Genomic DNA, 57,671 nt, shown 5'->3' on the forward strand with positions numbered 1-57,671 from the left:
AGCTGTCGGGGGGGCAACAAAGCAGGGTCGCCCTGGCCCGGGTCCTGGTACAGCGCCGCGAGATGTTGCTGCTGGACGAACCCTTTGCGGCACTTGGACCCGCGCTAAAGGCCGAGATGCTTGATCTTGTGGCCGAACTGCTGGCAGAGACCGGAACAACCCTGCTGATGGTCAGCCATGATCCGCAAGACGCACGTCGCATCGCGGTACAGACGGTGCTTGTGGCCGATGGTCAGGCGCATCCACCTGCCGAAACAGCACATCTGCTGGACAATCCGCCCCCCAGCCTGCGCGGCTATCTTGGGTCATAGCCTAAGGGCGGCGTTTTGCCAAACGCGCGCTTGACCCCGGCTCGGCAAACCATTAGGCCCGGCAGTCTTTGCTTACATCTCGGAGATTTGCGCCATGGCCCCCAACAGCCCGTGGATCGGCATTGATTTTGGCACCTCGAATTCGGCAGTCGCCTATCTGAAGTCGAACAAGGCGCATCTGGTGCAATTCGGCACCGCCCCGACCCTGCCCACCACGTTCTTCTTCGATTTTGACACGCGCGAAACCCTGATTGGGGAGCCTGCCAATCAGGCGCTGCTCAATGGTCTTGAAGGGCGCTTTATGCGCGCGCTCAAACGGGTGTTGGGAACCAGTTTGATGCACGAAAAGCGCCAAATCCTGAATGACCGCCTGACCTTTGTCGAAATCATCGGAACGTTTCTGCGCAGGCTGCGCGAACAGGCCGAGGCAGAGCGAGGTGTGCCCTGCACCCGCGTCGTCTCGGGCCGTCCGGTTGTGTTTCACGGCACCGATGATCCCCGCGAGGCTCAGGCCGAGGCCGACCTGCGCGCGTGCTATCTGGCGGCTGGGTTTACCGACATCCGCATTTGCCCCGAACCCGCCGCTGCCGCCATCGCCAACGGGGCAGCCGGGCGCGCGGACACTGTCGGTCTGGTTGTCGATATCGGCGGGGGTACGTCGGATTTCTCGGTCTTCCGCACCGGCGCTGACGCGGTCGAGATATTGGCCAATCACGGCGTGCGCATCGGTGGGACCGACTTTGACAAGGCCATCAGCATTGACCATGTGATGCCCTTGCTGGGCAAAGGCTCAATGATCCGGGATGTATTTGGCAGCGGCACGTCGCTGGCCCCCAATGCGATCTTCAATGATCTTGCAACATGGGAGATGATCCCGTTTCTCTACACTCCGCAAAACAGACGTCTGGTCGCCGATATGGTGCAATTGGCCGAGGCACCTGAGCGCCTGAAACGGTTGGCCACGGTTTTGGACCATGAACTGGGGCACGAACTGGCCTTTGCCGTCGAACGTGGAAAGATCGCCGTCAATTCAGGGGACCCGCACGCGGCCATTGCATTGGACTGGATCGCCAAAGGTCTGGCTGCACCGCTGAACGAAGACCGCCTGACCGACAGCCTTTCCGGTCACAGCGATCGGTTACGGACCGGCGCGCTGGAAGTTTTGCGCAAGGCCAACCTGAACGCGGATCAAATCGACCGGGTCGTCTATGTCGGAGGCTCCAGCCTCATGACCATCGTGCCAGAGACCATGGACGATATCTTCCCAGAGGCCGATCATTCCTTTGCCTCAGTGTTTACCGCGGTGGCCGAAGGCTTGGCCATGGTGGCCGCACGCGAAGGACAATAGATTCGGGCCTAAGGAATGGTGAATTCCAACACAGCCTCGACCGGCTTGCCATCCGCGATATAGGGCCGATGATCATTGGTATTCAAACCGATCCGCAACCTGTAAGCGCCTGATGCAAGGCGACCCACATCAATGCTGGTGTCATACAACCTGCCCAGTTTCAGGCCGTTGAGATAAACATGTGCGTGACCCTGCCCGGGAACATGGGGCGCGTCATCAGCGGTCACAACAAACTCGAAATCCTGCAAACTGATCTCGATGTTGAACCCGTCGGCACGCACAGTTTCCGGCTGTTTGATTGTGATCGAAGGGGGCGGCGACACTTCAACCCCATGGGCCAAACCATGTCGCATGACAACGGCGCCATCTGCCGTCTCAGGGCGCAGAACGCGGGCGACCACTTCGCTTCCATCATCAAATATCAGGGCAACCGACTGGAACGCACCTTTTTCAAAGCTGCCATCGGGCACCGACAACATCATATGGGCGCCGTCCATGGCCAATTGTCCCGCGCCGCCACCTGGAACGACAAGTGGCCCGGTCTGGTCAGGGTTCATGATCTGCGCTTCTGCCCCGGACCGAGAGCTGGCGTCCGTCAAAGCCACCGGCGCGCCATAGTTCTGCATCTTGAGCGAGACCATGAACATCGTTGAGGACGCCCCTACCGGCGCCGCGCGCGCATCGGTGATCGTGATTGCGCTTTGTCTGGGAGCAAACTGCCAGTAAAGAATAGCGGCGACACCCAGCACGCCGATCAGGATCGCCACCCGTTTGAACATATGTCTTGCCCTAATACTCACCTTCATATGCATACTAACGACATGAGGCGATGCGGAAAGAGGATTTTTGCCGCGCTCGGCGTAGCCACCATGACAGCTGCTCCGGCCTTTGGCCATGCCGCCGATCAGGGGTTTGTCCTGCTGCTGCCAACCACGGCATACATCACGGGCGGAACGGTTGCGGTTGCCGCCACGATCCTGTTGCTGGTGCTCCTACGGGGAAACCAGCTGGAAAAACTGCTGACACCGATTGACCTGCGTATAAAGACCAACCGGGTCTCACCGCCCCGGTTCATATCGTTCATCACGTCGTCGGCGCTTGCAGCGTTGATTCTGATCGGGCTGTGGGGGCCGACCGATCCGCAGGCCAATCTGTTGCCACTGGTGCTTTGGACCGTGTGGTGGATGGCGTTGTTCATCGTTCAGGGGTTGTTTTTCGACGTCTGGAAATGGGTCAATCCGTGGCCCGGCCTGCACCGGCTGATCGCTCCAAGGGACGAAGGTTTTCTGCCCATCCCGCCCCGGGTGTCTGTCTGGCCCGCGGTTGTTCTGTTCGCTGCCTTTCAGGGATTCGTTCTGGCGGATATTGCCCCCAACGATCCCGACAGACTTGCCAAATTCGCCATCGGATACTGGGTTTTCACACTCGCGGGCATGAGCGTTTTCGGGCGTACCGCCTGGCTTCAACATGTCGAATGTTTCACAGTCCTGTTCAACCTGATCGGCAAGATCAGGGTCACAGGCGGTGATCAGACTCTCAAGCTTGGATTTCCCGGGTGGCAGGTCTTTCATGGGGCGAAGTTCGACCTCAGCCATGCCATTTTCGTACTCGTCACCCTCGCCGCGGGCAGTTTTGACGGACTTTATGAGACGTTCTGGTGGCTGGGTCAGATGGGGGTCAATCCGCTTGAGTTTCCCGGACGCTCTGCAATGGCCGGGTCGACGACGCTTGGCCTTTATGGCGCGATTGCACTTTTGACATGTATCTTTGCGCTTGCGGTCTGGATCGGATGCGCGCTTGCCGCAGATCGGGGTCCAGAAGCCGGGTTTAAGGCGGTGTTTGTCGCCTTCGCGATCACGTTGCTGCCCATTGCCATTGGCTATCACTTCGCCCATTATTTCGTGACGTTTCTGGTTCAAATTCAGGTGGTTATCGCAAATCTGGCTGATCCTTTGGCTAAGGGGTGGAACCTGTTTGGACTGGACGCAACGCGGGTTAAGGTCGGATTTCTTGCGGTGCCGTCCACAGTCAAGATCATCTGGCTGACACAAGCCGGAGTCGTCGTGTTTTCCCACATCCTCGCCGTGATTCTGTGCCACCGCACGGCAGAGATCTTATGCCGTAGTCCGCGCGGCGTTCTACCCTTACAGATTGGCCTGTCGATCCTTATGGTGGCCTACACAGTCTTCGGCCTTTGGCTGTTGGCCAGCCCGCGCGGCGTATGAAAATCGTGGACTTTTCATTAGTACACATACAAACTGACCCTACAAGCGGCCTAAGTCGCGACAGACAACATGGGAGATTTCAACTGTGACACAGGGGATCAAAAAGACATCGGGGATTGATCGCAGAACCGCCCTTTTGGGTTTGGGTGCCGGCGCGGGCGCCATGGCCGCCAGCGGTATTCTCCCCGGCTCGCTTGGCTTTGCACAGGCGCAAAGTTCCGCCCCGATCAAGATCGGATTCCAAAAGCACGCAACCGGTATCGGGGCCGCTTATGGCCGTTGGTACGGCGCGACCACGGATGCGGCCGTCAAACGCATCAATGACAATGGCGGCATCAACGGGCGGCCTGTGGAAATCGTTGTCGAAGACGACGCGACAGACCCCGGACGCGGCGCAGAGGTGCTTGAGAAATTCGCCAATCAGCACGAATGCGACGTGGCGTTCGGAACCTTGTTCAGCCATGTTGTCATCGGTTCGGCCCCGCGCGCTGGCGAGTTGAAGCTGCCCTATTTCGTGGTCTCGGAAGGGCACCATGTGGCCAGCGGTGCGCTGAACCGCTACACGCTGCAGCCGGGGATCACCGATGTAAAAAGCCAGGTGCAGTCGATGGCCCCCTTTGTCGCCGACAATCTCGGGAAGAAGGTCACGATGATCTATCCCGATTTCGCATTCGGCCATGATCACCGCGATTTCTTTTCGGCCGCAATTGAGGCACAAGGCGGTGAAGTGGTCGCGAAAATCGCCATTCCGCCGACCGAGACGACCTTTACCCGCTATTTCCCCAATATCCCGCGCGAGACCGAGGTGATTTATCACGTTATGGTCGGGCCTGCGGTTCTGACCTTCGTCAAGGAAATGGGCGAGTTTTTCGGCCCAAGCCGCCCCGAAATTTTCGGCTTTATCGACAGCCTTGAGGCTGTGGACATCCGTAGCCCGGGACTGGAATTCCTGGAAGGCACCTATTTCTGGGAGGGCATGCCCCGTCACGCGCAGGCCGATCAATCGGAATATGAGAAAGCCTATCGCGCCGCCGTCGGCGTTGATGACCGTGGCGCCTCGGTTGATGATCCGGCCAATGTGGCAACTTATGCCCATATGTTCGGGTGTTGGGAGACGCTGAATATCATCAAGAAGGGCATGGAATCTGCCGATTACCAAGGACCGCAGGATCGCGCCAAACTGATCGAGGCGGTCGAAGCGATGACCGACATGCCGGAATCCGAGGATCATCCGCAAGGCGACAAGGTCTTCAACGGCAAGACCCACCAGGCCTTTGGCAAACAGTTCATCTCGAAGGTGACGGATGGCAATCTTGTCGTGGCGCATACTGCGTCTATCGAAGACGGGCTTTATGAGGATGAAGTCGACTACACGACACAGCCGCTCTGATCTGATCCTGATCCAGTAACCGGACGAGAATATCCATGGAGTTTGGGCCTCACTTGATGCTCGCCTCGCTCGAAGGGGCGGTCATCTCGGCTATTCTTGTGCTGACGGCCATGGGCCTAAGCATTGTCTTTGGGGTCATGCGCGTCGTCAATGTCGCGCATGGCGAGTTCTTCATGCTTGGCGCGGTCTTCGCCTGGGCAGTGACGACATCTTTGGGCGGGCACCCGGCCTGGGGGTTCATCACCGCAATCCTGATCGTGCCGGTTCTTGTGGGCTGCATCGCCGCAGGGGCTGACCGGCTGATCCTGAAACGGCTTGACTACGATGTGGACCGCACGATCGTGGCCACAATTGGCCTGCTATACATCATCCAGCAATCCACGCTGATGCTTTATGGCCCCGAGGCGCGGCCCGTGGTGCCTCCGTTTAACACCCGTTTGGCCCTGCCCTGGTTCGAATTCGGTGAAAACGGGTTTGCGCTGATCTGGCCCTGGGGTCTCAGCATCACCACTTACAAGCTGTTTGTCATCTTTGCTGCAGCAGTTGTTCTGGTCGTGTTGTGGCTGGTACTGACGCGCACAAGAATCGGCCTGATCATGCGCGCAACGCAACAAGACAGCGACATGGCGCAGGCCTTTGGCGTGCCCGTGGGCAAGGTCTATTCCTGGGTGTTCGGGCTCGGGGCCGCGCTGGCGGCGCTGGGTGCGGTGCTGGTGGTGCCCATTCAGCAGGCCCATTACCTGATGGGCGGAGATCCGTTGCTGCTGGCCTTTATCGTGGTGATCATCGGTGGCCTCGGCAGCCTGCCCGGAACCGTGGTGGCCGCCTTGCTGATCGGTATGAGTGACGGCATCATCTCGGTCTTTTTCTCACCGACCCTGGCCAAAATCATTGCGACGTTTCTGGTGGCCATGGTGCTGGTTTTCCGACCGCAAGGTCTGTTGGGGCGGGCACCGGCATGAATACAAGTACAAAGATCTCGGCGCTTCATCTGGGCACGTTGCTGGTGCTGATGGTACTGTTCTTCATGCTGCCCGCCTATCATGTCGGGGCCTTTTCGCGGATCATGGTGCTGGCGATTTACGCCATGGGGTTCAACCTGCTGTTCGGCTACACCGGGTTGCTGAGCCTTGGGCATGCGATGTTCTTTGCCGCGGGCATGTACGGCTTTGGACTAAGCGTCAAGCTTGCGGGGCTTTCCGTTGCCCCGGCCTTCCTGATTGGCATCGCCGCCGCCGCGCTGCTGGCGGTTTTGGTCGGCTATCTGGCGCTGCGCACCATCGGGGTCGCGTTCATGATCGTGACGCTGATGTTTGCGCAGACGGTCTATCTGGTCATCCTCTATTTCGGCGAATACACCCGCGGGGACGAGGGCTTTGTTGTTCAGCAAGCCCAACGCACCCTGGCGGGCATAGACCTGACGTCTGAGAGCGCACGCTATTTCACCGCCTTCGCGTTGTTTGCGATCTGTTTTCTGGCGATGGCCCGGCTGATCCAAAGCCCCTTTGGCAAACGCCTCGTCGCCATCCGCGAAAACGAGGAACGGGCCCAAATGCTGGGCTATGACGTTGGGCGGCTCAAACTGACAGCGCTGGTCGTCTCGGGTGTCTTTTCGGGCATCGCGGGTGCGGCTTATGCACTGCTTTTCGGCTATGTCGGGGCCAATTTCGCCACCGTGCAATATTCCATCTTTCCCCTGCTTTGGGTGCTGTTGGGTGGTGCGGGCACGACAATCGGACCGTTGATCGGCGTGATCTTTATGTTCTACCTCATCGATATCTCCAGCGGCTACACGAACGCCTATATGCTGATCGCCGGTGTCGCGCTTGTGCTGCTGACACTGTTTGCGCCGCAAGGCCTGGCAGGAACACTCCGCAAGAGGGCCGCGCCATGGCTGCCGTGAACGTTCTGGAAACCAAGGGGCTGACAAAGATCTACGGCGGCATCGAGGCCAATGTGGATATCGATTTCCAATTGCCCAAAAGCCAAATCACCGCCCTGATCGGCCCGAACGGGGCTGGGAAATCGACCTTTATCGGCATGGTCAGCGGGCGCACCCTGCCAACCCGTGGCACCGTCAGTTTCGAAGGGCGCGATATCAGCCGCCTGCCCGCGCATAAGCGCATCCAGCTGGGTATCGCCTATACCTTTCAGATCACGTCGATTTTTCCGGGGCTTTCGGTCTATGACAACGTGTCTCTGGCGGCGGGTTTGCATCTGGCTGGCGACAAGGCCGCGCATATGGCCAAGACCGACGCGGTGTTGCAGAAGATAGGGTTGATGGACCGGGCGGATCAAACCGCAAGCGACCTCAGCTATGGGCATCAGCGTGTTCTTGAGATCGCCATGGGCCTGGCGCAGGATCCGAAAGTGTTCATCCTGGACGAACCCACCCAGGGCCTGTCCGAAGCGGAGGTGGATGAATTCATCGTACTGATGAAATCGCTCGCGGGTGACGCGACCATCCTTCTTATCGAACACAATATGCGGGTTGTTTCGGAAACCGCGGATCATGTTGCTGTGCTGGATCAGGGCCGGTTGCTGGCGTCGGGTACGCCGCAGGAGATTCACGAAAACGCTGCGGTGCAAGCCGCCTATCTGGGGACAACCCCGAATGCTTGAAATCCGCGATATCCACACCGGTTATGGGCAGGTCAAGGTCCTGCTCGGGGTTTCCGTCTCGGTCCAGCCGGGTGAAATCCATTGCCTCATGGGACGCAACGGTGCCGGAAAGTCGACATTGCTGAAAGCGATCATGGGCCAACTGCCGCTTTCACAGGGTGAGGTCATTCTGGACGGTGAACACCTGAACGGATTGCCTGCGCATCTCGTCCCCAAACGCGGCGTCGGGTACATTCCGCAAGGTCGGCGCCTGTTCAGTGAACTGACCGTGGCCGAAAACATCGAAATAGGTCTGATGACCCGAAACGAAGGCCGCGACACCCGCGAATGGGTGCTGGAGCTGTTCCCCCGTTTGCGCGAGCGTCTAGATCAAGTAGCCGGAACGCTGTCGGGCGGCGAGCAGCAGATGCTGGCCACGGCACGCGCGCTGTGTCTACGGCCCAAGGTGCTGCTGCTGGACGAGCCGACCGAAGGGTTGCAACCTTCTATGATCGAACTGATCCGTCAGGTCGTGGTGAAGATGAAGGCCGAGGGCTATGCTATCATACTTGTGGAACAACGCGTGGACGCGGTTTTGTCTATCGCGGACAAGGTCACATTCATCGAAAACGGCCAGGATCGCGAGACTGTTCTGGCCTCGGATTTGCAGGCCGATGCGGCGAAATTGAAGAAATACCTGGGCGTCTGACCGTCGCATGTCGCCTTGGGGTGCATAGCCAACCCATAGGGCCTGCGACTTGACGGAACCGAAAAACATGTTTGTATGCTAATAAATAAGCGGGAGGGTGCGACCATGGAAAAGCTTGTCATCAAGAACATCGGGCAGATTCTGTCCGGCAAGATGGAAGACCCGCTTTTTGACGGCGATTGCATGGTCGCTGTCGATGGCAAGATCACCGCCTGGGGCAAAGAGGCTGATCTGGATTGCGAGGTTGCCACGACAATTGTCGATGCCCATGGCGTGACTTTGGCCCCAGGCCTGATCGACAGCCATGTCCACCCGGTGGTCGGCGACTATACTCCAAGGCAGCAGCAGCTGCACTGGATCGATTCAACGCTGCACGGTGGGGTCACGACCCTGATTTCGGCGGGCGAGGTCCACATGCCCGGGCGGCCCAAGGACGTGGTGGGCCTGAAGGCGATGGCGATCGCGTCGCAGCGGTGGTACGAGAACTTTCGCCCCTCGGGCATGAAAGTGCATGCCGGCGCGCCGGTGATCGAGCATGGCATGGTCGAAGAAGACTTCAAGGACATGGCCGACGCGGGCGTCAAGCTGTTGGGCGAAGTCGGCCTGGGCACGGTCAAGGACGGCAAGACCGCGCATCAAATGGTGCAATGGGCGCGCAAATACGGCATGCAAAGCACGATCCATACCGGCGGTCCATCTATCCCCGGTTCCGGTTTGATTGACGCGGATATGGTGATGGAGACCGGCACCGACGTGATCGGCCACATCAACGGGGGGCACTCGGCCCTGCCCGATGATCAGATCGTCTGCCTCTGCGAAAGCTGTCAGTCTGCCTTTGAAATCGTCCACAATGGAAACGAACGGGCCGCGGTGCTGACGATCAACACCGCGCGCGAGTTGAACAAGCTGGATCAGGTCATCCTGGGAACCGATGGTCCTGCGGGTTCGGGCGTGCAGCCGCTGGGCATTCTGCGGATGATCGCGATGCTTTCGGCCTTTGGCAATGTCCCTGCGGAAATCGCCTTTTGCTTTGGCAATGGCAACACCGCACGGCAGCGAAATCTGGATACCGGGTTGATCGAGGAAGGCCTGTGCGCAGATTTTGTCCTTTTGGATCAGGCGCAGCATGCGCCGGGCAAGACAATGCTGGAAAGCGTGCAACAGGGCAATTTGCCGGGCGTGGGGATGACCGTCATTGACGGCATCATCCGCAGCGAGCGCAGCCGCAACACGCCCCCGGCCAAACGGTTACCCGAACGCATACAATAGGGGCTTTCGCAGGATCTGATTGACGCAGAATTGCTTCGGGTTAGGTGGTCTTTTGGCAAAGCAACCTAGAAGGCAGATATGCGTCTTGTTTCAGGCCGCCCATCCCATGCGGGTCGCGCATGACGAAACGTGTGGCCATTCTGGCAACGGGCATATTCAGCCCGCTGTCCAGCGCCATTGAGCTTGCGACGCGTGCGCGAGAGGCTGGATATGAGGTGGTGTTCTTTGCACCGGCCTCCTCCGCCAAGCTTTTGGACTTTGCCGGTTTTGAGCATCACAAAATCCCGCGACCCAAGGTCCACACATTTGCACCGCTATTGCCACCACCCGGGAAAAGGATCACGAACGCGCAGGAAAAGCAGGCCAGATTGGATGCAGCCGTTTCGGCCCTCAAGGTTGATAAGCTGCCCGATCAGATCAAACGCTGCGCTCCCGACATCTTGCTGATTGATTGCGAGATGCACGCACATATCATCGTAGCCTTGTCGTTAGGCGTGCCAGTGGTGCAATACACAAGCATGTATCTCTCGCCCCCGGGACCGCAGGCGCCACCGCTGCACAAGCGCGCCTATCCGGGTCACGGTCTACGAGGTTCCAGATTGTCGATCTCGGTAACCTGGCTTTATTACATCATGCGCAAGGTCATCAAGATCCGGCAAAACGCCCGGAAAGATCAGGGGGCCGATCACCCGACCGCGCTGGCCGAGCTTGCGCGACGGCGCGGTGTCCCGCTTAAGGTGCTGCGCCGGGTTGCATGTTGGCAAATGCCCTGGACCTACAAGATCCCAACCGCTCTGCTATTGCCAAAAACGCTGGATCTGCCAACCAAACCCTATCAGGACATGTTCTATCTCGGGCCGATGGATTTGCAATCGCGTCCAAAAATTGCAGAAGAGTCCGATAAAATTCGCGATTTTTGTGCGGAAATTGACGGAACCAAGCGGATTTTCCTCGGTTTCGGATCGATGATGGCGCCAAATTCGAAATTACTGACCCGATTTTGGAAGATTGCCGCGCGCCATCCGGAATGGCGATTTCTTTGTGCCGCTGGCGATCACTGGGACAATGACGCCCTGCAAGACCTGCCGTCGAACGTGACAGTTGTGCGTTGGGCCCCGCAACAAGAGGTGCTGGAACACGCTGATCTTGCGATATTGCATGGCGGCACCGGCAGTCTGGTTGAGGCCGCCCTGGCGGCGACACCCATGCTGATCTTTCCCCATGTCAACGATCAGAAAGGCAGCGCCGCACGGGCGCTGTTTCACGGCATCGGCCGCGCAGGTCGCGTTTCTGATCCGGTCTCGAAGATCGAGGCCGACATGGAAAACCTGCTGCACAACGACGATACCGCTGCGAATTGCCAAAGAATCCGGCAAAAATGCCTGACAGAACGTGAAACAAGCGACATTGGCGCTTTTTTGGCGCGTTTTATCCGCAAAACCACCTGAACCCGGAATTCGTCCGGTCTGACTGCTCAATTTTGATCCAAAACCGTTTCTGGCGCGTAGCAGAAGAAATAGCAAAATCAGACCAGTGACGTGACTACTCCGGGACAAACGACACATCCAAACAGCGCTGCCGAAGCCGAGGTCTTTGCGCAATCCCTTCCGGCTGTGACGCCGGAAACCTTCCGCCATGTCTGGCGGGCTTGCGCGGATGCGGGTCTGCTGGCCCTGATCGCTTCGGACGAGTTCGGTGGGCAACAAAAGACAACAACTGAATTTGTCCAGACCATGTTGGGTTTCGGGAAAGGGTGCAGCGACAGCGGTTTGGCGCTTGGCCTCACCTCGCAGATCTGGACGATCCAGCAGCTTTTGGAAACCTTCGGCAACGGCGATCAGAAGCGCGCCTATCTGCCGGACCTCATCGCGGGCAAGTCCTTGGGTGCGTTTGCACTGACCGAAGCAAATTCGGGCTCAGACGCGCTGAGTTGTGAAACGCAGGCGGTGCGCGATGGTGATGGTTACGTGATCAACGGGCATAAAGCTTTTGTTGGCATGGGGCCGGATTGCGACCTGGCCATCGTCTTTGCCAGCACCACGCCCGACAAGGGCAAGTGGGGGCTTTCCGCCTTTCTGGTCGAAGCCGATGATCCCGGATTTCATCGCGGTGCGCGGCAGATCAAAATGGGGCTGAACGCGATCCCGATGGGACCGTTGTCGTTCAAGGACTGCCGTGTGCCAGAAACCCGCAGGATCGGGCCCGAGGGCGCAGGCGCCGCAATCATTCAGGCCGCCCTGGATTGGGAACGATGCTTTATCCTGACCTGCCAGGTTGGCGCGATGGACCGGCAACTGTCCGAATGCGCTGAATATACCTCCACCCGGTCCGTTTTCGGGCAGCGCGTTGCCGATTTTCAATCCGTCTCAAACCGGTTGGCCGATATGCGCGTTCGGTTGGAAACCTGCCGACTGATGTTGTCTGCCGCGGCAGATCTGCATGACCAGGGCCAACCCCTGACCCAGTTTGCGGCGATGGTGAACCTGCATATTTCCGAGTGTTTTCTGAATTCCAGCATGGACGCGATGCGCAATTTCGGCGGGATCGGGTACCTGGCCGGATCAGCAGCACAGGCAGATCTCAATGACGCGGTGGGGGGCGTGATTTATTCGGGCACCTCTGACATTCAGCGCCAGATCATCGCAAAGATGGAGTTGGGGCAGTTGAGCCAGCCCAACAATAAGGTGCGGCCATGACGGGTTGGACCAAAATCCGCCGTCTTTACGCCGGGCTGGTGCTGATCGTTGCGTTGACTTTGAGCGCAGCGGTCCATGCTCACAGCTTCAACGAAAGCTATGTCTATTTCGATGTCACCGAAGACAGCCTGAGCGGACGGATCGAAATCACCCTGACCGACCTGACCCGCATTCAACAACAGGCCGCCGAGATTGAAACACCATTGACGCGGAAAGAGGTCCGGCGGGCCAAAAGCGCGTTTCATGACTTTTTCAAAGACCGGTTGCGTCTGTCCTTCGAAGGTCAGCCTCTGCCGATCGAATTCAACGATTTGACCTTTTTCAAAACCAAAGTCGGCCGGTTTGCGCAGTTTCATTTCGACGTTCAGGGCCTTCAGCAGACCCCGACCACCATCAACATGTCCTATGACGTCCTGTTTTCCTCGGTCGATCCGGGGCACCGCGGCTTTGGTCTGATCGGCAGCAACACGCGCAACGGAATGGACGAGAACGAGGCTTATATCTCGCTGATCTTCTCTCCCGGTGACGGTGTTCAAAGCCTGTATCTGAACGATGAGCCGACCAAAGATATCGCACGGGCATTTCTTGAGCTTGGCATCTGGCACATCTGGAAGGGCATGGATCACATGCTGTTTCTGATCACCTTGTTACTGGGTGCCGTCATGCGCGTTGAAAACGAACGTTGGATGCCGTCGGACAGCCTCGGCAGCAGCCTGCGCGGCGCCATCAGGATCGTGACCGTGTTCACCATTGCCAACACAATCGCGCTTTGCCTGGCTACGTTTGGGGTAGTCACTCTGCCGGTGCCTCTGGTCGAGGCAGTGATCGCTTTGTCGATCATCGTTGTCGCTATCGGGAACCTGATGCCCCGCTTTCACGCGCAATCTTGGAAGGTGGTCTTTGTCTTCGGCCTGTTCCACGGGTTTGGCTTTGCAACCATTCTGGAGCCTTTGGGCATGGACGCAACCCGTAAGGCCATGGGCGTGTTGACCTTCAATCTGGGCATTGAGATCGGGCAACTGGTTGTTGTGATGGTGCTGTTCCCATTGCTTTTCGCCCTGCGTAGCTTGACGCTGTACAGGGTTGTCGCGTTGCAAGCGGCCTCTGCCCTGCTGATCGCCTTCGCCTCTATCTGGTTCGTCGAACGTACAATGGGCCCATTTGCGGTTCTTGCCGGAGGGGCGAATTGATGGGGCCTGCCGTTTTTCTTGACGATGCTCTGGCCCAGCATGCAAAGGCTACGCCACAGGCCCCTGCGATCAATCTGTTGGGCGAGTTAACGAACTACCAGGAGCTGAACACCCGGGCAGACGAGATTGCCCGCCACTTGCTGAAACGCGGTGTGCTGCACGGGGATCGTGTTTTGATCTGTGCGGCAAAATCTCCGAGAGCAATTGCTGCGATCTACGCCATCCTGCAGGTCGGGGCCGTCTATGTCCCGATGGATCCGGCAGCGCCGCCGGATCGGTTGGCGCTGCAGGTAGAGGTCATCGAACCTGCGCTCGCCATTGTGGATGAGGCGCGGGTTCAGGCCTTTGATCAAGTACTGGGTCCGGCGTGCATCCTGAACCTCGATCAGCCGTTCAGCGATGCAGCAAACCTGGAACAATTGTCCGTGCGTCAGAACCAAAGATCGCCCAATGATCCGGCCTATATACTGATGACCTCCGGAACGACCGGAACACCAAAAGGCATCGTTCATACGCATCGCAGCGGGTTGGCTTATGCCAAGATGGCCGCCAACCTATGCGCGCTGCGCCCTGACGACCGCGTCAGCCACCACACGCCCACCCATTTCGATATGTCGATTTTCGACATTTTCAGCACCGCCATCGCCGGGGCCAGCCTTGTCATCATTCCTGAAATGCACAGCAAGCTGCCAGCAAGCCTGGCGACCCTAACCGAGGCGCAACGGATCAGTGTCTGGTACTCGGTTCCCTATGCCCTGATCCGACTGGTCGAACGTGGGGCGTTGGAGGCCAGAGATCTCAGCGCGCTGCGCATTGTCATGTTTGCCGGTGAAAAAATGCCGCCGCCTTCGCTCAAATCCTTTGCCAAGCATGTGCCGAACGCCCGTTTCATCAACGCTTATGGACCGACAGAAACCAATCACTGCACAACCGCCTTTTTCACGCACGACGATCTGGATGGGGTCAGTGCCCTGCCCATCGGTCTTGCCGCCCCAGGCGTTCAGGCCCGCATTGGCGACGACCCCACCGAGGCTGAGGTCGGAGAGCTGTTGATCGCCTCGGATCAGATCATGCAGGGGTACTGGCGCGACCCCACTCAGACCAAGGCTGCGTTTTGTTTCCTGCCGGATGCCGACGGTGTACGCCAGAGGTTCTATCGCACCGGCGACATTGTCCGGCGCGATGCAAAGGGGCAATTCTTGCTGATCGGACGCGAGGATCGCCAGATCAAGCTGCGCGGGTTTCGTATCGAACTGGATGAGGTTGAACTGGCTCTGGTCACCCTGCCAGAAATCAGCGAGGCGGTCGTTGTTCTGGCCAAGCAAGAGCTGCACGCCTTTGTCTCGGGGGCCACTGCGGCCGATCCGGATCAGGTCCGCCGCGAGTTGGAGGCCAAGCTGCCCCGGTATGCCATCCCGCAACGTATCGATTGGGTCGAAGCCCTGCCGCGCACATCAACGGGCAAGATCGACCGCAGCAAACTCATGGAAAAAGCGAATGCACGACATGCAGCCTAAGACGACGCACAGCACCCTGCGCAGCTATATTCAGGACAGCCTGCTGGGCGGCAAAATCGTGTCAAATCAGGATGAGTTGCTGCTCAGCGGGATGATCGACTCGCTTGGGGTCATGTCCCTTGTCGCGTTTCTGGAACAGCAGTTCAGCATCGATATCCCGTTCGAGGACGTCACGCTGGAAAACTTCGGCACCATTGAGACCATCGCCAGCTACGTCGACATGCGTCAGAGCGCAGCGGAGTGACCAAGGGGCCATGAAACGCGCGCTGACAGAAAGCCAGAAACGGTTCTTGCGGGGGCACCAGATGCACCCCGACCTGCCCCTTTATAACATGGCATGGCGGTTCGATCTGTTTTTTGACGTGCAGCCTGACGCGTTCCGGGCCGCCCTGACCCAGACGCTGGAACAGAATGAAATTCTGAGAACAGTGTTTCAATCAGACGGCAATTCGACTTTTCAGCTTGCGGGCGATATCCCAACCGATCTGTGCAAGGTCTGGGATTTTAGTGCGACCCCTGACCCGGAAGCCGCGCTATGCGATCACCTTCCCGAATGGGTTCAGACCCCGTTTGATCTTGGGCAGGGCACAATACGATGCGTCCTTGTGCATCTTGGGCCCGCACATTGGGTCTGGCTGCTGTGTCAGCATCATATTGTCTGCGATGCGCAATCCGGTTCGGTGCTTTTCAATCAGGTCTCGCAAAGATACGCCGCTGAGGTTTCTGGACGCAGCGACCCCACGCCCCCGGCTTTCAACTATTTCGAAAGCTCGCCGTTTCAGGCCCGCGAAGACAGCGAAACACCGGTCGGGCATTCGGCCCCCTCCTCACCGCCCTATCGCAGCGCTGCAAAACGCAGCGGTCATTCTCGACGACTCGCCGTCCCGGGCGCGGCAACGGCATCCGAGGCCGTCGAGGCCGCAATCGCCCGGCCCGAATTTCGCCTTTTTACGCCCGAGCTTTCGCGCCTTGCGCTCTATCTTACGGCATATTTTGCCTATCTTCATCGGGTGACCGGGGATGAGCGGATCACGGTCGGTGTTCCCTCGCACAATCGGATGACACCGGATGATCGACAGGCCCTTGGCTTGTTTGTCGAAGTCTTGCCGTTTCCGCTTGATCTGGATCCGTCTGATACGCTTTTGGACCTGCATGGCAAAGTCAAAACCGGTTTGGGCAACTTCCTGAAACAGGCGCGCCCCGGGGCAATTGCAAACGCCGATACCGGCAGTGTCAGCGCGGTTCTGAATAATATCCAGGCCCGCTTTGGCCCCTTCGCCGGCCACCCGGCGCGGGCTGAATGGTTGCACAGCGGCGCCCATGATGCGGCGCACGCCATTCGACTGCATGTCACAGATTTTGACGGTTCAGGTCAGGCCAAACTGTTCATGGACGTGCAGGATGAGGTGCTGTCGGCAGTCGCTGCGGACCATCTGGTTGGGCACTTTCAGCAAGTATTGACCGCGCTGCTATGCGCACCAGACACCCCCATAGCGGCAGTGGACCTTGCTGTTAATACGGAAGACCGGGCCATTGCTTTTGGCCCGCCCGAACCAACCGACATCCCCTTGACCGTTCTGGATGCTTTCGCGGTGCATGTCGACACATCCCCTGACACAGTGGCTCTGTCCTCTGGCGACGCTCAGATGACATATCAGCAGGTGGATCGGCGGTCTGACCAGATCGCGCATCAATTGCAACAGGCCGGTGTTCCCGTCGGATCCTGCGTTGCCGTCCACATGCCCCGATCCTTCGATCTGGTTCTGGCTGTTCTGGGCATTCTCAAGGCGGGCTGCAGCATTGTTCCCATCGCCTCGAACATCCCCGACACACGTTTGCGGCAGATATTGGAAGGTTGCCAAGCCGCCGCGATGTACGTCGCCACAGACGTAACAGATAGCTATCTCTGCAGGACGCTGACTGTACCGTCCAGTGATGCAGTTGCAGCACCAGCCGTTGCGAAAACCTCGGCTCAGGACACGGCATATGTGCTGTTCACGTCGGGATCGACAGGGCGGCCCAAAGGGGTTGAGGTCAGCCATCACGGGCTCTCGCGATACATACACTGGGCGGCTGAGGCGTTTTCCGGGAGGAAACCCGCAGTTTATCCCCTGTTTTCGTCAATTTCTTTCGATTTGACGTTAACGTCTTTGTTCGTTCCGCTTGTCAGCGGCGGGGTGATCCGGATTTACCCCGAACGCTCGGACCCTGATCTTGCGGTTCTGGATGTGTTTGACGAGGACGCGGTGGATGTGGTCAAGCTGACCCCGTCCCACCTGTCGCTGGCCTGCAAACAGGGTCAGTCGGTTCGGCGGATCAACACGCTGGTACTGGGCGGCGAAAACCTTACGCGTCAGACCTGCCTGTCCGCGCTTGAGCATCTGTCACCAACGCTCCGCATCATCAACGAATATGGGCCTACCGAAGCGGTCGTCGGCGCCATGCATCATGAATTTGACGCCACAACCGATCTGACACCTTCGGTACAGATCGGACGGCCTGCGGCAGGTGTTTCGATCAGCGTGCGCGACGATGCGTTGAATGTCTCACCGATTGGAGTGCAGGGAGAAATTGTCATCGGCGGGCGTCTGGCGCAGGGGTATCTGAATGCCGACGAGGCAACCGCACTGTCATTCGTCACCGACGCGGACGGCAACAAGCTCTACCGCACCGGGGATCTGGGGCGGTTTGGCCGGGATGGGTCCATCGCCTATCTTGGCCGCGCCGATGAGCAGATCAAGCTGGGCGGTGTCCGTCTGGAGCTGGCCGAGATTGATCGCGTCTTGCGGCAATTGCCCAATGTCGACGCGGTTCACATCGGCTATGGCCCGCAAACCTCGCCGCCAACGTCACCGCAAAGCTGTCGCATGTGCGGCATCACGGATGAGGTTGCAGGCATAAGCTTTGCCGAGCCTGGCCTGTGCAACATCTGTTCCGAATTCGGCAGCTACAAAGACCGGGCTCAGGCCTATTTCAGACCGGAACCCGAACTGGCCGATCAGATCCAAAAGGCAAAACAAGCCAGCACCGGGCCCTATGACGCCATCATGATGCTGAGCGGTGGCAAGGACAGCACCTATGCCGCCTATCGGTTGGCGGAATACACGTCGCGGGTTTTGGCGGTGACTTTGGATAACGGCTATATCTCGGACGGCGCAAAGGCGAATATCGAACGGGTCACACACGATCTGGGCTGGGCGCATCGCTATCTGAGCACGGACAAGATGAACCAGATCTTTGTCGACAGCCTGAAGGCGCATTCCAATGTCTGTCAGGGCTGTTTCAAGGCGCTTTACACGCTGGCCTTCCGCACCGCGCTGGCCGAGGGCGTACCGATGATCGTCACCGGCTTGTCCCGAGGGCAGTTCTTTGAGACCCGCCTGACCCCCGATCTGTTCCGCAATGGCGCGCCAACATGCGCGCAGTTGGACGAGATGGTGATGCAGGCGCGCAAGGCCTATCACGCCGAGGATGATGCGCTGTCGCGACTGCTGCAGACCAACGATCTGAAAGACGGACGGTTTCTGGAACAAGTCGCGGTTTTGGACATCTATCGCTATGTCGACGTCCCCGTGTCCGAAATCTATGCGTTTCTGGATACGCAAACCGCTTGGGTTCGGCCTTCAGACACCGGGCGTTCGACCAACTGCCTGATCAACGATGCCGGGATCTATTTTCACAAAAAGCGCGAAGGCTTTCACAATTACGCCCTGCCCTATTCCTGGGACGTCCGCATGGGCCACAAGACCCGCGCACAAGCCGTGGATGAGTTGAACGACCAGATAGATACGCAGCGGGTCGAAGAAATGCTGGATGAAATCGGCTTTGATGAACCCTTGGACCGACCACCGCTGCTGACCGTCTTTGTCTCGGGCCGCGGCCCTGACGAACGGCAAATTTGGTCCGCACTTGCCGCGCATTTGCCGCGTGAGATGCAGCCGGACCGCGTGGCCATTCTTGACGAGATGCCGCTGACGCCCAACGGCAAGGTCGACACAGCGCGCCTGCCGGATATGCGCCGCAAGGTGCCTGTTCAGGCGGGCCTCACCCCGCCGGAAACTGTGATGGAGCGTCAGCTTGCAGACATCCTGTGTGCTGTTTTGAAACTTCCGCAGGTCGGAACTCAGCAGGACTTCTTCGATCTGGGGGTCGACAGCCTGGCCGCCATCGACATTGCCATCAGGGCCAACGAACAAGGCGTGCCTTTGCCCGCAACCGCCCTGTTTGAACATCGGAGTTTGCACGCGCTGGCTGCGTTTGCCGAAGACCTGCCAGCCACGCCGGTGGACGATCATGACGACGCGCCTTTGATCGAACTGGATGAGGATGATCTGGCGCATATCTCGCAGGCGCTCGACTGACATGGGATATCCAAAGGGCGTCGCCGATATCCTGCCGCTGACCTCTACCCAACGGGGGATGTTGTATCATGTGGCAGGCGAGGCTACGCGCCCGGGGCAATACGTTGCCGTTATCACCTGCGTTCTCAATGGCCCTCTTGATCCCGATCGGTTACGCGGCGCGATGCAGGCGCTGGTCGATACCCATGGGGCACTGCGTGCTGGCTTTGTCTGGGAGGGGGTCAAACAGCCCGTTCAGGTGATCCGCGAACAGGTCGATCTGCCCTGGACATTCCTGGATTACAGCGATGTGCCCGATCTTGAAGATCGTATTCAAGACCTTGCGCAAAAAGAACAGGCGCGCCAGTTTGATTTGAAGGCGCCGCCGCTGATGGCGGCCACCCTGATCAAGGCGTCCGAGACTCGCTGGCATCTGATCTGGACAGTGCACCATTTGATCAGCGACGGCTGGTCTACCGAGGTTTCATTTCGCCAGATATTTGCGCGATATGCCTCTCCGACCGCGCCTATCACGCCCGAGGCCGAGTTCAAAAACTATCTTCTATGGCTCAAACAGCAGAAAAACCTGACGGACCGAACCTATTGGACAGATCAGCTTGACTCTTTGGCAGAGCCCAGCCTGCTGCCTGATCCGGGAAAGCCTGAAAACAGCGAGCCCCAGCGTTCGCAGTACGAATTTCTGGGCGCGGATCTGCTGGCCCGGGTGCAAAAGCTGGCCGCTGATCTGAAGGTGACGCCCAACACGATCCTGTCAGCCTCCTGGGCGATTGTTCTGCGGCGCATCCTTCAGATTGACGACGTGGTCTTTGGCACAACAACCGCCGGCCGTCCGCCGGAAATTCCGGGCATCGCAGATGCGGTTGGTGCATTCGTCAATACGGTGCCCGTCCGGGTTCAGGTTGATCCTTCGCAATCGATGGCCGCACTTGTACAGGATATGGCTGGCGCGGAAGTCACGCGCCGAAAACATGAGCACGCAGCCCTGGCCGAGGTTCAAAGCTGCGCGCCATTCCCCGGCGGCTCACCCCTGTTTGACACGATGTTCGTGAACGAAGGGATTGCCAAAACGGCTTCGGATTTCGGGGAAATCCAGCTGACTGAATTGCAGACCTCGCAATACAGCAATTACCCGATTTGCCTGCTGGTTACGCCGAATGCGCAGTTCAAGGCCGAAATTCAGTTCGACCCCGAACGTGTGTCACCTGAATGTGCGATGGCTTATCTGGCCGATTACCGACACGTACTGAATGTCGTCACCACAGACCCGCTGATACAGGTCCGGCAAGTCTATCAGACGCGAAACGCTGACCTCAAAATAGCGCCGCTGAATGACGCAGAAAACGTCGTTTCCCGCTTTCTGGCCCAAGCTGCCACATCACCGGACATGGCAGCCGTTTCCGACGGCCAAACAACCCTGACCTATGCCCAGCTTTCAGAACGCGCACGCCAGATTGCCTGGGCGCTGCAAAGCGCGGGGGTGTCCGCAACGGATATTGTGCCAGTGGCCGTGCCCCGGGGCACTGACGCCATCGCCGCCTTTCTGGGCGTCATGATGTCGGGTGCGGCATATGTACCGCTGGATCTGGATTATCCCGAACATCGCCTGCAACAGGTATTCGAAACTGTGAACCCAAGGTTCTTTGTAACAACCTCGCTGGTTTTGCCGCAGTTTTCCGGCCTTTCGGTCCATGAAATCCTGCTGGACAAACCCGCCAGCGCAATTTCGGCAGATGAGATCGCGCCGGGGGAATTGGCTTATGTGATGTTCACGTCAGGTTCTCAGAACCGCCCCAAAGGGGTCCAGATCACCCATGCTGGCCTTGCGGCCAGTACCGCGGCGCGCGACGTGGTGCATGGCGATCCGCCCGACGCATATCTGCTGCTGTCTTCACTTGCCTTCGACAGCTCGGTGGCGGGCATCTATTGGACATTGGCAACCGGAGGCCATCTGGTCATTGCGCCGCGCCATGCCGAGCAGAACCCGTCAGACCTGGGCCAGTTGATTGCGCAGCAACAGATCACGCATACGCTGTGCCTGCCCTCGCTTGCCGATGCGCTTTTGACCGTCATTCCGGGGCGGGATCTTCAAAGCTTGAAAATGCTCATCGCAGCGGGTGAGGCATTGGGGGCCGGTCTGATCGCAAAACACGCCGCCGCCCTGCCCCAGTGCCGACTGGTCAACGAATATGGCCCGACCGAGGGCACGGTCTGGTGCACTGCGTATGATGCAACGGGTTTTTCAGGCTCCGACACGGTTCCCATTGGGACGGCCATTCCGGGCACATGGGTCGGCATCGCGGATCAGGACGGGTGTGTCGTGCCACCCGGAACTATTGGCGAGATTGTCGTTGCCGGACCCACGGTTGCCAAGGGGTATCTGGGTGATCCGGTGCAAACGGCAGACCGGTTTTACGAGCTCGGCCAATCTGGGCTACGGGCGTACAAAACCGGAGATCTGGGCGTCGCAGACGCGTCGGGGTGCATCACCTTTCTCGGACGCAAGGACAAACAGGTCAAAATCCGCGGCCATCGCGTTGAGCTGAGCGAAATCGAAACCACGGCCCGCGATGTCGCTGGCGATGTGCGTGTCGCCGCCCTGTTGGCCGAAAATGACGGAAAGCGGTCAATTCTGCTTGCTTTGGAAAGCACCCCGGCCCCGGAACTTTGCGCCAGGATCATGCGCCACATTCAAAGACGCCTTCCTGCACCCTTTCACCCCTCAGCGGTCGAAACGGTCGAGGTTTTCCCCCTGCTTCCCAACGGCAAGATCGACGAACACGCCCTTGTTGGAACCATCGCACACAGGGCGAACGCGCGCCCCGGCGACGCGCCGCAAGGTAAGCTGGAACGCCGGATTGCCGATCTTTTTTCCGACATTCTTAAAGCCCCCTGCCCGTCGCGCGATGCGAATTTCTTTGATATCGGTGGTGACAGCCTGATGACACTGACCGTTTATGCCAAGGCGAAAAACCGCGGCATTCTGTTTGAGCCGACCGACATCTTCAGCCATCCGACGGTGGCGGAGCTCGCCAGACGAGTCAAATCGCTGCGGGAGGCGCCGTTCGGGCAATCGGACGACAAGACGATACAGATTGCCAACAAATCCGGGGCGGGAACTGCCGTTATCCTCGTGCATTGTCCAATGCAATTTTATCGAAACGTTGTTCACGGTCTGGGCCCGGATCATATGGTGGCTTTGCTGCCCAGCCCACGCCTGCCCGGGAAGACCATCCCCTTCGGCAAATCCTTGCAACAGCTCGGGGCCGAAGCGCTGGCCTCGATAGGCACCGCGATTGAAGGCAAACGGCTTGTCCTGTGCGGCTTTTCGGCGGGCTGTGCCTTGACGCTGGAAATCGCGCGTCAACTGGGACAGGAAAGGATCGATGGCCTTGTGGTGCTCGACCCGCCTTACAAGATGGTTGGCGCGGAACCGGCCTTGCAGCCGCTGTTTTTTCGCACCTACAAACGGTGGAGGTATCAGTTCCGGGCCCTGAAACATGGCATCAAGGCCAAGCGCGCTCTGCCCCGGATGCAGGCTGATCTGACGAAACCCGGCGCGACCAACGATCAACGGATCGATGCGGTGTCTTTGGTTTTTGATCTGGCCATCAACGCATTCCGGGTGCCACGAATAGATGTGCCATCGCGGGTTTTCCTGACCTCGGGCAACCCCTCGCTGACCTCTGGCGATGTCCTGGATACCCATCTGCGCGACAAGACCATCCAGCATCTGGATCTGCCGCACCGAGAGGTCGTGCGCGATAAGGCGGCAACGGCCCGGATTGTCGAAACCATCCGGGCGCTGTTGGACAAAGATTAGTTTTCTTCCAGAACCTTGCGGGCCACTCGGAAACACTCCAACGCCTGGGGAACGCCGCAATAGATGCCGACCACGTGAATGATGGCGCGGATCTCTTCGGGGCTCACACCATTGTTGATCGCCCCGCGGCAATGGATTTCCCATTCGTGCATTTTGCCCAGCGCACCGATCATCGACAGGTTCATCATCGAGCGGGTCTTGACGTCGATCACCTCGTCGCCCCAGCCAAAACCCCAGCACCAGGCGGTCATCGCCTCTTGAAACGGGCGGGTGAAATCATCCGCTGCAGCAAGGTTCTTTTCCACATATTCCGCGCCCAGCGTCGATTTGCGCTGTTCGAGCCCTTTCAGAAAAAGGTCCTCGTCAAATAAGCTCATGGTCTTTCCTTTGTTCCAATGATGCGGCCACCTTACGCGCCATCAACCGCGTCACGCATCCATTTTTGCAGATGCATCACCGGGTGTTCGGAATTCACGCCACCTTTGGGGTCGATCACCAAAGGTCCAGGCCTATACCCGCGTGAATGCAGGCCACGCTGGACGGATTCGACAAGCCTAATATCCTCTTCGACCGTGGTGGCGCGATCCTGCGCAGCCAATTGACGGATTTTGGGATCATCCACGCCATCCACCGAGTACCACCCGCGCCAAACCACAACATGATCAGCGTCGACGGCGCGCCAGTGATAGGTGTTCAGCACGTTCCCCGGATAGACCTGAAACGAGAACATCGGCCACAGAAACCAACTGGAATATTCGTCGAAATGCCTGAAACCTGACTGGATATCATAGGTCATATTTTCAAGGCTCTGACATTCGGTCGTGTGACGCAGGCACATGCCTTGGGGTTGGATGTCATAGGTCTCGGGCTTGACCACACCATTGGCAAAAGTCGGATGGTTCAGCGAGCAGTGGTAGCATTCCGAGTAATTCTCGACCGAAACCTTCCAGTTGCACAGCTCGGGGATTTCCACCCACTCCAACGGTTTCAGATCGGCCCAATTGGGCACCCATTCTTCCAGCTCGGCCCGCGCGTCCGGAAACCAGTCGTCCATGGGTGCCGCATCGGGATCGAGGTTGACGAAGACAAAGCCCAGAAACTCTTCGGCACGCACCTCGGTCAGGCAAACGCTGGATTTGTCGAAGCCTTCGACAGCTTTCAGGTTCGGGCCGGCCCGCAACTCGCCGGTCAGTTCATAGGTCCAGGCGTGGTAGGGGCAGACCACAACGCGCGTGGTACCCGAGCCCTCGACCAGTTGGTGCGCGCGGTGCTGGCAGACGTTGTAGAAGACACGGATCTTGGCATCGCGCCCTCGGATCGCAAACAGATCCTGCCCGGCGAGTTGAAACGCGACATAAGCACCCGGTTGCGCCAAATCCGAGGCATGGCAGCCGAACTGCCACGTTCGGGCCAACAGCCCTTCGGTTTCTGCGCGAAATACCAACGGGTCGGTGTAATACCTTGCGGCAAGGGATTGAATTGGCGCGCTCACGGTTCCTCCGCATGATAAAGGCCAAGCTGGTGGCGGCGTTTGTGAAAGGTTTCCACCCGTTCGACGATTTCGTCGCTGGCAACCGCGATGACAAAGGACAGAAGCGTTTCCAACAACGCGATGATGCTGGCCGATGATGGAAAAAACTGCGGCGTATCCACCGACACGACGAACCCATGCTGCGCTGCACGCAAGATCGGGCTGGCGGGACTGTCTGACAGGCTGATGACGGTCAGGCCCTGTTCGCGGGCGATGCGCACAGCCTCGACCACTTCGGTCCGGTAGGGCTTGCAGGTGATCGCAATCAATATGTCCCGCTTGTCAGCCCATGCCAGATCATCGACGGGGGACGAGCCTGACCGTGGAATGGCATGGAACTGCACCATCCCTGTGGACGCCAGATAGGTAAAATTCCGCGCGTTCGAGCTGTTGATCCCGACGCCAAGCACAAACACGTTGCGCGAGTTCCAGATATCTTCCGCTGCGGCTTTTAGCTGTTCGGCGGAAATACCGGCAAATGTTTCTTCGAGATTGCGCAGGGCATCCTGGACCATGTCGGCATAAAGCCCGCCCATATGGCCGGATTTGCGGATATCCTGCAGCCAACGCGCACGGTCCGGGAAATCGGCCTGCCCGCGTCGGATCGCCTCGCGGAAGGGCACGCGGAAGTCGTCATACCCCTCAAACCCCACTTGCCGCGCCATGCGGACAATGGTGTTGGGTTTCACATTCGCGGCCTCGGCGATTTCGCGCACGGTCGAAATCCCCACGTCACGTGGGTTCTCCAGCACATAAGTGGCGGCTTTGCGCGCCTCGGGTGTCAGTTCGGACAGTTCGTCTGCTAACCGTTCGAGAATCGCATTTGATACATTTGTCCCATTCATGATTGACGATGGTACTTTTGTTTGCTTACGCTGTCGAGACAAAATCGACTCAGTGGAGTGATCCGATGGCATCTGATTTCCCAACCCATGCGCGCGTCGTCATTGTAGGTGGCGGCGTGATGGGCGTAGGCCTGGCCTATCATCTTGGCCACGAAGGCTGGGGCGCTGAGACTGTTCTGCTGGAAAAGGCCGAACTGACCAGCGGCAGCACCTGGCACGCGGCGGGGCAGATCACCCATTCGACCTCCAGCTTTGGTCTGGGCAAATGCGTCGATTACAATATCGGGCTCTATTCCGGCGCGTTGGAGGCCGAAACAGGCCAGGCTGTAACATGGCATGGCTGCGGATCGTTCCGTCTGGCCTACACGCAAGATGAGATGGACTGGCTGCGCCACACACTGTCCGTGGGTCGATCGCTAGGCTTCAACATAGACCTGGTTGGCCCGGATCGCGTGGCGGAATTGCATCCGTTCTACAATCTGGACGGTATGTTGGGTGCGTTGCATACGCCTGATGACGGCCACGTGGACCCGACCAACGTGACAATGGCGATGGCAGCCGGGGCGCGCCAGAAGGGCGTTCGGATCATCCGCCATTGTCAGGCAACAAACATCACGCAAGCCGAAAACGGCGAATGGCTAGTCGAAACGCCCAAGGGCACGATCATCTGCGAACATGTGGTGAATGCGGGCGGCACTTACGCGCGGCAGATGGGCGAGTGGTCGGGGCTACAATTGCCCATGACATCCATGACGCACCACTATTTTGTGACCGAACCGGTGCCCGAGTTCGAGGCGCTGGACACGGAACTGCCGGTAATCCGCGACGACAAAAAGGTCTCGGGCTATATCCGGATGGAACAGAAACGCGGCCTGATCGGGATCTATGAGAAAGAAAACCCCAATTCGGTTTGGCACGATCATTGCCCCTGGGACTACGAAAACTGGCTGTTCGATGCGGATTATGACCGGGTGATGCCGTGGCTTGAGGAAAGCCTGAACCGCATGCCGATCTTTTCAGAACTGGGCATTCAACGTGAAGTGCACGGCGCGATCAGCCATCCGCCCGATGGTAATCCGCTGATCGGGCCTGCTCCGGGCGTGCGGAACTACTGGTGCTGCTGCGGCACGCAGATCGGGATCGGCTGGGGGCCGGGCCTGACCCGCGAGTTGGCGCGCTGGATGGTCCATGGGGCTGCCGATATCTCGATGCGCGAGTATGATCCGCGCCGGTTCGGCAGCTATGCCGCCAAGGACTGGCAGGTGATCAAGGCCGAAGAGGATTATTGCCTGCGCCACGAGATCCCCTTTCCGCATTTCAACCGTTTGGGCGGTCGCCCGATCAAGCCGTCGCCTCTGCACGATGTGCTGAAATCCAAAGGCGCCGTGCACGAAGAGGTCTATGGCTTCGAACGCCCCCGCTGGTTTGCCCGCGACGGTGTTGAACAAAAGGATCACTACTCTTTCCGCCGCACGGTCGTTGACGACATGATCGCGCAAGAGGTCAAAGCCGTGCGCGAACGGGTCGGTATCATGGACGTCACCGCCTTTACCAAGGTCGAGGTTTCAGGCCCCGATGCCTATGCGCTGCTGGACCGGCTGACAGCCAACCGGATGCCGCAAAAGGACGGCTCGATCACCCTGACCCACATGCTGAACCGCCGCGGTCGGATCGAGCTGGAAACCACGATCGTGCGGATGGCACAGGATCGCTATTACCTTGTCTGTGCGGCCTTCTTTGAACAGCGCTTGCTGGACCATCTGGCGCAAAACCGCGCAGTCGAGGATGTGACCATCACAGCCTTGTCCGACGACTGGTCCGCCCTGTCCCTGAACGGTCCGCGTGCGCGGGACGTGTTGGCGGCCTGTACCGAGGCCGACCTCAGCAATGCCGGGTTCCGCTGGCTTTCGGCCCAGCAGATCACAGTCGCAGGCCATTCGATCTGGGCGTTCCGGATGTCTTACGCCGGAGAGTTGGGGTGGGAGCTGCACATGCCCAACGCCGCCTGTCTTGATGTCTATTCCGCGCTTTGGGCTGCGGGTGAGCCGCATGGGATCGCGGACTATGGCAGCTTTGCAATGAACGCGATGCGGATGGAAAAGGGTTTCAAAGGCGCGGGCGAGTTGACCAATGAAGTCACACTGGCCGAGGCTGACGTGCTGCGCTTTGCGCGCACCGATAAGGACTATCTGGGCCGGGACAAGACGCTGAACACCGACCTACCCTGGATCTGCGCCTATCTTGAGATCGAACCGGATGGCGAGATCGACGGCCACGGGGGCGAGGCCGTTCTGCATAAAGGCCGCGTCGTCGGCTCGACCGCGTCGGTGGTGTATGGGCCCACGGTCGGTAAAATCCTTGCGTTTGCCTATATCAAACCCGAGGCTGCGACCGCCGGAACCGATCTGCAGGTCGTCATTCACGGCACAGCGCGCGCGGCGCGGGTTCTGTCTGAACCGGCCTATGATCCAAACAGTCTTCTTCCCAGAACAGACGCCGAGGTCAAAGAGGTCGCCGCCCTATGAAGGTCACCAAGCTCTCGCTGTGGTCCGTGGACCTGACCAGCCATGAAACCTACTACATGGCCGAGGGTAAGACCTGCGATACGGTTGAAAGCCATGTTCTGTGTCTTGAGACCGACACCGGCCTGAAAGGATGGGGCGAGGTCTGCCCGATCCCACGCTATCTTCCGGCCTATGCCAAGGGTGTGCCCAGCGCTGTCATGGAAATGGCGCCCGAGGTTCTGGGGGCGAACCCTTTGGGCGTCGATGCCCTGATGCGGTCGCTGGACGCCGCTTTGCCCGGGCATCCTTACGCCAAGTCGATAATCGACATTGCCCTGTGGGACCTGTGCGGTCAGGCGAGTGGCTTGCCACTTTATACATGGCTGGGTGGTCGGGTTCACACGGACATGCCGCTTTATCATTCGATCACCTGCGTCGCCCCGGACGAGATGGCGCGGATCGCGGCAACGGCCTTTCAAACCGGCATCCGGCAGTTTCAGGTTAAACTGGGAACCGACGGCGACTGGCAAACCGATGCCGAACGGTTGATCAAAGTGCGTGAAACCGTCGGACCGGGGCCGCTGGTCTATGGCGATTGGAATTGTGGCGCTTCGCGCCTGCACGCCACCCGAACCGGGCGGGCAGTGGCGCATCTGGACATCATGCTGGAACAACCCTGCAAAACGCTGGAGGACTGCGCCGCCGTGCGGCAGGCCACAGGGCTGCCGATGAAGATCGACGAAGGGGCACATGACATGGCATCGCTTCTGAGGGCGTCGGAACTTGGTTGCCTGGATGCGGTTGCGCTGAAGCTGTCGAAATTTGGCGGTATCTCGGCCATGCGCCGCGCCCGTGACCTGACCGTGCATCTGGGTGCCGAAATCTGCGCCGAGTGCACTTGGGGGTCTGACATCGTAACGGCCGCATCCTTGCATTTCGCGGCATCCACGCCGCAAGGCGCATTGTTGAACACATGTGACCTGTCATCTTACGTTGGTCCCCGGCTCTGCCCGGATGCACCATCGCGCAATGCAGGCAGAATTGCCCCGCCCGAGGGGGCAGGTTTGGGCGTAACACCCGACCCCGCCATCCTTGGCGCGCCTATCATGGAACTGGATTGAAATGCAGAAAATCAGCACCCAATCAGAATGGATCGCGCGTGCGCAGCAGGTTTTGCCCGCCGGGGGTTTCGGCAATTTCGATCCCGGCATCCTCATTTCGCGCGGCGAAGGCAGCCGGGTCTGGGACGAGGACGGCAAGGAATATGTGGATTACCTGATCGGGTCCGGCCCGATGCTGTTGGGTCATGGTCACCCCGAAGTGCTGGCGGCCGTTCTGGAACAACTGCCCAAGGGCATGACCTTTTTCGCCAATAACAGCAAAGGCGTCGAACTGGCCGAGGCAATCGTATCAGCCGTGCCCTGCTGTGAGCAGGTCCGGTTTGTCGCCTCGGGCGGCGAGGCGGACATGTACGCCATTCGTCTGGCGCGGGCCTATACAGGGCGCGACAAGATCCTGAAGTTTGAAGGCGGCTATCACGGCATGAGTGCCGAAGCGCAGATGAGCCTGGCCCCTGCCAAGCGGGTCAATTTCCCTCAGGCCGTGCCGGACAGCGCCGGGATCCCTCAGGGCGTGGCCGATCAAATGCTCATCGCCCCGTTCAATGACCTTGAGGCTGTGGCTGCACTATTGGTGGAACACAAAGATATTGCGGCTATCATTGTTGAACCCTTGCAGCGCATCGTGCCGCCGCAACCGGGCTATCTGCAGGGGCTGCGCGACCTGTGCGACACACATGGAATTCTGCTGATTTTCGATGAGATCGTCACCGGGTTTCGCCTGGCCTATGGCGGCGCGCAGGAACGCTATGGCGTGACACCCGATATCTGCACCCTTGGCAAGATCATCGGCGGTGGCTTTCCCCTGGCGGCCTTGGGGGCCAGCGCCGAAATCATGCGCCATTTCGATAAAGACGTGGTGGGCGCGGACAAATGGCTCATGCAATTGGGCACGTTGTCGGGCAACCCGGTCGCCTCGGCCGCAGGACTGAAAACGATGGAGGTTCTGGCCCGCGACGGTGCCTATGATCAGTTGCGGCAAACCGGGCGCGCCTTGCAGAAGATTCAAACCGACGCGCTGACCGAGGCGGGCATTGCCCATCAGATTTGCGGTGATGAAACGCTGTTCGACATCTACTTTACCGACAACACCTGTCGCGACTATCGCACCGCCGCCCATGATGACCCATCGACCAACGCGCGTTACAATGCCAGCTTGCGCGATAACGGTGTGTTCAAGGCCCCCGGCAAACTCTACCCGTCCTTGGCGGTGAAAGACGTCGATCTCGACCTGACACGCGCGGCGGTGGCCAAGGCAGTCGAGGCGCTGCAAAGCTGACAGACCGCCTGAACTGTCGTGCCCTTGTGTTTTTCCAGATCATCTGGTTGATGATCCAAAGCTCTGGCCTTTTGGGGCGCAACCGGGAAAACCGCTATGAAGATCGAACCCTTTGGCGTCGAGATATGGATGAACGAATGGGAAACCAAATGTGAATTCAATCTCGCTGAAACCTGCGTCGAGAGCCTGACAATTGGCGAGCTGATGCGGATCGCCGGTAAGAACTCGGGCGATCTGTCGGAACTAACCGGCATGAAAATGACCTATGGCGCGATCTGCGGGTCAGACCGGCTGCGCGACGCGATTTGTGGGCTTTATCAGCAACAGTCCCGGGACAATGTCATTGTCACTCACGGCACAATCGGGGCCAACATGCTGGTCCACAAAGCGCTGGTTGAGCGTGGTGATAAAGTGGTCGCGGTGGTGCCGACCTATCAGCAACACTACTCGATCCCCGCCAGTATCGGCGCAGACGTCAAGCAGGTTCACCTGAAAGCGGAAAACGCTTTTCTGCCAGATCTGGACGAATTGCGCGCGACTGTGACGCAGGGCACCAAGCTTTTGGCGATCAACAACCCGAACAACCCGACCGGGTCACTGATGGATCGAGCCTATTTGACAGAGATCGTCGAGATTGCGCGCGCAGCAGGGGCCTGGCTGCTGTGCGATGAGGTCTATCGCGGCACCGCACAAGACGGCGACGGCATGTCAACCTCGGTCGCGGATCTCTATGAAAAGGGCATTTCGACCGCCGGGATGTCCAAAGCCTTCTCACTGGCCGGTCTGCGCCTTGGCTGGATCGCCGCCGCACCCGAAGTGATCGAGGCGGTATCGATTCACCGCGATTACGACACGATCTCGGTCGGTATGATTGACGACCATTTCGCGGCGATCGCATTAGAAAACCACGACAAAATCCTGGCCCGCAGCCATGCCATCACCCGCGGCAACCTGGCTCTGCTGGCCGATTGGGTCGAACGCGAGCCGTTGATCAGCTGGGTCAGGCCGCAGGCGGGAACAACGGCACTGTTGCACTATGACCTGCCGATCCCATCGCGGGATTTTTGCGTCGAACTGCTGCAGGACACCGGCGTGATGTTCACACCCGGCTCGGCCCTTGGGCTAGAGGGCTGCGTGCGGATCGGGTACGCCAACACCCCGTCGATCTTGCGCGAGGGGTTGGACAAAGTATCCGGGTTCCTGGCCAAAAAAGCCGGTTAACGGCGCATGGACTGCCCATTGTGGAACAGGTGCACCTTTTCCGGCAACGCGGCCACCGCAACGGTCTGACCCCGCAGATTGCGCTGAATTCCGGGCAGCTTGGCGATGACCTGCTCACCCCCGTCTTGGGCCGCAAAATACAGCAACGTCACTTCGCCCAACGCTTCGGTGAAATCGACCACGCCGGAAAAGATCGCAGCACCCTCGGCAATGGTCAGATCTTCGGGGCGCACGCCGATATTCACTTGCTTGCCCACATCCGCAGGCTCGGTTGGGATGGATGAGATTGCGACCCCGCCGCCATCCAGCGCCACGGTCGTGGTCTCACCCGCTTCGGTGATCTTTCCGGGCAGCAGGTTCATCGAAGGCGAGCCGATGAATTGCGCGACAAATTCGTTGTCCGGCGTTTCATAAAGCTCTAGCGGTGTGCCGACTTGCGCGACCCCCTTGTTCGCCAGCACCACGATCCGGCTGGCCAGCGTCATCGCCTCGACCTGGTCATGGGTCACATAAATCATCGTGCTGTCCGGCATCGCCTCTTTCAGGCGCGCGATCTCGATCCTCGTGGCCACGCGCAGGGCTGCATCGAGATTCGAGAGCGGCTCATCGAACAGATAGACCTTGGGATCACGTACAATGGCGCGCCCGATCGCAACTCGCTGACGCTGACCGCCCGACAGGGCCTTGGGCAAACGATCCAGAAACGGCTCAAGCTGCAGGATTTTTGCGGCGCGTTCGACCGAAGCATCAATCTCGTCTTTCGGCATCTTGGCGATCTTTAGCGCAAAGGACATGTTTTCGCGTACGGTCAGATGCGGATACAGCGCGTAGGACTGGAACACCATGGCGATGCCGCGCTGTGCGGGCGGGACATCATTCATCACCTGCCCTTCGATTTCCAGCGTGCCGCCGGTGATTTTCTCTAACCCGGCAATCATCCGCAGCAAGGTCGACTTGCCACAGCCCGAGGGACCCACAAAAACGATCAGTTCGCCCTGTTCGATATCCAGATCGATATGTTTCAGCACATCGACCGGGCCATAGGCTTTGGCAACATCCGTAAGCTTGAGTTCCGACATGACCTATCCCTTTTCCCTGACCATCAGGCTGAATTGCGCAGGCTGCAGCGTGACGCTCGTTTCCCCGTTCACGGCGCCCAGATCCTGTCCAATCACGCGCCAAGCGCCTTCGGGCAGTTGGGCCTCGGCCTCAACGTCGCCCAGATTGAAGGCGCAAAAAACCTGCTGGGCTGCGTCTTCACGCAGAAACGTCAGAACCGGTCCGTCCTGACGCATGTCTTTCTGCGCACCCGACATCAGGGCCGAATACGCGTGGCGCAATGCAATCGCACGGCGGTAATGGTGCAGCATGGACTGCGCGTCCTGCTCCATCCGGTCTACGGCGCGCTCAGCCTGCGGTGCGCTGACCGGCAGCCACGGCTTGGCAGCGCTAAAGCCCGATTGTTCATCTTGCGTCGCCCAAACCATCGGCGTGCGGCACCCATCGCGGCCTTTGAATTCGGGCCAGAACTCGATCCCATAAGGGTCCTGCAAGTCTTCAAAGGCCACATCCGCCTCGGGCAGGCCCAGTTCTTCGCCCTGATACAGGCAGGCCGAGCCACGCAGGCACATCATCAGAACCGCATGCTGGCGGATTGCAGCATCATCCAGATCCCAGCGCGAGGCGTGGCGCTGCACGTCGTGGTTCGAGAACGCCCAGCACGGCCAGGCATCCCCGGCTTTGGCCTCAAGCTGGTCGAACACCTGCTTGGCGTAGCTGGCGGTCAAAGCACGCTTTTCGAGAAACTCGAACGCATAGCACATATGCATCCGCTTATCCCCGGTGGTGTATTCGCCCATGATCTCAAGCCCGCGCTGCGCATCACCGACTTCACCCAGGCAGGCACGGCCTTCGTATTCGTCCGTCAGGGCGCGAAGACGTTCGAGAAACGCGATATTCTCGGGCTGACTTTTGGAATACAGGTGATCCTGATGATTATACGGGTTCACCATCGGCGCGATGGAGGCATTGCGCTGTTCCAGCGGCAGGCCCGGATTGTCGCGCAACTGCGCGTCGTGGAAATAGAAATTGATCGTGTCCAAACGGAAACCGTCTACCCCCAGATCCAGCCAGAACCGCGCCACATCCAGCAGCGCGTCTTGCACGTCCCGATTGTGGAAATTCAGATCAGGCTGAGAAGTCAGGAAGTTGTGCAGATAATATTGCAGACGCCGCGAATCCCACTGCCAGGCTGAACCGCCGAAGATCGACAACCAATTATTGGGCGGCGTGCCATCCAGCTTAGGATCTGCCCAGACATACCAATCAGATTTGGGGTTGTCCTTGCTGGCGCGGCTTTCCGAAAACCACGGATGCTGGTCCGACGTGTGCGACAGAACCAGATCGATCATCACCTTCAGACCCTGCGCATGGGCCTTGTCCAGCAGCTCTTTGAAGTCCTCCATCGTTCCGAACATCGGATCGACATCGCGATAGTCGCTGACATCGTAGCCAAAGTCCTTCATCGGCGATTTGAAGAACGGCGAAATCCAGATCGCGTCCACCCCAAGCGAAGCGATATAGCCCAACCGCTGGGTGATCCCTTTCAGGTCTCCGATCCCGTCGCCATTGCTGTCTTGAAAGCTGCGCGGATAGATCTGATAGATCACACCACCACGCCACCAGTCCGAGGACAGTTTGGTTACGTTTCCCTGGTTCAGATTGTTCTGCACGTTCATCAGACGCCTCTATTTAACGGACCCGGCCAAGAGACCGCGGACCAGATATTTCTGCATTGCAAAGAAGACCACCAGCGGCACAGCGATCGATACGAAAGCAGCCGTGGCCAGAATCTCCCAATTGCCGCCGCGTGTGCCCAACAGCTCGACAATGCGGTTGGTCATCACGGTGGTTTGGCCGGATGCATCGATCAGGAACACCTTTGCGACCAACAGGTCGTTCCATGTCCACAGGAACTGGAAGATCGCAAAAGACGCCAGCGCCGGAAAACTGAGCGGCAGGATCAGCTTGGTGAAGATCTGGAATTCGGTCGCCCCGTCAACGCGCGCATTCTCGATCAGGTCGCGCGGCAGCCCTGCCATGTAGTTGCGCAAAAGATAGATCGCCAGCGGCATGCCAAAGCCGGTATGCGCGAGCCATACGCCAAGATAACCTTTGGGAATCCCGATATTCAGGTGAAACTTCAGCAGCGGGATCAGCGCCAGTTGCAAGGGCACTACCAACAACCCGACCACAGCCGCGATCAACAGGGCGCGGCCTGGAAAATCCATCCACGCCAGCGCATAGGCTGCAAAAGCCGCAACAAGGATCGGTATGATCGTCGCCGGGATCGTCACAGTGAGCGTGTTGAAAAACGCCTTGCCCATGCTGTCGGTGCTGTCTTGGGCCAGAAGCACCTTGTGGTAGTTTTCGAGCGTGAATTCCGGCGGCAGTTCGGCGGTTACGAACACACGCGCACCTCGACTGCCCGAAAACGCCTCGGCGTTTTCCATCCGGTAATTGCCGACCGCATCAACCGTTATCGTGCCCCCACGGCGCAGCTCGGCCGTCTCTCCGGGCGCAAAAGCATCCACGTCGCGCGAACTGACACCCCAGCGCGAGATCGTCACCTCGCTGCCTGCGTCAAACAGGTTTCCTTCGATGACAAAAAGCCCGCTTTCCTGAACTTGAGTGTCCGGCGCCGCGCTGCGCAGTGTCAGGTTTTGTTCGGACGGGAACAAAGATTTCCACCAGCCATTTGTTGCGATCTGGTCCGCCGTTCGAAAGGACGAAATCAGCAATCCAAGCGTCGGGAATACCCAAAGCACAACCAGCAGCACGACCGAGGCGTGCACAACCCATCTGAGGGCGGGGCGGGTTCCAGCGATATCGTTCATTGTTGCCTCCCGCCTATTTCATTTCCTGGCGCGCGTTGCGCACGTTCCAGATCAGGATCGGAGTCACCAGCAGCATGATGATCATGGCCGAGGCCGACCCCACGCCCCAGTCATTGGCGCGGAACAGCTTGTCATACATGTAGTTGGCCAGAACCTGCGTCTCCCACTGGCCATTTGTCATCGCGAATACGATGTCGAACACCTTGAGAACGGTGATGGTGATGGTCGTCCACACCACAAGAATGGTGGTCTTGATCTGCGGCACCTTGATCTTGAAGAAGATCTGAAACGGGTTGGCACCGTCCAGAATGGCCGCTTCGACCGTTTCTTCGGGGATGCCGCGCAGTGCCGCCGACAGGATCACCATGGCAAAGCCGGTCTGGATCCAGATCAGCACGATCATCAGGAAGAAACTGTTCCAGAACGGGATCGTCAGCCACGTCTGCGGCTCCGTCCCGCCGAAAAAGATGTAAAGCGCGTTCAGGATACCGATCTGGTCCTGCTCGGCAGGGCGTGTGTCATAAACCAGCTTCCAGATCACCGAGGCCCCGACGAACGAAATCGCCATCGGCATGAAGATCAGCGCCTTGGCCAGATTGCCCCAACGAATGCGGTCCGTCAGTTGTGCAACCAGCAATCCAAAGGCCGTCGACATGGCGGGAACAACAATCAGCCACAGCGTGTTGTTGCGCATGGCTTCCCAGAATTTAGGCTCAGCCGCCATCTGGCGATAGTTGTCAAAACCAACCCATACGAAGCCGCCACCGGGAACGCGATCCGTCAGCGACAAGCGCAAAGTCTCGACCACCGGATACGCCAGATAAAGCCCCAGCGCCGCCATGGCAGGAAACAGAAACAACCAAGGGCGGATCATGTTCGCGCGGTTGATGTTGCGGCCCGCATTTGGTCCACGCGCCGGGAACAGGACTTTGTCCAGAACCTGATTGGATAGGTAGAAATAGCCCACACAGCCCGACACGCCGATGGCGATGGTCAGCAGGCCCTGAAGTGCCGGATGCATGACGCTCTCCGTTGTGAAGGGGGAAATGGGCGGCCTGTCATGGCAAGCCGCCCGGTCTCAGGCGCGCTTACTCCAGCGCGTCCCAGGAGGATTGGATCTCGTCCGCGACCTCTTGCGCAGGCGCTCCACCGGCATAGTCAACCATACCGGTCCAGAAGGTGCCGGCACCCACACCGCCCGGCATCAGGTCCGACCCGTCAAAGCGGAAGGTTGTCGCGCCCAGAAGAATATCGTTCATCTTCTTCAGGGTCGGGTCCGAAAAGACCGAACTATCGACACCCTTGTGCGGGGTCAGAAAGCCGGTCAGCGCCATCCATGTCTCATGCGCCTCGGGCGTCTGCAGATACTCGATCAACGCATGTGCGCCGGGGCTGTCATTGGTGATGGCCCACAAGGTGCCTGCACCCAGAACCGGGCTGCCCAGATCCTTGCTTTCATATGCCGGGAAATAGAAGAAATCCGCGTCTTCACCCACAACGGTTCCCTCGGGGAAGAAGGCCGGGATGAACGAAGCCTGGCGATGCATGTAGCACTGCGGGGGTGAGCTGAACATGCCCTTGGGGCTGTCGCGGAAATCCGTGGTTGCAACCGCACCGGCGCCGCCTGCCACATAGTCGTCATTGCGGGCAAATGCGCCGAACTCTTCAATCGCGGCCACCACTTTGGGGTCGTTGAACTTCATGTCATTGGCAACCCACGCATCGTAATCCTCGGGCGGTTGCGTGCGCAGCATCATGTCCTCGACCCAGTCGGTCGCAGGCCAGCCGGTCGCCCCACCAGAGCCCAGACCGATGCACCAGGGCGTTTCGCCATCTGCCACAATCTGATCGGACAGCGCCTTGAGCTCTTCCATCGTGGTGGGCACTTCGTAACCCGCGTCCTCGAAGTTCTCCGGAACGAACCAGACCAGCGATTTCACGTCGACCTTGTAGAAGAACCCGTAAAGGTGATCCTGGCCATCAGGGCCCGCATAGGTTCCAAGATCGACCCAGGACTGACCAGCGGCATAGTTGTCGCGGATCCAGTCGCCGGTGCCATCACCCAACGGTGTGAGGAACCCGGATTTTGCCATATCCGCGGCAAGACCCGGCTGCGGAAAGACCGCAATATTGGGGGCAGAGCCGGCCTCGGCATCGATGCGGATCTGCTGTTCGAAACTGTCCGACCCGACATAGGCGTATTCATGTCCGGTCGCGGCAGCAAAGCCATCCAGCACCTTTTCGACATTTTCCTGATCCGGCCCGAGCCACGGGCCAAACACGGTAACCTTGTCGGCCTGAGCCGCGCCCGCCATCAGGGCGAACGTGGCCGCACCTGCGTAAAGCGAGTGTTTCATGAACTTTCCTCCCAACATTATCTGGCGCCTTTTGAAATCACTTATTCAAAGCGCTTTGAATGCCTGGTTTATCCGCTAACATTCATGATCTGTCAATCATCAGATTCAAAAACGGCTTATTATTAACAATTCAGCACACCTCGGCAAAACAGGTTGACGTATCGGGAAATTCCTCACAAAACAGAAGAGATCAATATTTGAAGGCGCTTTGAAAGCCATGAACCTTAAGCAACTTTCGGAAAAACTGGGGCTTTCGCAGACGACTGTCAGTCGTGCCCTGAACGGATATCCGGAGGTGAATGAGAAAACGCGCCAAAGGATTGAAGCCGCCGCAAACAAGCATGGATACCGCCCGAACAGCCGTGCCAAGGGGCTGGCAACCGGTCGGTCCATGGTGATCGGCCATGTGATTCCCCGCTCGAATCATCATGAAATGGTGAACCCCATCTTCGGTGATTTTGTTGCCGGGGCAGCCAAGGTTTACGCCGAAAACAGCTATGACATGATGTTCACATATGCCTCGGATATTTCCATCGAGGAAACCTATCGCGGCTTGTTTGCGCGGGGTGCCGTGGATGGGGTTGTCCTGCAGGGACCAAAAGTGGAAGAGCCTCGCATCTCGGTTCTGTCCCGCATGGGCGTTCCTTTCATCGTTCACGGCCGCTCGACCGGGTCGGCGGAAAGCTATGATTGGATCGACGTGAACAATCAGCGCTCATTCGAGCGCGCGACGCAGTTTCTTGTTGATCTTGGCCACCGCCGCATCGCGTTGATCAATGGCTTGGAAGACATGGATTTTGCCCAGCGCCGCCGCAATGGCTATGTCTGCGCGCTCGATCAGGCGGGCATCACTCTGGATCAGACCCTCTTGCGCAGCGCCGAAATGACCGAGTTTTACGGGCATCAGACCACAAGCGAAATGCTGGACCTGCAAGACCCGCCAACCGCTATTTTGGCGTCCTCGATCATCTCGGCCATCGGCGTGCGCCGCGCCATCGAGGAACGCGGTCTGAAAATGGGGCGCGACATCTCGGTTATCGCCCATGACGACGAACTGTCCTACATGCGCAATGGCATGGACGTTCCGATCTTCACGGCGACGCGTTCGTCCGTCAGGCACGCTGGGGAACTGGCTGCCGAAATGCTGATCGAACGCATCACCACCCCCAACGCCCCCCCTAAATCCAAACTTTTAGAGGCCGAGCTGGTTGTAGGCAGCTCAACCGGCCCTGCCCCGCAAAGGTCCTGACATGAAATTCAAACGCAGTGATTTTCCAAACGACTTCCTATTTGGCGTCGCAACCTCGGCCTATCAGATCGAAGGTCATGCACAGGGCGGTGCCGGTCCCACGCATTGGGACAGTTTTGCCGCCACGCCGGGCAATGTCGTTCGGTCTGAAAATGGTGATCTGGCCTGTGACCATTACAACCGGTTCGAGCAGGATCTGGACCTGATCAAAGAGGCCGGGTTCGATGCGTATCGGTTTTCGACCAGTTGGGCGCGCGTCCTGCCCGAGGGGCGCGGCAGCGTCAATCAGGATGGGCTTGACTATTATGATCGGTTGACGGATGGGCTGCTGGAACGCGGCATTCGCCCCTTCGCGACGTTGTACCACTGGGAACTCCCCTCGCCCCTCGCGGATCTGGGTGGATGGCGCAATGCCGATATCGCGGGATGGTTTGCGGATTTCACCGAGGTGATCATGGGCCGGATCGGGGATCGGATGCACAGCGTGGCCCCGATAAACGAGCCGTGGTGCGTCAGTTGGCTCAGCCATTTTGACGGGCATCACGCCCCCGGGCTGCGTGACATTCGCGCCACCGCCCGGGCGATGCACCACGTATTGCTGGCCCATGGCCGTGCCATTCAGGTGATGCGCGGGCTTGGGATGGATAATCTGGGCGCTGTTTTCAATCTGGAATGGTCAGAACCCGCCGATGACAGCCCCGAAGCCCACGAAAAAGCTGCGCTGTATGACGGGATCTATAACCGGTTCTTCCTTGGGGGCGTGTTCAACAAGGCCTATCCCGAAAACGTATTGGAAGGCCTGGAGCCTCATCTGCCCAGTGGGTGGCAGGATGATTTCGATACGATCGGCACGCCGGTCGATTGGTGCGGGCTGAATTACTACACCCGGAAGTTAATCGCCCCTGCGGACACCCCATGGCCCGCCTATCAGGAAGTCACCGGCCCGCTGCCCAAGACCCAGATGGGGTGGGAGATTGAGCCGGATGCCCTGTCACGGTTCCTGATCCGTACGGCCCGGGAATACACCGGCGATTTGCCGATCTTTGTTACAGAAAACGGCATGGCTTCGTCCGAGCGTCGGGAAGACAATGACCGTATTGACTATCTCAACCAGCACCTTTCAGCAGTTCAGAAAGCCCTGAGCGCTGGTGTCCCCGTGAACGGGTATTTCATCTGGTCGCTGCTGGACAATTACGAATGGGCCTTGGGGTATGAGAAACGGTTCGGTCTGATCGACGTTGATTTTGAGACGCTTACACGGACGCCGAAGGCCTCATATCACGCCCTCAAGGCAGCGCTTGCCTCGGATTGATCCAAGCTAGATCCAGATGGTCGTTGGGGAAGGTGGTTGGCGGTACATGGCGAGGTTCTGCTTCACAGGGCAAAGGCCGAGTTTTTCCGTGATCAGGTTCCCAAAAGCCCTCACGGTATTGGGGCCACCGATGCAGAACACCGATGACCCCACTGCTCGACAAGCATGTTCATTCAATGAACGTGCGTGCCAGACGGTCCCGCAATGGCTGCGCCAGATAGCTGAGTGCGGTGCGCTCGCCGGTGTTCACAAACAGATCGGCAGGCATCCCCGGCACCAATTCCAGCGCGGCGACCTGATCGGACTGGGTCGGGTCCAGTCGGACCTGCGCCAGAAAATACGGCTCGCCCGTGCGGTCATCTTCGATACTGTCGGCTGAGATGTCGGTGATCCGGCCCGTCGCCTCGGGCACTTCGCCCTGATCAAAGGCCGATAGGCGCACGCGCGCCGACTGGCCGACAAACAGCTTTTCGATATCCGTTGTGTTCACCTGGGCTTCGACGATCAGCGGTTGATCCGCAGGTACGATGTCCAGAATGGCTTCGCCCGGGCGCACCACGCCGCCGGATGTGAAGATCGTCATGCCGACCACACGCCCGCTGACCGGTGCCGTGACAGCTACACGTTTGCGGCGTTCTGTAGCGCCGGCATATTGCGGCTCCAATGTCGCCAGCCTGGCCTCGACCTCAGCCAACTCTGCCGAGGTTGCTTCGGCCCGCTGCGTCTGCGCGCCCACTGCAGCCAGTTGCAATTCGCTGATCTCATTGCGCGCCTGAGCCGCTTGCGTCATCAATCCGGCTTCCAGCCCGACAAGACGCTCAATCTCGACCCGGCGACTGTTCACGCGGGCAGCGGCAACCAGCCCTTTTTCGAACAGCGTTTCCAGATTGCCCAGCTCCTCCCGCGTGATGTCGATCTGCCGGGTGTTGGCCTGTCTTTGCACGCCAAGCCCTTCGATCTGTTCCCGCAGGTTCGAGACACGCTGGTTCAACAGATTCCGCTCAGCCTCGCGGGTGCGAATTTCAGCGTCAAACAACTGCTTCTGAACTTCGAACGCTTCGGCCCAATCGTCCTCTGCCATCTGGGTTCGCGACATGCGTGTGACGTCGTCGTGCTGAAACTGAGCCTGCCCCCGGATCTGTGCGATCAGCCGGGCGCGACGCACGGTCAACTCGCCCAACTGGCTTTTGATGACGTCCAGATTGACATCCAGATCCGTGCTGTCGAGCTCGATCAGGGTTTGGCCGGCCTCGACCAGATCGCCGTCAGTGACCAAAATGCTGCGCACAATGCCGCCATCCAGATGCTCGACCGTCTTGCGATTGCCTTCCACCACAAAGGACGCCGACGCAACAACCGCTCCGTCCAGTTTGGATTCCTTGGCCCAATAGACCGCCCCCCCGACGAAACCGGCCACGATCAGCACGCCAAGCGCGACGAACCCTTTGATGCCTGATCCGGCCGGTTGACGTTCAGTGCGGTTATAGCTTTCCAGACGCAAAACGCTCTGGTCAGGTGCGTTGTAAACCGAAGGTGTCATTGTGCCGCTCCTTTCTGAGTGGATGTCCGGGCCTCGCCCGAGGCGATCTGCGGATGGGTCTGGGGGGTTAAACCGGTTTGCTGGCGCGGACGAAGGATATCGGCCTTGTCGCCAAATCCGGTTTGCGCACCCTTGTTCAGCGTCAACACCTTGTTGACAGCCTCCAGCGTGCTGGGTCGGTGGGTCATCACAAAGGTGATGGCACCGCGCGCACTTGCGCCACGGATCGCATTGCGCAAGGCCAATTCACCCTGTGCATCCAGATCCGAGTTCGGCTCATCCAGAACCAGCAGGAACGGATCATCATAGAGCGCACGGGCCAGAGCGATGCGCTGACGTTGACCGCCCGACAAATGAAAGCCGTCGCCGATATGGGTGTCGTACCCGTCCGGCAGGTTGCTGATCAGATCGTGCACATCTGCCGAAACTGCGGCCTGAAAGACTTTGACGTCGTCCACCGAGGTTGAAAACCGCGCGATATTTTCGCGGATCGTACCGTCAAACAGCTGCACGTCCTGCGGCAGATACCCGACCATCTGGCCCAGCTCTTGCGGATCCCATTTGGACATGGGTGTGCCGTCCAGCCGGATGGCGCCGCGTTGCGGGGTCCAGATACCGGCAAGCATCTTGGCCAGTGTCGATTTACCTGACCCGCTGTGGCCGATCACGGCCACAACATCTCCGGCCGAAACCGCGAATTCGATGCCGCCGACCGTAGCGTTGCGAGCCAGGGGCGGCCCCGCCTGGGTGATCACGGTATTGATCGAAAACTGCGGACGCGGCAGATGAAGACGACGGGGCTGATCGGCAAATGCCTCATCCAGCGCCTTGAGGTTTTGATAGGACCCGCGCGCCGCCAGAAAGCCGCGCCATTGGCCAATCAGCTGATCGATTGGGGCCAACGCACGTGCCAGAACGATCGTGGCCGCAATCATCACCCCAGCGGTTGCCTGCCCGGTGATGGCCAGAGCAGCGCCCAAGCCCAGCATCCCGGATTGCAACGCCATGCGGATGGTTTTAGACAGGACCGAAAAGCTGGCGATACGGTCTGCCACCCGCGTTTTGAGGTGATGGGCATCTAATTGCAGAGCTGTCCAGCGACGGGCGAGATCACCATTCATGCCCATGGCCTGGACAAGCTCTGCGTTTTGCTCACTCGCAGTGAACAAAGCATCGGACCTGCTGCGTGCGCGGGATGCGTCTTGCATCACGCCCGCCGCACGCGAATTGTTTATCAGGGCCAGTATTGTGAGGGTCAGCGCTCCGACTAGGCCAAGCGCGCCCAGATAGGGATGCAGCACATAGAGCACCGCCAGATAGAGCGGGATCCAGGGCGCGTCGAAAAAGGCGACCAGCGTGGACCCCGAGATAAAGTCGCGCAGGCCAGTGATGTCTGCGGCGGGATTGTCCGAAGTTGCGGAGCTGCCCTGTACACGACGGCGGATTGAGGCCCGCAAGAGCGGCGCGCCCACCTTCAACTCGAACCGCGCACCAAGGCGGCTGAGGATACGAACGCGCATCAGGTCCAGCAGACCGGAAACAATGAACACACCACCCAGCAGCAGGGTCAATGCGATCAGGGTGTCCATATTCTGGCTGGTCAGGACCCGGTCATAGACTTGCAGCATGTAAAGCGGGCCAGCGAGCATGAGAAGGTTCAGCACAAAGCTGAAAAAGCCGATTGCAAAAAAGCCGCCCCGCAGGGAGGACCAGGCTGAGTTGACGGATGATTTTTTCTGAAACATGACGGTGATCTCTTTTCAGGGTGAAAGGGTGGCGACCTGCGCCGCCACCCCGTTAGGTCATTGATCAGGCGACAAAGTCGTCGTCTGTCAGGTCTGCGGCATTGACGCCTTCCAGACGAACCGAGCTGTCCGAAGAGAAGGACAGGACTACGTCGCTGCCATCCTGGCTGACATTCAGCGGTCCTTCGAAGTCGCCAAAGGCCAACTGGTCAAACCCGGCCTGGAAGTCCTGGATGACGTCGTTGCCGAAGTCGCCCTCGAACACGAAGGTGTCGTTGCCCGCGCCACCGATCAGGATGTCGTCGCCACCCTCACCGTTCAGCACATCGTCACCTGTCTGGCCGTTCAGGGTGTTGGACCCCGAGTTTCCGGACAGAATGTCGTTGCCGCCATTCGGGCTGCCTGCGTTGTTCGAACCGTTGATGTTTTCGAACCCGAAGACCTGATCCAGGATTGCGCCATCCGGTGCATTGACCTGTGCAACACCGTTGCCGTCTTCATCCAGATCCAGAACAACACCCGGACCTGCGGTGAACAGCGCGGTATCGATGCCTTCGCCACCGATGATGATGTCTGCACCACCGAACGAGTGGATCGCATCGTTGCCGGCACCGCCGTCGAGGATGTTGAACTCGTTGTTGCCCAGGATCAGGTCATCACCGTTCGATCCGATGACGTTCTCGAAGTCGACAACTTCGATCTCGGCACCGTCACCAACGCGGATGACACCTTCCTGCGATGCAGGACCCGGCTGCGGCGTGTTGATGTCCAGATCGATGGTCACACCATTGAAGCCAGACAGATCAACCGTGTCGCTGTCATCGGAACCAACGACCCGCTCGATCGAGCTGAGGATGTCGGTTTCAACCTGGTTGTCGATGACATCCAGCCCGATCACTCCGGTACCGCCCACTGCGTCCACATCCAGCGTCGCACCTGCGTCAACCAGCGTGTCCTGAACAACCGGACCGTTTTGGCCAACGGGTGCGTTGTGCAGGTGGATGGCAGAAACAACACCCGGGATCGGCGTGTTCAGGTCAGCTTCGTTCAGGCCGGTGACACTCAGTTCGCTGGAGTATGTAACCTCACCTGTTTCCAGATTCTGCACAACAACTGCCGAGGCAAACCCGGTGGCTTCGCTGTCAGACAGCGGACCCGGTTCTTGCGAGGCATCCAGCGGACCGCTCAGCTTGATGGTGCGGTACCCGTTCTCGGTCACGTCGCTGTCGACGAGCAGCTGACCGCGAATTTCACCGCCCGGGAAGTCGGCTGTGTGGATGTTGTAGTACAGGTTGTTCGCAGCAGCCTGTTCGACAAACGCAGCCCCATCCGCAATCGCCGACCCGAACTGACCGGGTGCGGTAACCGCCTGATTGACAACACTGACGTTAAAGCCGGTATCGCGGGTTGCGGTGCCGTTGCCATTGGCATCCAGATTGACGGTTACGGCCACATCCAGATCCGAGAAATCGGCTGTGTCGAACCCGTCGCCACCTTCGATGAAGTCGTTTCCAAGGCCGCCGACGATCACGTTGTCACCGTCACCGGCGATCAGAACGTCATCCCCTGCGCCACCGTCGACGACACCGTTGATCTGACCAAGGTCCACAACGATGTCGTCTCCGGCACCCAGCAACACATTACCATTTACCACACCTTCGTCATCGTTGACGAATGTCACTGAGCCTGCCTCGGTCGCGTCAATCGCGTTGACCTGACCGCGGATTTCGCCGTCGTTGATGATGGCACCCAAAAGCTCTACCCCGCCGTCGATCCGGATACCGGCAGCTGCGTCGCTGTCTTCCGAACCGGCAATCAGGCCATCGTTCTGGACCAGACCGGCAAAGCTGGCATCTTCGACATTGCTGAACAGACGCAGGCCGTCACCAACCTGGTTGCCTTCGGTCGCGTCGCCACGGCCCTGGAACGTGCCTTCGTTGAAGATGGCAGCCGAGACCACGTCTCCGTCCACATCACCGGTTTGCAGCGAAACGGCCGAGCCGTTGTTGCCTTCGCCCGCATCCACCAGACCGGTGTTGGTGAAGGTGTAGTTGTCAGCAGTGCCATCGGCATAGACGGTGCCGTTGCGCTGATCGCCTGTCCCCAGGATTTCACCTTCGTTGCGCACATCCAGGCCAAAGCCGTCGATGTTGAGCGCGCGGCTGTCCGAGGTCACAGTGCCGGTGTTCAGGAACGACCCGCCCGAGTGATCACCCGTGCCGAAGTAGACGCCGTTTTGTGCACCTGCGATCAGGCCCGAGTTGGTCAGCGAACCTTTGAAGTTCACACCATTGACGACGCGGACACCCGCAACCGTACCGTTGGCGCCTTCGGACAGAATTTCGCCCGAGTTGGTGATCGTTGCTTCGGCAGTACCGCTGTTTCCGACGTTACCGATACGGACACCATCACCGGCCAGACCCACATTCGCAGCAGCGTTACCGCGGCCCTGAATGGTTCCGTCATTGTCCAGCGTAAAGGTGTTCGCGCCATCTTCGGCGCCACCGATTTCCACGCCAAAGCCCGAGCCCTGATTGTGCTCACCCGCGTCGATCGTGCCATTGGCCAGATTGCGGACCGAGAAGTCATCGGCGGTGCCATCGGCATAAACCGTACCGTTGCGCTGATCGCCGGTGCCCAGAATGTCACCACCGTTGACCAGATCAACACCGGTTCCGTCGATGTTCACCGCACGGCTGTCGGACTGGATCGTACCAAAGTTCAGCACATCCAGATCGTGCTCGGCCTCACCGATGTAAAGCCCGTTGCGCACGCTTTCGATCACACCGGTCGAGGTGTTCAGGATACGCCCTTCGGCTGCGGCGCCATCAGCGATACGGATACCCGCTGCGGTGCCCTGATTGCTTTCAGAAGAAATCAGGCCGCTGTTGACGATGTCGGTCTCAGAGATTGTGCCGTCAGCGCCGTTGTTGATGCGGATACCGTCGCCTGCACCCGGAGTGTTCGAGGCCTCTTGACCGCGGCCCTGAATGGTCGCACCGAAACCGTTGAACAAGGTGTTGGCCACGCGGTCACCAACCTCGTCACCCACCTGCAGCGAGATACCGGCACCATTGTTGCCTTCGCCTGCGTCGATGGTTCCGCCCGAGAAGTTGCTGATGCTGACATCTTCGGCCGTCGAATTGGTGTAGATCGTGCCGTTGCGCTGATCGCCGGTGCCGATGATGTCGCCAAAGTTGCGAACGCTGACGCCTTCGCCCTGAATATCAACTGCACGGCTGTCCGACGAAATCACGCCGCCCCGGAAGTTGTCCAGACGGCCCGAGCTGCCTGCGCCGACGAACTGCACACCGTTAAACTCACCAGCGATCTCGCCAAAGTTGCGAATATCGGCGCTGCCGGCGACCTTGATCCCGGTGGCCAGCGCATCGGGGCCCGAGTTCGCCTCGATGCTGCCCGAGCGGAAGTTGAACACCTGCGCGTTTTCACCTTCGATCGAAACCGCAGCAGCCGCGTTGTTGGTCGTGATCTGGCCAAAGTTCAAAAGCCGCGCGAAATCGTTGTTGAGCAAAAACGCCGGTGTGTTGTCGACGATGGTGGATTGGAAGAACCCGTTGCTGAGCGTCTGCCCATCACGGACGGTTTCCTGTGCCAGTGACGAGCTCGTCAGCAATCTGGCGCGTAAACTTGCGAGAAATTCGGATAGCATTTGGATCTCCGTACTTGAGTTGAATTCAGGCGGAGGTCCAACCGAGGGGCCGTCGATCCGCTGTCTCAACAAGTGCGAAGCATCAGGGTTTTTGGAAATTCTTCCTTTGAATGGGGTCGATAGCCAACGCAAATAGTCACAGCCAGCGCGAGGGTCCTCAACCTTGAATTTTTCATATTTTCAGTGAGTTATGAAAACCTCACCATCGAGTGATTTTTATTCTCTGACGCCTCATCACGAAAAAGTATCGCCAGTTGATGAAAAATAGACCTTCCCGCACCGCGCATAGCAGAAGAATTCGCCCCTGATTGCGGCGTTAGAAAATGGCATCGGGAATGGAAAGGTCGTTCAGACTGGAGAGACCATAGGCATTTTCCGCTTGGCGACGGTGCCCTGCGGCGGGGTGCGCCCGATGCGCGTGCGCATGGCCTGGACAATCTCGGGGTTTGGATATTGCGGCCGGGTCAGCGCCCCAAGCTCTCGCAAATTTCCGGCATCCGCAAATGGTATGAATTGCAGCCCAAAGCCGTCCCGTCGAAACTGTTCGGCGGCGATGGCGTTGACCATGGTGCACGCTTCGCTTTGGGCGACGTATCTGCAAACGGTCTCGAACCTTGCGGTAGACACATCGATACCGGTTTCCTCGGTAATCGACTCGGACGGCTCGGGCAGATCACGTTCAAGGTCATAGCCGAACGAGATCGGAAATCGCAGCAATTGAGAGGCCGGGACATCCTTTGCCCGAATGCTGGGTTTTCTACCAAGCGGATGGCCGGTGCGCACCGCAAGATACAGGGGCTCAAACCAGAGCGAGGTAAACTCGACCTGTCGTTTCGACCCATTGTAGATGTGATCGAAGTTTTTGCGGGCGATAAAGGCCATGTCGACGGATCGATCCTCGACCATTTTTGCGAGGGCCACAGGGTATTCCTCGACAATGACGATCTTGCGGTCCGGCACCACCTGCGAAAACAGGTCACGGAAATAGAATGACAGATAGGCGGCCAATGTGGGCGTCATACCAAGTCGGATCGGTGGCAATTCGGTCGTCTGATGGCGGCGCGCCAGATCGCTGATGGTATCGGCGACCTCAACCATCTGTTTGGCATGTCCAATCAATTGCAAACCAAAAGCGGTCAGGTGCACGCCATCCTTGCTGCGCTCAAAGATGGCGACGCCCAGTTCGGCCTCAAGCTTTTTGATCTGATTGGACAGCGCGGGTTGGCTGACCGCAACGGCCTGCGAAGCACGGGTAAAGTTTCGATGCTCGGCCACAGCGAGCACGTATTGGAGATCACGAAGATTCATTTACCAGATACAGGTTGGTTGCGGTTCAGAATGGTGTCGGCACAAACCTGCCTGCGCAACACCGATGGGGCAACCTGCAACCACCAAAGTCTCGCATTCGTGATGTTTTGTGCGTTGCTTAAATCGGCCAATTCACAGAATCAAATCGCGTCAAAGAAGACCTGATATATCCAGAACCGGCTTTTGCGATTCCACGTCATAGACACGCGTCCCGCTGTCCGATTTCACCTCGACCCGAAGCCGTTTGGTCTTGGAAAACCGGTCGAAATACTCAAATCCAATCTCACCAATATTCGCGATGTTCTGGCATTGCAGCTTGTAGTCGGCGTGAAACTCGGTGTGTTTTTCGCCGGTGTCCTGGCTTTCCTGGCCAAAGACGTCCCCCACCAGCGTGACATTGGCGGACAATGCGGCACAACCTGCATCTGTCGGAAAAACAAGAAGATCCAGCGGGTTTGACAGATCCGAAACCGCCGTTGCGATCAACGCGCGTTCATCATCCGTTTCAGCGCTGCGTTCAAATCCGACGATGTCCGCACTTGGAACCTTTAGCGAGATATCGATCTCGGGGCCCTCGGCCATGATCGACAGGTACCCCAGACCGTGGCGGTGCGCCTCTGAGGCCGACGTACCCTCGGCAACTGCGGCAAGTGGCAGCAGGAACAAGGCAACCAGAGCACATTTCATTCAAACACCGACGCAAAGATCAACTGGTGTCATTCTATTGGATTGCTGCGGCTGCGCAATGCGCAAGGCGGCTCCGCGCCCCGCCATTTATGGGGAGGTGGCGCGATCTTTTATCCTGACAATAAAACTCAGGTTGACATAGATGACAATTTCACTCAGAAAATCAGCTATTCACAAGCGCCCGGATCGGGCCTTGCCCTCTGTACCAACAGGAAAGTTGATCCAATGATCCGATATTTTGCAGCGACAAGCGCGTTGACTCTGTGTATCGCAAGTGCCGCCCTTGCCGACGCACCGTCCAAAGCGCAGGTCATCGAGACCTATGCCAACATTGCCGAGGCCAAATACGAAGACAGCCTGATCGCGGCTAAGCGTCTGCAAACGGCGGTCAATGCCCTGATCGCAAATCCATCGGACGCGACCCTGAACGCCGCCCGCGCCGCGTGGATTGCATCGCGCGTCCCCTACCAGCAGACCGAGGTCTATCGCTTTGGCAACGCAATCGTTGACGACTGGGAAGGCAAGGTGAACGCCTGGCCGCTGGACGAAGGCCTGATTGACTATGTCGACGCATCTTACGGCGGCCCGACCGATGAAAACGAATTTGCCGCTTTGAACGTCGTCGCAAACCCCAGCTTCGAGCTGTCCGGACAGACGATCGACGCCAGCGAAATCACACCCGAGCTTCTGTCCGGCACATTGCACGAAGCAGATGGAATCGAGGCGAATGTGGCCGCCGGCTATCACGCGATCGAATTCCTGCTGTGGGGTCAGGACCTGAATGGCCACGACGCTGGCGCTGGCAACCGCCCCTGGACCGATTATGCCAAAGGCGATGAATGCACCCATGGCCATTGCGACCGTCGGGCGCAGTATCTGAGTGCCGCAACCGATCTGTTGGTCAGCGATCTGGAATGGATCACCGCGCAATGGGCCCAAGGTGGCGATGCACGGGCCGCCCTGACCGCAGACGAAGCGGCAGGCGTCAGCGCCATGCTGACCGGCATGGGCTCGCTGTCTTATGGCGAACAGGCGGGTGAGCGTATGCGCTTGGGCCTTATGCTGAATGACCCCGAGGAAGAGCATGATTGCTTTGCCGACAACACCCACAACAGCCACTACTACGATGGCCTGGGCATTCAGAACGTCTATCTGGGCAGCTACACCCGCATCGACGGCACCTCGGTCTCGGGTGCATCGCTGTCTGATCTGGTGATCGCATCCGACCCGGCGCTGGATACCGAGATGAAGGCCAAGCTGGCCACTACCATGCAGGCTCTGGGTCGTATCAAATCGACCGCCGAAGCGGGCTTTGCCTACGATCAGATGCTGGAGCGCGGAAATGAGGGCGGTGAGGCGCTGATCATGGGGGGCGTCAACGGGCTGGTAGATCAGACCAGAACCATCGAGCGCATTGTAACCGCCCTGGAACTGGACGGGATCGAGTTCGAAGGCTCTGACAGCCTGGATAACCCCGACGCGGTGTTTCACTAAACCCTGCGGTCAGGCGTGTGTGTCATGCGCCTGACCCACCGGTCACGAACAGTTGTACCTAATAACTGGACTGACCTTAGATAACCTACTAAATAACTCAGAAACCCGTGAGCAGGCTGAGTCGCCATGATCGTATGCCATTGCACCAACATCTCTGACCACGACATACGTGCCGCCATCGACTGGATGCGGACGGCCGACCCTCAGACCATGATCACGCCGGGCAAGATCTATCACGCCCTTGGCAAGTCGCCCGACTGTGGCGGCTGTATGCCTTTGTTTCTGGACACGATGCGGTCAGACGATAATCTGGAAATCCCAATGCAGCTTCGGACATTGCGGTCCCGAGCAACACAGGAGAGTGCATATGAAGGGCGATCCCAAAGTCATAGAATACCTGAACAAATCTCTGCGGCATGAGCTGACAGCCGTTAGCCAGTACTGGTTGCACTATCGCCTGCAGGACGATTGGGGCCTCAGCGGCATGGCCAAGAAAAGCCGCGAGGAAAGCATCGAAGAGATGCAGCATGCCGACAAGCTGATCGAGCGGATATTGTTCCTCGAAGGTCACCCAAATCTGCAGAAACTTGACCCGCTTCGGATCGGGCAAACCCCCAAGGAAACGCTGGAATGTGACCTCGCCGCCGAGATCGACGCACGGGCACTTTACAAGGAAGCACGCGAACACTGCCAAAGCGTGGGCGACTATGTCTCGATGGCGTTGTTCGAAGAGTTGATGGCCGATGAAGAAGGGCATATCGACTTTCTGGAAACGCAGCTGGATCTGCACGAAAGGATCGGCGAAGCCAAATATGCGCAACTCAACGCCTCTACTATGGACGAAAGCGAATAAGCTTGCCTGGCTGTCGGTGGCCGCCCTTGCGGCCACCCCGTCCCTTGCGACCGAGCTTGCGGACCCACATCTGAACTTCCTGCCCAGAACTGACGACGAACGCGCCCGGATTGCGGCTGTGACCGCGCCTCCGGCCGATTTCAACGCGCCGCAAAAGTTCGAAGAGCTTTCGGCCGGGGCCGCAACGGTTCGTGTGCGCACGGATGCCGACGCATTCTCGCAACCGTCTGCCAATATCAGCTTTGAACAAGAGCTCGACTTCAAGGTCGGCAATGGCTTGTTCAAGAAAATCTGGGTGTCTTCCCCCTCTTCCACGCTGGCCTCGGATGGGCTTGGCCCGCTTTTTAACGCCAGATCCTGCCAGCGGTGCCACATCAAGGATGGTCGCGGTCACACGCCAAACGGGCCGGATGACAACGCCATTTCGATGTTCCTCAGGGTTTCTATTCCCGGCGATGCCAATGATGCCCCCGCCGGGATCGAAGACTATTTTGCCACCCTGCCCGAGCCAATTTATGGCAGCCAGTTGCAGGATTTCGCCCTGCCGGGGCATCCCGCCGAATACCGGCTGGAGATATCCTATGAAGAGGTTCCCGTTGCGCTGTCCGAAGGCGAGACCGCGACTCTGAGGCGGCCAACCTATCGGGCGGCGGATCTGGGTTATGGCCCGCTGCATCCGGAGGCGATGCTCAGCCCGCGTATTGCGTCGCAAATGATCGGTCTGGGGCTGTTGGAATCCATTCCTGTCGAGTCCCTGCTGGCCACGGCAGATCCAGATGATCTGGATGGCGATGGAATTTCGGGGCGGCCAAATATCGTCTGGTCACAGGAATTCGACCAACCGATGATGGGCCGGTTTGGTCACAAAGCCGGAATGCCCACCGTAATGGAGCAATCCGCAGCCGCCTTTTCCGGGGATATCGGAATATCGACCCCGCTTTTTCCGGCGGCCCATGGCGATTGCACTGATCTTCAACAGGCCTGCCTACAGGCGCCCCACGGAGACACCGACATACGCGGGTTCGAGATCGATCAGGTCGGCATGGACCTTGTCGCATTCTACAGCCGCAATCTGGGTGTTCCCGCCCGGCGTGACACGGATGAGCCGCAGGTTCTGCGCGGGAAAGAGGTGTTTCACGCCGCAGGCTGCGCCGCGTGCCACACACCAGCACATGTCACGCATCGGATGCAGGACAGGCCCGAACACAGTTTCCAACTGATCTGGCCCTATTCCGATCTGCTGCTGCATGACATGGGCGAAGGTCTTGCCGACAACCGGCCCGAGGCCCGCGCAAATGGTCGCGAGTGGCGCACAGCCCCGCTCTGGGGGATTGGCCTGACCGAACGCGTCTCTGGCCACACCCAATTCCTGCATGACGGGCGCGCACGGTCCCTGTTGGAGGCCATATTGTGGCACGGCGGCGAAGCGCAGACCGCACGCGACAACGTAGTGTCCATGCCCAAAGCCGATCGTGATGCCCTGATCCGTTTTCTGGAAAGTCTCTGACATGCGACGCTGTTTTCTTGCCATTTTCATGGCGCTTGCCACCCCTGCATCTGCGCAGGCAGACATAGCGGTTCTTGAGGACGTCACACAGGCCCATATCCTGCCCCGTTACGCGCAACTGGCCGCGCATACGCAGGAATTGCGGGATACCGCGCAGCAAGATTGCTCGGTCACGTCACCCGAACTGAGGTCAGCGTTTGCGGCGGCGTTCGATAGTTGGATCACCGTCAGCCATTTGCGATTTGGACCGTCCGAAACCAATGATCGTGCGTTCTCGCTGGCCTTCTGGCCCGACACCAAAGGGTTCACGGCCAAGGCCCTTACCGCGTTGATCCGGGCCGAGGATCCGGTTGTCGAAACCCCGACAGAATTTGCCGAGACCTCGGTGGCCGGGCGCGGGTTTTTTGCACTGGAATACGTCATGTACGACCCTGCATTTGCCGATGCGGGCAGCGCCGAATACTTCTGTTCGCTGGTTCAGGCGATCACTGTGGATATTGACCGCAACGCCGACGCCATCAACGCAGATTGGGAAGGCTACGCCCAGACCCTGATCAACCCCGGCCCCGATAGCCGATATCGCAGCGAGGCCGAGGCAATGCAGGAGCTGTTCAAGGCGTTTTCAACGGGTTTGGAATTCACCGCCGCGACACGGCTGGGTCGCCCGCTGGGCAGCTTCGATCGCCCGAGGCCCAATCGGGCCGAAGCCCGCCGGTCTGCCAGATCACTGCGTCATGTCGAACTGTCACTCGTCGCTTTGCAGGATCTGGGCGCACGGTTGGCGGTGGGTCATCCCGATATTGCAAAGGAACTTGCAGCCGCGTTTGACCGGGCTCTGTCGCGCGCGCAGGCGTTGGAGGATCCGGCCTTTGCGGGGGTCGCAGACCCGCTGGGCCGCATCCGGATCGAAGCGTTGCAGCAATCCATCTTTGATATTCAGGCGATCGCGGCGACGCAGCTTGGCCCAACATTGGGGATCAGCGCCGGCTTCAACGCGCTGGACGGTGATTGATGCCTGCGCCCAGCCGACGTAAATTCCTGACCGGGCTGGCCGCTATGACCTTGGCCCCTGTGCCCGGCTGGTCAGCAGTGGGCACACCGGACTTTCTCGCCGCCGCCTTGTTCCCCGATGCAAACTTTCGTCTCGCCGGGCTGACAACGACCGGAGAGATCACATTCACCGTGCCCCTGCCCGCCCGAGGCCACGCTGCCACGGCCCATCCCGATCAAGCCGTTGCGATAGCATTCGCACGACGGCCCGGAACCTTTGCCTTGGTCGTCGATTGCACAAGCGGTCAGGAGGTCAAGCGCCTGACCGCCCCAACCGACCACCATTTCTATGGCCACGGCCAGTTCTCGGCAGACGGCACCCTACTGTTTACAACCGAAAACCACTATGAGGCCGGTGAAGGCGTGATCGGTGTCTGGGATGCCGCCAACGGATACAAACGCCTGGGTGGGTTCTATTCGGGCGGAATTGGGCCTCACGACATGGTGGTGATGCCAGGCGTACAGACAATGGCCATCGCCAATGGCGGCATCGAAACCCACCCGGATACGGGACGGACCAAGCTGAACTTGCCGACAATGGCCCCCAACCTGACCTACTGCGATCTGGACGGCAAAATTCTTGAACAGGTTGAGCTGCCCGACAGCTTCCGCAAAAACTCGATCCGCCACCTTGCCGCGCGCCCGGACGGGCTGGTGGCGTTCGCAATGCAGTGGCAGGGCGACAAGGCGGACCACCCACCATTGCTTGGGTTGCACAAGCGAGGCACCGCGCCTCGCCTGCTGTCAGCCCCGGACCTGCAACAGGCCCGGATGCAGGGCTACGCAGGCAGCGTCGCGTTTTCACCAGATGGCGCGCAAGTCGCCATCACCAGCCCCCGTGGCAACAGACTGCATCGCTTTGATGTCAGCACGGGCGAATTGGTCGACACGTTCGCTCTGGAAGATGTCTGTGGTTTGGGCACTGGTTTTTCAGAATTGATCTACACCACGGGCACCGGCCAAATTGGTCAACTCACACGTTCGGGCGTGAAACAGGTTTCGCATCCCTCCTGCCAATGGGACAATCATCTTGTCCCGGTTGGCCTTCGCCGCTAGGCCCATTGATCCCGGTCGACTAGATTACACTTGGAAGAATCAAAAGCCTGCCTTATTGGCGAGCGCGAAACCGGCACGCCCATTGCAAGGACCTGACTGATTGAAACAGACGCCTGACGCACCGCATTCAGTCTACGGGGTTGAGAAATGGGGCAAAGGCCTCATTGAGGTGACGGATCAGGGCGAAATCGGTTTGTGTAACCCAATGGCCCCTGAAACAGCGGCAATCAGCCTGCCCGGCATTCTTGCGGATCTGGATGACCGCGGCATCAAGGCACCGATGGTGCTGCGCGTGGCGTCCTATCTGGAACACGAGATTGCCCATCTGAACCAAAGTTTCGCCGAGGCCATTGCCCGCGCGGGCTATCGCGGCAGCTATCGCGGCGTGTTCCCGATCAAGGTGAACCAACAGGCGCAGGTCGTGGACCGGATTGTCGCGTTCGGCAAGGCATACAACTATGGGCTTGAGGCCGGGTCCAAACCGGAGCTCGTGGTGGCACTGGCGCACCGTCTGGCGCCTGAGGCTTTGATCGTCTGCAACGGCGTCAAAGATGCCGAGTTCATCCAACTGGCGATCCTGTCACGCAAGATCGGGTTCAACACGGTGATCGTGCTGGAAAGCCCCAAAGAGGCCGATACCGTGATCGCTGTGTACAAAGAGTTGGGAATTGAACCCCTGCTGGGCGTGCGGGTGAAACTGACCAACCAGATCAGTGGCAAATGGGAAGAAAGCTCGGGCGACCGCTCGGCTTTCGGCATGAACACCGATCAGCTGGTCGCCACAGTGGACAAGCTGCGCGACGCCGGTCTGCTGCATTGCCTAAAGCTGCAGCACTCGCATCTGGGCTCACAGGTACAGGACGTCAACGACGTGCGCCGCGCCGTGGGTGAGGCGTGCCGCTATTATTCCGAGCTCGCACGCGAGGGCGTACCGCTGACCCATCTGGACCTTGGCGGCGGCATGGGTGTGGATTACACCGGCGAGAAGAAAGCCGCTGAGAATTCGATCAACTACACGGTCGAGGAATACTGCGCCAACGTGGTCGAAACCGTGGCTTACGCGATGGACGAGGCCGAGATTGCTCACCCGACACTGGTCACGGAAAGCGGGCGGGCCGTGGTGGCGACCTCTTCCATGCTGGTGTTCAACGTGCTGGAAACCACGCTTTATGATGCGCCCACCGGACCCGAGGTTGAACCCGACGACCACCACATGGTCTCGGATTTGGCCGCCGTTCACGGCTACCTCAGCAGCGACCGTCTGCAGGAATGCTGGAACGACGCCAGTTTCTACCGCAACGAATTGCGCGCCCTGTTCCGGCGCGGCTATGTCGACCTGCGGCAGATGGCCCGCGCCGAACGTATCTATCTGTCGCTGATGGCCCGCCTCAAGGCGCTGGCTGCCAGCGATGATCTGGACACGGATGTGGATGATCAGCTTGAGAAAGTGGCCGATATCTATCACTGCAACTTTTCGCTGTTCCAATCCCTGCCGGACGTCTGGGCCATTGATCAACTGCACCCAATTGTGCCGCTACAGGGTCTGAACCAAGCCCCCGACCGTCGCGCGGTCCTGTCCGACATCACTTGTGACAGCGATGGCAAGATCGACCGGTTCATTCTGGCGGATGGCGTCTCGCCCAGCCTGCCGGTGCATTCCCTGCCCGATGAGGGCGAATATTTCATGGGCGTCTTCTTCGTCGGCGCCTATCAGGAAACGCTGGGCGATCTGCACAACCTGTTCGGTGATACCAATGTCGTCACCATCGACCTGCGCGCCGATGGCGGGTTCGACCTGCTGCACGAACAAGAGGGCGACACGATCAGCCAAGTTCTGTCCTATGTGGAGTTTGACCCGCAGGATTGCGTCGCCGCCTTCCGCAAAATGGTGGACGAGTCGATCTCGACCGGTACTCTGCAAGCCAAAGACCGCAAAACCCTGATGAGCGCCTATCGCGACTCCATCAACGGTTACACCTACTACGAATAAGAAGGAGACAGACCATGGGCAA

At 58.9% G+C, this 57,671-nt stretch carries 44 protein-coding genes and 1 pseudogene (2 of these 45 only partly in view); 30 read left to right on the plus strand and 15 right to left on the minus strand.

Annotation, left to right across the window (positions count from 1 at the left end):
* Positions 1-311 carry the end of a thiamine ABC transporter ATP-binding protein gene (locus ACR0AG_RS07495; RefSeq protein WP_480837649.1) on the plus strand. 385 nt of this gene lie to the left of the window's left edge, so the window shows 311 of its 696 coding nt (coding positions 386-696); the start codon falls outside the window, past its left edge; its stop codon occupies positions 309-311.
* Between the two features lie 94 nt (positions 312-405).
* Positions 406-1,659, plus strand: coding sequence for an Hsp70 family protein (locus ACR0AG_RS07500; protein ID WP_480837650.1), 1,254 nt, complete (start codon positions 406-408; stop codon positions 1,657-1,659).
* A gap of 8 nt (positions 1,660-1,667) precedes the next feature.
* On the opposite strand, the gene ACR0AG_RS07505 is transcribed toward ACR0AG_RS07500, so the two are convergent.
* On the minus strand, positions 1,668-2,438 hold the full coding sequence (locus tag ACR0AG_RS07505) for a copper chaperone PCu(A)C (RefSeq protein ID WP_480837652.1): 771 nt from the start codon (positions 2,436-2,438) through the stop codon (positions 1,668-1,670).
* A gap of 90 nt (positions 2,439-2,528) precedes the next feature.
* Here ACR0AG_RS07505 and ACR0AG_RS07510 point away from each other — a divergent pair, with 90 nt between their 5' ends.
* From ACR0AG_RS07510 to ACR0AG_RS07575, 14 genes are all read left to right on the plus strand, one after another.
* Positions 2,529-3,884, plus strand: coding sequence for a hypothetical protein (locus ACR0AG_RS07510; RefSeq protein WP_480837653.1), 1,356 nt, complete (start codon positions 2,529-2,531; stop codon positions 3,882-3,884).
* 85 nt (positions 3,885-3,969) lie between these two features.
* Positions 3,970-5,274 (plus strand): ABC transporter substrate-binding protein, encoded by a 1,305-nt coding sequence (locus ACR0AG_RS07515; protein WP_480837654.1) that lies wholly within the window; start codon positions 3,970-3,972, stop codon positions 5,272-5,274.
* Positions 5,275-5,309: 35 nt separating this feature from the next.
* Complete coding sequence (locus ACR0AG_RS07520) at positions 5,310-6,236, plus strand: branched-chain amino acid ABC transporter permease (RefSeq protein WP_480837655.1); 927 nt, start codon at positions 5,310-5,312, stop codon at positions 6,234-6,236.
* Positions 6,233-7,177 carry a branched-chain amino acid ABC transporter permease gene (locus tag ACR0AG_RS07525; protein WP_480837656.1) on the plus strand — a complete coding sequence of 315 codons (945 nt, stop codon included), beginning with the start codon at positions 6,233-6,235 and terminating at the stop codon, positions 7,175-7,177. The genes ACR0AG_RS07520 and ACR0AG_RS07525 overlap by 4 nt, the downstream gene beginning before the upstream one ends.
* Complete coding sequence (locus tag ACR0AG_RS07530; RefSeq protein WP_480837657.1) at positions 7,165-7,896, plus strand: ABC transporter ATP-binding protein; 732 nt, start codon at positions 7,165-7,167, stop codon at positions 7,894-7,896. Before ACR0AG_RS07525 ends, ACR0AG_RS07530 begins: the two co-directional genes overlap by 13 nt.
* The gene (locus ACR0AG_RS07535) at positions 7,889-8,584 is read left to right on the plus strand and encodes an ABC transporter ATP-binding protein (RefSeq protein WP_480837658.1); all 696 of its coding nucleotides are present in this window, start codon (positions 7,889-7,891) and stop codon (positions 8,582-8,584) included. The genes ACR0AG_RS07530 and ACR0AG_RS07535 overlap by 8 nt, the downstream gene beginning before the upstream one ends.
* A gap of 105 nt (positions 8,585-8,689) precedes the next feature.
* Positions 8,690-9,853, plus strand: a complete 1,164-nt coding sequence (locus ACR0AG_RS07540; RefSeq protein ID WP_480837659.1) for an amidohydrolase family protein — start codon at positions 8,690-8,692, stop codon at positions 9,851-9,853.
* A 119-nt stretch (positions 9,854-9,972) separates the two neighbouring features.
* The gene (locus ACR0AG_RS07545; RefSeq protein WP_480837660.1) at positions 9,973-11,301 is read left to right on the plus strand and encodes a nucleotide disphospho-sugar-binding domain-containing protein; all 1,329 of its coding nucleotides are present in this window, start codon (positions 9,973-9,975) and stop codon (positions 11,299-11,301) included.
* A 90-nt stretch (positions 11,302-11,391) separates the two neighbouring features.
* Positions 11,392-12,549 (plus strand): acyl-CoA dehydrogenase family protein, encoded by a 1,158-nt coding sequence (locus ACR0AG_RS07550; RefSeq protein ID WP_480837661.1) that lies wholly within the window; start codon positions 11,392-11,394, stop codon positions 12,547-12,549.
* Positions 12,546-13,739 carry a HupE/UreJ family protein gene (locus ACR0AG_RS07555; RefSeq protein ID WP_480837662.1) on the plus strand — a complete coding sequence of 398 codons (1,194 nt, stop codon included), beginning with the start codon at positions 12,546-12,548 and terminating at the stop codon, positions 13,737-13,739. The genes ACR0AG_RS07550 and ACR0AG_RS07555 overlap by 4 nt, the downstream gene beginning before the upstream one ends.
* A complete protein-coding gene (locus ACR0AG_RS07560; RefSeq protein ID WP_480837663.1) occupies positions 13,739-15,256 on the plus strand; it encodes an amino acid adenylation domain-containing protein in 1,518 nt (505 codons plus the stop codon). Before ACR0AG_RS07555 ends, ACR0AG_RS07560 begins: the two co-directional genes overlap by 1 nt.
* Positions 15,246-15,500, plus strand: coding sequence for an acyl carrier protein (locus ACR0AG_RS07565; RefSeq protein ID WP_480837664.1), 255 nt, complete (start codon positions 15,246-15,248; stop codon positions 15,498-15,500). The genes ACR0AG_RS07560 and ACR0AG_RS07565 overlap by 11 nt, the downstream gene beginning before the upstream one ends.
* A 10-nt stretch (positions 15,501-15,510) precedes the next feature.
* Complete coding sequence (locus tag ACR0AG_RS07570) at positions 15,511-19,617, plus strand: amino acid adenylation domain-containing protein (protein ID WP_480837666.1); 4,107 nt, start codon at positions 15,511-15,513, stop codon at positions 19,615-19,617.
* A 1-nt stretch (position 19,618) separates the two neighbouring features.
* Entirely contained in the window at positions 19,619-23,437 is a 3,819-nt protein-coding gene (locus ACR0AG_RS07575) for an amino acid adenylation domain-containing protein (RefSeq protein ID WP_480837667.1), read from the plus strand.
* On the opposite strand, the gene ACR0AG_RS07580 is transcribed toward ACR0AG_RS07575, so the two are convergent.
* From ACR0AG_RS07580 to ACR0AG_RS07590, 3 genes are read right to left on the minus strand one after another with little or no spacing between them, the layout of a single operon-like run.
* A complete protein-coding gene (locus ACR0AG_RS07580; RefSeq protein WP_480837668.1) occupies positions 23,434-23,814 on the minus strand; it encodes a carboxymuconolactone decarboxylase family protein in 381 nt (126 codons plus the stop codon). The genes ACR0AG_RS07575 and ACR0AG_RS07580 overlap by 4 nt on opposite strands.
* A 32-nt stretch (positions 23,815-23,846) precedes the next feature.
* Positions 23,847-24,929: an aromatic ring-hydroxylating oxygenase subunit alpha gene (locus ACR0AG_RS07585; protein WP_480837670.1), complete on the minus strand. Its 1,083-nt coding sequence runs from the start codon at positions 24,927-24,929 to the stop codon at positions 23,847-23,849.
* Positions 24,926-25,813, minus strand: coding sequence for a MurR/RpiR family transcriptional regulator (locus tag ACR0AG_RS07590; protein ID WP_480837671.1), 888 nt, complete (start codon positions 25,811-25,813; stop codon positions 24,926-24,928). The genes ACR0AG_RS07585 and ACR0AG_RS07590 overlap by 4 nt, the downstream gene beginning before the upstream one ends.
* Before the next feature lie 65 nt (positions 25,814-25,878).
* Here ACR0AG_RS07590 and ACR0AG_RS07595 point away from each other — a divergent pair, with 65 nt between their 5' ends.
* From ACR0AG_RS07595 to ACR0AG_RS07610, 4 genes are all read left to right on the plus strand, one after another.
* Positions 25,879-28,338 (plus strand): FAD-dependent oxidoreductase, encoded by a 2,460-nt coding sequence (locus ACR0AG_RS07595; RefSeq protein ID WP_480837672.1) that lies wholly within the window; start codon positions 25,879-25,881, stop codon positions 28,336-28,338.
* On the plus strand, positions 28,335-29,438 hold the full coding sequence (locus ACR0AG_RS07600; protein ID WP_480837673.1) for a mandelate racemase/muconate lactonizing enzyme family protein: 1,104 nt from the start codon (positions 28,335-28,337) through the stop codon (positions 29,436-29,438). Before ACR0AG_RS07595 ends, ACR0AG_RS07600 begins: the two co-directional genes overlap by 4 nt.
* Position 29,439: 1 nt before the next feature.
* Positions 29,440-30,714 carry an aspartate aminotransferase family protein gene (locus ACR0AG_RS07605; protein ID WP_480837674.1) on the plus strand — a complete coding sequence of 425 codons (1,275 nt, stop codon included), beginning with the start codon at positions 29,440-29,442 and terminating at the stop codon, positions 30,712-30,714.
* Between the two features lie 96 nt (positions 30,715-30,810).
* A complete protein-coding gene (locus ACR0AG_RS07610; protein ID WP_480837675.1) occupies positions 30,811-31,935 on the plus strand; it encodes an aminotransferase in 1,125 nt (374 codons plus the stop codon).
* Here ACR0AG_RS07610 and ACR0AG_RS07615 read toward each other — a convergent pair.
* The 5 genes from ACR0AG_RS07615 to ACR0AG_RS07635 all read right to left on the minus strand — a co-directional run bounded on the left by ACR0AG_RS07615 (position 31,932) and on the right by ACR0AG_RS07635 (position 38,188).
* Positions 31,932-33,014 carry an ABC transporter ATP-binding protein gene (locus tag ACR0AG_RS07615; protein ID WP_480837676.1) on the minus strand — a complete coding sequence of 361 codons (1,083 nt, stop codon included), beginning with the start codon at positions 33,012-33,014 and terminating at the stop codon, positions 31,932-31,934. The genes ACR0AG_RS07610 and ACR0AG_RS07615 overlap by 4 nt on opposite strands.
* A gap of 3 nt (positions 33,015-33,017) precedes the next feature.
* On the minus strand, positions 33,018-34,673 hold the full coding sequence (locus ACR0AG_RS07620) for an alpha-glucosidase (protein WP_480837677.1): 1,656 nt from the start codon (positions 34,671-34,673) through the stop codon (positions 33,018-33,020).
* A 9-nt stretch (positions 34,674-34,682) separates the two neighbouring features.
* Positions 34,683-35,831, minus strand: a complete 1,149-nt coding sequence (locus ACR0AG_RS07625) for a carbohydrate ABC transporter permease (protein WP_480837678.1) — start codon at positions 35,829-35,831, stop codon at positions 34,683-34,685.
* Between the two features lie 13 nt (positions 35,832-35,844).
* A complete protein-coding gene (locus tag ACR0AG_RS07630; protein ID WP_480837679.1) occupies positions 35,845-36,852 on the minus strand; it encodes a carbohydrate ABC transporter permease in 1,008 nt (335 codons plus the stop codon).
* A gap of 67 nt (positions 36,853-36,919) precedes the next feature.
* The gene (locus tag ACR0AG_RS07635; RefSeq protein WP_480837680.1) at positions 36,920-38,188 is read right to left on the minus strand and encodes an ABC transporter substrate-binding protein; all 1,269 of its coding nucleotides are present in this window, start codon (positions 38,186-38,188) and stop codon (positions 36,920-36,922) included.
* A gap of 217 nt (positions 38,189-38,405) precedes the next feature.
* Between ACR0AG_RS07635 and ACR0AG_RS07640 the strand changes: the two genes are divergently transcribed.
* Together ACR0AG_RS07640 and ACR0AG_RS07645 are read left to right on the plus strand one after the other, a co-directional pair.
* Positions 38,406-39,437 (plus strand): LacI family DNA-binding transcriptional regulator, encoded by a 1,032-nt coding sequence (locus ACR0AG_RS07640; protein ID WP_480837681.1) that lies wholly within the window; start codon positions 38,406-38,408, stop codon positions 39,435-39,437.
* 1 nt (position 39,438) lies between these two features.
* A complete protein-coding gene (locus ACR0AG_RS07645; protein WP_480837682.1) occupies positions 39,439-40,749 on the plus strand; it encodes a GH1 family beta-glucosidase in 1,311 nt (436 codons plus the stop codon).
* A 169-nt stretch (positions 40,750-40,918) separates the two neighbouring features.
* On the opposite strand, the gene ACR0AG_RS07650 is transcribed toward ACR0AG_RS07645, so the two are convergent.
* From ACR0AG_RS07650 to ACR0AG_RS07675, 6 genes and pseudogenes are all read right to left on the minus strand, one after another.
* Entirely contained in the window at positions 40,919-42,289 is a 1,371-nt protein-coding gene (locus ACR0AG_RS07650) for an HlyD family type I secretion periplasmic adaptor subunit (RefSeq protein WP_480837683.1), read from the minus strand.
* Positions 42,286-44,034, minus strand: coding sequence for a type I secretion system permease/ATPase (locus ACR0AG_RS07655; RefSeq protein WP_480837684.1), 1,749 nt, complete (start codon positions 44,032-44,034; stop codon positions 42,286-42,288). The genes ACR0AG_RS07650 and ACR0AG_RS07655 overlap by 4 nt, the downstream gene beginning before the upstream one ends.
* A gap of 64 nt (positions 44,035-44,098) precedes the next feature.
* Positions 44,099-47,704, minus strand: a complete 3,606-nt coding sequence (locus ACR0AG_RS07660) for a beta strand repeat-containing protein (RefSeq protein ID WP_480837685.1) — start codon at positions 47,702-47,704, stop codon at positions 44,099-44,101.
* A gap of 348 nt (positions 47,705-48,052) precedes the next feature.
* Positions 48,053-48,802 (minus strand): LysR substrate-binding domain-containing protein, encoded by a 750-nt coding sequence (locus tag ACR0AG_RS07665; protein ID WP_480837753.1) that lies wholly within the window; start codon positions 48,800-48,802, stop codon positions 48,053-48,055.
* Between the two features lie 87 nt (positions 48,803-48,889).
* Positions 48,890-49,012, minus strand: a pseudogene (locus ACR0AG_RS07670) (LysR family transcriptional regulator); the annotation flags it as partial.
* A 150-nt stretch (positions 49,013-49,162) separates the two neighbouring features.
* Positions 49,163-49,699, minus strand: coding sequence for a ZrgA family zinc uptake protein (locus tag ACR0AG_RS07675; protein ID WP_480837686.1), 537 nt, complete (start codon positions 49,697-49,699; stop codon positions 49,163-49,165).
* A gap of 225 nt (positions 49,700-49,924) precedes the next feature.
* Here ACR0AG_RS07675 and ACR0AG_RS07680 point away from each other — a divergent pair, with 225 nt between their 5' ends.
* From ACR0AG_RS07680 to ACR0AG_RS07715, 8 genes are all read left to right on the plus strand, one after another.
* Positions 49,925-51,193, plus strand: coding sequence for an imelysin family protein (locus ACR0AG_RS07680; protein WP_480837688.1), 1,269 nt, complete (start codon positions 49,925-49,927; stop codon positions 51,191-51,193).
* A 126-nt stretch (positions 51,194-51,319) separates the two neighbouring features.
* Positions 51,320-51,613 (plus strand): (2Fe-2S)-binding protein, encoded by a 294-nt coding sequence (locus ACR0AG_RS07685; protein ID WP_480837690.1) that lies wholly within the window; start codon positions 51,320-51,322, stop codon positions 51,611-51,613.
* Positions 51,561-52,046, plus strand: a complete 486-nt coding sequence (gene bfr, locus ACR0AG_RS07690; protein ID WP_480837691.1) for a bacterioferritin — start codon at positions 51,561-51,563, stop codon at positions 52,044-52,046. The genes ACR0AG_RS07685 and bfr overlap by 53 nt, the downstream gene beginning before the upstream one ends.
* A gap of 16 nt (positions 52,047-52,062) precedes the next feature.
* On the plus strand, positions 52,063-53,553 hold the full coding sequence (locus tag ACR0AG_RS07695) for a di-heme oxidoreductase family protein (RefSeq protein ID WP_480837692.1): 1,491 nt from the start codon (positions 52,063-52,065) through the stop codon (positions 53,551-53,553).
* Positions 53,554-53,581: 28 nt separating this feature from the next.
* Positions 53,582-54,565, plus strand: a complete 984-nt coding sequence (locus tag ACR0AG_RS07700; RefSeq protein ID WP_480837693.1) for an imelysin family protein — start codon at positions 53,582-53,584, stop codon at positions 54,563-54,565.
* On the plus strand, positions 54,565-55,659 hold the full coding sequence (locus ACR0AG_RS07705; protein WP_480837694.1) for a DUF1513 domain-containing protein: 1,095 nt from the start codon (positions 54,565-54,567) through the stop codon (positions 55,657-55,659). The genes ACR0AG_RS07700 and ACR0AG_RS07705 overlap by 1 nt, the downstream gene beginning before the upstream one ends.
* 100 nt (positions 55,660-55,759) lie before the next feature.
* Complete coding sequence (gene speA / locus ACR0AG_RS07710) at positions 55,760-57,649, plus strand: biosynthetic arginine decarboxylase (RefSeq protein ID WP_480837695.1); 1,890 nt, start codon at positions 55,760-55,762, stop codon at positions 57,647-57,649.
* Positions 57,650-57,663: 14 nt separating this feature from the next.
* Positions 57,664-57,671 carry the 5' end (the start) of a saccharopine dehydrogenase family protein gene (locus ACR0AG_RS07715; RefSeq protein ID WP_480837696.1) on the plus strand. The gene runs 1,204 nt beyond the window's last position, so 8 of the gene's 1,212 nt are visible here — the first part of the coding sequence; its start codon is at positions 57,664-57,666; its stop codon lies beyond the right edge, outside the window.

It is taken from the genome of Ruegeria sp. H6 (genome assembly GCF_056532975.1).

Excerpts from the sequence above, each read along its gene's own strand:
- ACR0AG_RS07685 (WP_480837690.1), top strand. The coding sequence starts at position 51,320 with ATGATCGTATGCCATTGCACCAACATCTCTGACCACGACATACGTGCC.
- ACR0AG_RS07675 (WP_480837686.1), bottom strand. The coding sequence starts at position 49,699 with ATGAAATGTGCTCTGGTTGCCTTGTTCCTGCTGCCACTTGCCGCAGTT.
- ACR0AG_RS07600 (WP_480837673.1), top strand. The coding sequence starts at position 28,335 with ATGAAGGTCACCAAGCTCTCGCTGTGGTCCGTGGACCTGACCAGCCAT.
- ACR0AG_RS07625 (WP_480837678.1), bottom strand. The coding sequence starts at position 35,831 with ATGAACGATATCGCTGGAACCCGCCCCGCCCTCAGATGGGTTGTGCAC.
- ACR0AG_RS07595 (WP_480837672.1), top strand. The coding sequence starts at position 25,879 with ATGGCATCTGATTTCCCAACCCATGCGCGCGTCGTCATTGTAGGTGGC.
- ACR0AG_RS07575 (WP_480837667.1), top strand. The coding sequence starts at position 19,619 with ATGGGATATCCAAAGGGCGTCGCCGATATCCTGCCGCTGACCTCTACC.
- ACR0AG_RS07535 (WP_480837658.1), top strand. The coding sequence starts at position 7,889 with ATGCTTGAAATCCGCGATATCCACACCGGTTATGGGCAGGTCAAGGTC.
- ACR0AG_RS07650 (WP_480837683.1), bottom strand. The coding sequence starts at position 42,289 with ATGACACCTTCGGTTTACAACGCACCTGACCAGAGCGTTTTGCGTCTG.
- ACR0AG_RS07605 (WP_480837674.1), top strand. The coding sequence starts at position 29,440 with ATGCAGAAAATCAGCACCCAATCAGAATGGATCGCGCGTGCGCAGCAG.
- ACR0AG_RS07560 (WP_480837663.1), top strand. The coding sequence starts at position 13,739 with ATGGGGCCTGCCGTTTTTCTTGACGATGCTCTGGCCCAGCATGCAAAG.
- ACR0AG_RS07680 (WP_480837688.1), top strand. The coding sequence starts at position 49,925 with ATGATCCGATATTTTGCAGCGACAAGCGCGTTGACTCTGTGTATCGCA.
- ACR0AG_RS07700 (WP_480837693.1), top strand. The coding sequence starts at position 53,582 with ATGGCGCTTGCCACCCCTGCATCTGCGCAGGCAGACATAGCGGTTCTT.
- ACR0AG_RS07580 (WP_480837668.1), bottom strand. The coding sequence starts at position 23,814 with ATGAGCTTATTTGACGAGGACCTTTTTCTGAAAGGGCTCGAACAGCGC.
- ACR0AG_RS07655 (WP_480837684.1), bottom strand. The coding sequence starts at position 44,034 with ATGTTTCAGAAAAAATCATCCGTCAACTCAGCCTGGTCCTCCCTGCGG.
- ACR0AG_RS07570 (WP_480837666.1), top strand. The coding sequence starts at position 15,511 with ATGAAACGCGCGCTGACAGAAAGCCAGAAACGGTTCTTGCGGGGGCAC.
- ACR0AG_RS07640 (WP_480837681.1), top strand. The coding sequence starts at position 38,406 with ATGAACCTTAAGCAACTTTCGGAAAAACTGGGGCTTTCGCAGACGACT.
- ACR0AG_RS07505 (WP_480837652.1), bottom strand. The coding sequence starts at position 2,438 with ATGTTCAAACGGGTGGCGATCCTGATCGGCGTGCTGGGTGTCGCCGCT.
- bfr (WP_480837691.1), top strand. The coding sequence starts at position 51,561 with ATGAAGGGCGATCCCAAAGTCATAGAATACCTGAACAAATCTCTGCGG.
- ACR0AG_RS07555 (WP_480837662.1), top strand. The coding sequence starts at position 12,546 with ATGACGGGTTGGACCAAAATCCGCCGTCTTTACGCCGGGCTGGTGCTG.
- ACR0AG_RS07705 (WP_480837694.1), top strand. The coding sequence starts at position 54,565 with ATGCCTGCGCCCAGCCGACGTAAATTCCTGACCGGGCTGGCCGCTATG.
- ACR0AG_RS07525 (WP_480837656.1), top strand. The coding sequence starts at position 6,233 with ATGAATACAAGTACAAAGATCTCGGCGCTTCATCTGGGCACGTTGCTG.
- ACR0AG_RS07610 (WP_480837675.1), top strand. The coding sequence starts at position 30,811 with ATGAAGATCGAACCCTTTGGCGTCGAGATATGGATGAACGAATGGGAA.
- ACR0AG_RS07630 (WP_480837679.1), bottom strand. The coding sequence starts at position 36,852 with ATGCATCCGGCACTTCAGGGCCTGCTGACCATCGCCATCGGCGTGTCG.
- ACR0AG_RS07620 (WP_480837677.1), bottom strand. The coding sequence starts at position 34,673 with ATGAACGTGCAGAACAATCTGAACCAGGGAAACGTAACCAAACTGTCC.
- ACR0AG_RS07520 (WP_480837655.1), top strand. The coding sequence starts at position 5,310 with ATGGAGTTTGGGCCTCACTTGATGCTCGCCTCGCTCGAAGGGGCGGTC.
- ACR0AG_RS07615 (WP_480837676.1), bottom strand. The coding sequence starts at position 33,014 with ATGTCGGAACTCAAGCTTACGGATGTTGCCAAAGCCTATGGCCCGGTC.
- ACR0AG_RS07545 (WP_480837660.1), top strand. The coding sequence starts at position 9,973 with ATGACGAAACGTGTGGCCATTCTGGCAACGGGCATATTCAGCCCGCTG.
- ACR0AG_RS07510 (WP_480837653.1), top strand. The coding sequence starts at position 2,529 with ATGACAGCTGCTCCGGCCTTTGGCCATGCCGCCGATCAGGGGTTTGTC.
- ACR0AG_RS07635 (WP_480837680.1), bottom strand. The coding sequence starts at position 38,188 with ATGAAACACTCGCTTTACGCAGGTGCGGCCACGTTCGCCCTGATGGCG.
- ACR0AG_RS07660 (WP_480837685.1), bottom strand. The coding sequence starts at position 47,704 with ATGCTATCCGAATTTCTCGCAAGTTTACGCGCCAGATTGCTGACGAGC.
- ACR0AG_RS07645 (WP_480837682.1), top strand. The coding sequence starts at position 39,439 with ATGAAATTCAAACGCAGTGATTTTCCAAACGACTTCCTATTTGGCGTC.
- ACR0AG_RS07590 (WP_480837671.1), bottom strand. The coding sequence starts at position 25,813 with ATGAATGGGACAAATGTATCAAATGCGATTCTCGAACGGTTAGCAGAC.
- ACR0AG_RS07665 (WP_480837753.1), bottom strand. The coding sequence starts at position 48,802 with ATGGTTGAGGTCGCCGATACCATCAGCGATCTGGCGCGCCGCCATCAG.
- ACR0AG_RS07540 (WP_480837659.1), top strand. The coding sequence starts at position 8,690 with ATGGAAAAGCTTGTCATCAAGAACATCGGGCAGATTCTGTCCGGCAAG.
- ACR0AG_RS07565 (WP_480837664.1), top strand. The coding sequence starts at position 15,246 with ATGCAGCCTAAGACGACGCACAGCACCCTGCGCAGCTATATTCAGGAC.
- ACR0AG_RS07500 (WP_480837650.1), top strand. The coding sequence starts at position 406 with ATGGCCCCCAACAGCCCGTGGATCGGCATTGATTTTGGCACCTCGAAT.
- ACR0AG_RS07530 (WP_480837657.1), top strand. The coding sequence starts at position 7,165 with ATGGCTGCCGTGAACGTTCTGGAAACCAAGGGGCTGACAAAGATCTAC.